The following is a 52,535-nucleotide window of genomic DNA, read 5'->3' as shown; positions in this document are numbered from 1 at the left end:
AGGTGAAGAAGCTGTCGTCGATGCCGACCTCTTTCGAGTCCAGGGTCAGGGCGAAGAGGCCGGCGAGGATCTCCTCGGTCCGGTTGCGGGGAGCACGCCGGGTGCCGAGGGCGGTGGTGTCCGGGGCGGGCAGGGCGCGCTTGTCGATCTTTCCGTTGGGGGTGACGGGGAGCCGGTCGAGGACGGTGATGTGGGTGGGGACCAGGTGGTCGGGGAGGCGGTCGGCCACGTGGCGGCGGATCTCCTCGGGGTCGGCGGCCGCCGGGCCGTCGAGGACGAGGTGGGCGGCCAGGCGCTGCTCGTGGACGGTGACGACGGCCTGGGTGACGGCGGGGTGGGTCAGGAGTACGGCTTCGGTCTCGCCGGGTTCGATGCGGAAGCCACGGATCTTGATCTGGTCGTCCGCCCGGCCTTCGTAGACGAGCCTGCCGTGGGTGTCGAAGTGGACGAGGTCTCCCGTGCGGTAGAGGCGGCCGCCCTTCGTCCCGAAGGGGTTCGGGACGAAGCGGGTCGCCGTCAGGTCGGGGCGGCCGAGGTAGCCGTGGGCGAGGCCCTCGCCCGCGACGTACAGCTCTCCGGTCACTCCGGGCGGGCACAGGCGGAGGGAGGGGTCGAGGACGTAGGCGGGCTTGTTGACGAGGGGGGTGCCGACGGGGACGGCCGTGTGCGGCTGGTCGGTGGGTTCGATGGCGTGGGTCGTGGCGAAGATCATCACCTCGGCGGGGCCGTATCCGTTGAGGACGGTGATGCCGGGCTTGAGTCGCTGGAGCTTGTGGACGTGGGCCGGGGAGGCGGCCTCTCCGACGGTGAAGGCGGTGGTGACGGTCTCGAAGGCTTCCGGGTGCTCGTCGGTCAGGTAGTTGAAGAGCGTGGCGGAGAGCAGGAGCGTGGTGACGCCGTGGCGGCGGGCGAGTTCGGTGACGAGTGCCGGTTCGGGCTTCTGGCCGGGCTGGAGGACGGCGGTGCCGCCGTGCAGGAGGGCGCCCCAGAACTCCAGGCTGAACGCGTCCCAGGAGACGGGTGAGCACTGGAGGTAGACCTGGTCGGGGCCGGCGGGGAGGTAGGGCTGGCCGAGGAGGGTGGAGACCAGGTTGCGGTGCGAGGAGAGGATGGCTTTGGGGCGGCCCGTCGAGCCCGAGGTGAACATGAGGCAGGCGGGGTCGTCGGGGCCGATGCGGACCTCGGGGGCATCGGGGGCGGAGGCGGTGTCGGAGGTGGGCTGCCTCGGGGTGGGCTCCGTGTGGGTGGTCCACGGGCCTTCGAGGCGGTCCGCGAGTCCCGGGCGGGTGACGAGGTGGGTGATGCCGGCGTCGGTCGCGGCCGAGCGGAGGCGCTCGTCGGGGAAGTCGGGGTCGAGCAGGACATGGGCGGCGCCGGTCTTGAGGACGGCGAGGAGGGCGGTGGCGAAGGGGATGCCGCGCTCCAGGAGGACGCCCGCGAGGTCGCCGCGGCCGAGCCCCCGGGCGTTCAGGTGGTGGGCCAGGTGGTTGGCTGCGGCGTCGAGTTCCGCGTACGAGACGCTGCCGTCGGCGTCGATCAGAGCGGTACGGCCGGGGTGGAGCCGTACCTGCTGCTCGAAGCGGGCGACGAGGGTGGTCTCGACGGGGTCCGCGAGCGGGCCCGCCCAGGTGCGGGTGAGGAGGGTGTACTCCTCGGGGCGGAGGACGTCGAGGTCGGCGACGCGACGCGCGCCGGGTGCCTCCTCGTCGGCGTGGAAGGACGTGAGGAAGGAGGTGACGAAGGCGGCGAAGCGGTCCTGGTGGGCGGCGGTGAGGGCCGGGTCGACGCCCTCGACGGGGGTGTCGAAGTCGATGCGGAGGCCGTGGGCGGTGCCGAGGTCGAGGACGGCGACGTTCAGGTCGTCGACCGGTCCGTTGCTGATGTTGTGGTTGATGGTGGGGTGGCCCCCGACGGTCAGTTCGGCGTGGAAGCCCATGATGTTGAGGACGGGGGCGGCGAGTCGTCGGCCGCTGTCCAGGGCTCCGGCGTCCCGGCACAGCTCCTCGTAGCGGGTCCGCTGGTGGCGCAGGCCGTGCTTGACCTCGGCGGCCACGGTGCGGACGAGGTCCCCGAAGCCGTCCTCGGGGCGGACCCGGAGGCGGAGCGGGACGATGTTGGACATCATGCCGGGGGTGCTGCGGGCGGCGCGGGTGGTGCGGCCGGTGACCGGCAGGGCGATGACCAGTTCGTCGCGGGCGGTGACGCGGTGGAGGTAGACGGCGAAGAGGGCGATGAGGAGGACGGACCAGTTGACCCGTTCGGCGCGGGCGGCCGCCCGGAGCCGGTCGGCGTCGGCCGCGGAGACGTGGACGCTGCGGCGGGCGAAGGGCAGGGCGCCGTGGGCGGCCGGTGCCCGGTCGCGGCCCCGGACGAGTCCGGCGGGGGCGTCAGGGACGCCGGCCAGGTGCTCGCGCCAGGCGGTGCGGTCGGCGGCGGCCTCGTCGGAGGCGCGGTAGGCGGCGTCCTCCGCGAGGAGTTCGGCCAGGGAGCCGAAGGGCGTCTCGCCCCAGGGCTCGCCCGCGACGGCCCGCTCGTACAGCTCGACGAGGCGGGCCAGGGCCATCGAGACGCCGACGCCGTCGACGACCAGGTGGTGGAAGCCGTAGAAGTAGAAGAACCGGTCCTCGGCCAGTTTGATCAGCGCGCAGCGGACCGGCGGTTCGCCGGTCAGGTCGAAGGGCGTGCCGATGAGGGTGTCGATCAGTTGCCGGGCCGCGGCCTCCGGGTCGTCCGCCGTGCTGAGGTCGGTGAACGGCAGGGTGCGGGTGCCCGCGTCGGCGTCGAGGAGCTGCCAGACCTGCTCGCCGTCCTCCTCGAAGCCCCGGACGCGCAGGAAGTCGGCCTCGTCGACCAGGCGCCGCCAGGCCGCCGCCATCAGCTCCGGGTCGACCGGGCCGTTGATCTCCCGGCATTCGCCGACGTTGTACTTGACGCCGGTGGGGTCCAGGAGATGAGCCGTCCAGATGTCCCGCTGGGCCACCGAGAGGGGCAGCCGCACGGCGGCCGGTGCGGATGCGACGGGCGTGTCGAACGGCATGGGGACTCCTGTGAGGTCACGTCAGGTGGGGGTGCCGTCGGCACCGGGTGCGTGCGGGGCGGCCGGAGGCCGGGTGGGGTGGATCCGGTCCGGGCGATCCGGTCGGGCGGATCCGATCGAGTGGATCCGGCCGGGTGTCGGTTGGGTGTCGGTTGGGGTGGGGCCGGCCGGTCGGTGTCGACCGGCCGGCAGTGGCCATACAACCCGTACGCGGGGGCCGGAAGCGGCAGTTGCCCCGGCGGTACGGCAGCGGATCGGCGGCGCTGCGGCAGTCAGGCGGCAGCGGGGGCGGCGACGGCGGCGGTCACCCCGGCGGCAGCGGAAGCCGGGGGCGCGGGGGGCGGGGTCGCGGCGAGGGCCCGTACGACGCGGAGGAGACGGAAGGCCGAGCGGCCGTGGTCGGTGCTGGGGCGGATGACACCGCCGATGAGCAGGGCGCGGACCATGCGGCCGCAGTCCGGCAGGGGGCGGCCGGTGAGCCGGACAACCTCGTCGAGGTCGAACTCGTCACCGTCGGCGGCGCACAGCCGGGCGACGAGGTCCCGGGGGCCGGCGGGGAGGCTGTCGAGCGCGCGGGCGACGCCGTCGCGGAGGTGGGAGCCGGAGCTGCCGTCGGCCAGGTGGTCGAGGAGGGGGGCCGGGTCGGTCTCGACGATGTGGCGCAGGGTGGGCAGGTCGCAGACGGTGAGCCAGGAGGCGGCGGCGGCGAGGGCCAGCGGGTGCCCGTCGAGGCGGTGCGCCACCCAGGCGACGTCGGCGAGGCTCCGCTCGTCGGGGACGATGTCGGGCCGCACCCTGCGGATCCGGCTGAGGAGGAACCGTACGGCGGAGGCTTCGGCGGCGGGCGTACCGCCGGGGTGCGGGGTGTCGAGCGGCGCGAGGAGGAAGAGGCGCTCGCCGGGCACGTTCCAGGGGGTGTCGGCGGTGACGAGGAGGCGGAGACCGGGCAGTTCGCGCAGCAGTCGGCCGAGTCGCTGGAAGTCGAGCCGGGGGGTGTCGACGCCGTCGAGGACGAGGAGCACGTCACGGTCCCCGACGGTGGCGAGGAGCTCGGCGGGCGGCTGCTCGTGCTCCTCGGCGGGGCCGTGGGTGGTACTGAGGCCGTACGGGTGGGCGGGGCCGGAGGTGTACGACCGGTCCACGGTGGGGCCGGAGGTGTACGGGGAGCGGATGGCGGGCTCGGAGGCGTACGGCCGGAGCTCGGCGGATCCGGGGGCGTACGGGGAGCGGGCGGTGGCCTCGGAGGCGTGCGGCTGGTTCGTGGCGGACCCGGGGGTGTGGGGTCGGCGTGTGGTGGGGCCGGAGCCGGTGTCGCGGGCCGGGTCGGCCGGGCCGTGGAGGTAGGCGGCGCAGGTGGTGGTGAGGGTGGCGAGGGGGTCGTCGTCGGGGGGCAGGCAGTCGGAGGCCGCGCCGGGGGCGGTGTGCCAGAGGACGGGGATGCCGGTGTCGTGGAGGCGGGTGGCGGCCTCCAGTGCGAGCCGGGTCTTGCCGACGCCGCTGAGCCCCACGACGGTGACGAGGCGTTCGGTGCCGGAGCGGAGTTCGTCGGCGAGGACGGTGGCCTCGGCCTGGCGGCCGATCAGCGGGTGCAGCGGGGCGGGCGGGGCGCACCGTTCCAGGAGCAGGTGCCGGCCGGCGCCGCCCTGGTGGCCCCGTCTCGCCGCTTCTTCCAGGGCTGCGCGGGCGCGGGGGCCGAGACGGAGTGCGTCGGCTATCAGCCGGACGGTGTCGGCGCGGGGGCGGAGGGCTTTCCCCTTCTCCAGGTCGCGGATGGCGCGGACGCTGATGGTGGAGAGGTCCGCGAGTTCGCGCTGGGTGAGGCCGATACGGAGGCGGTGTCCGCGGATGAGGGCGCCGAGGGCGGCGGTGGCCGTCGTCGTGCCCTCAGGGGAGAGACCGGTCGTCATGGAGAGCTCCCGCTGGTCAGGTGGAGGCGGGGGCCGGGCGGCCGGCCTGGTCCGGGCCGGTCGCGGCGGCGCCTCGCCGTCTGCTGGCTCCAGGTTCCGCGGGGCGCCTATCGACGGGACATCGCGGCACTAACCGGACCGGGGGCCGCGGGAGGTCGGCCGGGGATAGCGGCGAAAGCCCGTACGGGTTCCCGTGATAGCGGTCCGGGCGTCGGTGATGGCGGGGGCGGCGCGGTGATAGCGGGGCGATAGGGCAGCGGGCGGTGCGGTGAATCCGCCTCTTCCTAACGTGGTGTCCAGAAGGAAACGCCAGCCTCGGCCGGAGCCCGCGAGGGTCCCGGACGGGTCACGGAACGAGATGGAGAATCCGATGTCGAAGAACACCGCCGCCGGCCGCACCGCCCTCCGCGCCGTCGTCTCCTCCGCGCTGATCGTCCTGGTGACCGGCGTCGGTCTCCAGACGAGCTGGGCCGACGAGTCCGCGCCGGCCACCACCACCCCCGGCGCCTCGGTCCCGGCCGCCGGCCCCACTCCGACGCCGACCGCCACCACGGACAACAACCCCTGGGACTGAGGCCGCCCGCCCTACGGGCAACCCCCTGGACCCCTACGGGCAACCCCCTGGGGGTGAGGCCGCTCCCCCGACGCCCCCGCTCCCCCGGTCGTTCAGCAGGCGCCGAGCAGTCGCTCCGCCTCCGCCAGCTCCCGTGTCATCCGTCGCTCACGGAACACCTCGACCGCGGGTGTCAGCAGTCTCCGTGAGCGCCCCGGCTCCTCCGTCAGCAGCCGGGCGAGGTCCAGGCGCGCCAGCGCGCCGCCGCTGAAATCCATGATCTGTTCCCGTGCGGAGACCGCCCGGTCGTAGAAGTCGCGGGCCCGGTCCGGCCGTCCCATCACGGTGAAGGCGTGGCCCAGGTCGCGCAGCAGGTGCCCCTCCCCGATCACGTCGCCGGAGTCCCGGCAGAGTTCGAGCACCTCCGTGAAGGTGAGGACCGCCAGGTCGCTCCGGCCCTGTTCCAGGAGCATCTGTCCGACCCGCCGCAGGGTGCGGGCCCGGCCGCCGGTGTAGCCGATGCCCTCGTAGATGTCGAGCGCCTCGTCGAGCTGCTTCTGGGCGAGGTCGGTCTCGCCCTGCCGCATGCGGATGTGGGCGCTCTGGGTGAGGACGATGGCGCGTCCGACGACGTCGCCGGCCCGGTCGAAGTCCGCGAGGGAGCGCCGGTACAGCTCCAGGGCGGCGGAGTCGTCGCCTGCGGTCCGGGCGATCAGGGCCATGTCGCGTCTGCAGAGGGCTTCGCCCATGGGCTCGTCGAGGGCCTGGAAGACGTCGAGGGCCGAGGTGAGGGCCTGGCGTGCGGTGTCGTACTGGTTGCGGCTCATGTACAGCGAGCCGAGGGAGGCGCGGATCGCGGCGGTGCCGCGGAGGTTGCCGGCCTTGCGGACGGCGGCGAGGGCGGTGAGGTGGGTCCGCTCCCAGAGGTCGTAGTGGCCGCGTACCTCGAAGAGGGTGACGAGGGAGGTCGCGAGGTCCCAGCTGAGGTCGTGCAGTCCCTCGTCGGCGGCGTGCCCGACCATGCCGCACAGGGCGGCCTGTTCGGCGTCGAGCCAGGCGAGCGGGTCGGCGAGGATCTCGTCGGTGTACGAGGCGGGGGGCTGCCAGCGCGGGGCGTCGCCGTGCAGGACGGTGAAGTCGCCGCCGTAGACCTTGCGGTGGGCCTCCTGGGCGAGGTGCATCCAGCCGCCGGCCATCCGGGCGAAGGCCACCCGCCGTACCTCGGGCGGGTGCTGGGCGGCGAGCTGTTCGCGGGCGTAGACGCGGATGATCTCGTGGAAGCGGTAGCGGAAGCCGCCGGTCGGCTCGACGCCGGCGACGTCGAGCATCTGCACGTCGACGAGGGGTTCCATGAGGTCGGAGGGGAAGGGCCGGTGGTCGTCGAGGAGGGCGCCGGCCAGCCAGCTGGGCAGGGTGGGTGCCTGTGCCATGCTGAGCAGCCGCAGCAGGCCGCGGTCGTCGGGTGCCAGTCCTTCGTAGGTGAGGGAGAGGCTGGCGCGCATGGTCATCTCGCCGTGGGCGAGTTCGTCGAGCCGGTGCCGTTCGTTGGCGAGCCGCTGCACCATCGAGGCGAGGGTCCAGTGCGGGCGGGCGGCGAGGCGGGCGGCGACGATCCTGAGCGCGAGCGGGAGGCGGCCGACGGTGCGGACGAGGGCCTCGGCGGCCACGGCCTCGCCGGAGACCCGGTCGCCGCCGATGATGCGGGCGAGGAGTTCGAGGGCCCGGTCCTCGTCGAGGACGTCGAGCTCGACGCGGTGGGCGCCGGGCAGGGCGGTGAGGCGGGCGCGGCTGGTGACGAGGACGGCGCAGCCCCGACTGCCGGGAAGCAGGGGCAGGACCTGGCTCTCTCCGGCGGCGTCGTCGAGGACGACGAGGACGCGGCGGGCGGAGAGCCGGGTGCGGTACATCTCGGCGCGTTCGTCGAGGGATTCGGGGATGAGCTGGCCGGGGATGCCGAGGGCGCGCAGGAAGCGGCCGAGGACCTCGACGGGGGTGGCGGGGGTGGCGGTGGTGCCGCGCAGGTCGCAGTAGAGCTGTCCGTCGGGGAAGCCGGTCTCGGCGAGGGCGTGGGCGACGTGGACGGCGAGGGTCGACTTTCCGGTGCCGGGCTTGCCGGTGATGGCGGCGAGGCCGACGGTACCGCGCCCGTCGCCGCCGGTGAGTGCCTTCTCCAGGGCCGCGAGTCGCTGTCCGTCGGCGACGAAGTCGGCGATGTCGGCGGGGAGCTGGTGGGGCACGGTGTCGTGCCGAATCGATTCGGCTACGGGGGTGGGCGTCGTCTCCGCCGCGGTGGCGGGTGCCTCGTCCTGCTGTTCGGTGCCCGGGGTTCCGGAGGCCGGGGTGGAGGGCGGTACGGGGCGGGCGGCGGTGGCTGCTGCTGTCGTCGCGGCGGGTGGCGGGAGTTCGCCGGCGAGGATGGCGGCTTCCAGGTCGCGGAGTTCGCGGCTGGGTTCGAGTCCGAGTTCCTCCGCGAGGTAGCGGCGGGCGGTGCGGAAGGCTTCGAGGGCCTCGGCCTGGCGGCCGGACCAGTACAGGGCCTGGATGAGCTGGCCGTGGAGCTTCTCGCGGAGGGGGTGTTCGTGGGTGAGCCGCTGGAGTTCTCCCACGAGCCGGTCGTGGCGGCCGAGTTCGAGTTCGAGCCGGATGCGGAGTTCGACGGCGGCGAGGCGTTCCTCGTTGAGCTGGCGGGCCTTGTTGGCGAGGGGGCCGCTGTCGAGACCGGTGAGGCAGTCGCCCTGCCAGAGCGTGACCGCGGATCTCAGGAGCCGTACCGCTTCCTCGGGTTCGCCGGACTCGCGCAGGACACGGGCGCGCTGCACGAGGCCCGTGAAGAGGGCGGCGTCCACGTTGCCCGCGTCGGTGTGGAGCACGTAGCCGGGCGGGCGGGTGGTGAGGGCGACCTCGCCCTCCGCGTCGGCGAGCATCTTGCGCAGCCGGGAGACGCAGATCTGGACCTGGGTACGGGCGGTCTCCGGGGGGTTGTCCTCCCAGATGAGATCGACGAGCTGACTGGTGCTCACGACCCGGTTGCTCTCCAGGAGGAGCGCGGCGAGGATCACCTCCTGCCGGCCCGGCGGTACCCGCAGCGGGCCGGCGGTGCCCTGCACCTGGAGCGGGCCGAGAACCCGGAAGGTGAGGCGCGGACCGCCCGGGACGTCCTGATCCCCTAACCCGTTGTCGGCTGCAGCCACTGATTCCCCCACGCAACAGATGAGTCGACACACCGGAATCGCATCGCGCCGTGCCAGGCCGGACCGTACCGGTTCGGACCGTACCGGTACGCACCGGTACACACCGGACCGTGCCGGTCCACGCCGGGACGTCAGGATCGAGTGAGGACAGTTTCCACATCTCTCCTCGTCCTGTCCATGCCGTGAAGATCCCGGTCGGGGATGGGGGGATAGGGCTGCGATAACGGCGAGTTGGGCGGGCGCCGCAGAATCCTGGACCGGAAGGTGAAAGGGGTTGGCACCGTTGAACAGCCAAGACACCACGACGCCCGGGCCCTCGGGGCGGGCGGACCTGGTGACCGTCGCGGGCATCGACCACGTGCGGCTGGTCTACGACTACCTGGACGGGGGCGACCTCGACGGATGCGGGTCGCTGCTGCACGACGCGGTGGTCCTCGAACTGCCCGGCCTGCAGGCCGCACGGGGCCGCACCGGGGCTTTGCGCGCCCTCGCCCTGCACGCGCCGCCGGGCACCCGGCACCTCGTGGACCGGGTCGCGGCTCAGGACCGCACGGTGATCGTGACGGGTCGCCGTGTGACGGGGGAGGCAGCGGTGCCGGAGCAGCGGTTCGTGGACGTCTTCACGATCGCGGACGACGGGCTGCTGCGGACGTGCGTGCGGTATTTCCATGCCCTGTCGTGAGGGGCGGGGCCCCACGCCGTGCCATGAGGGGCGGAGCCGCGGGTGCCCGCCGGGCGTGGTGCCGTGCCCGGCGGGCGGTGGTGCGGTCGCGGGGACCGGTCAGCAGACCCGGATGCCGTCCGCCCTGTCGTTGTTCGCGCTGCCCACGTAGGAACTGGCGGAGGGGGCCGTGGAGCTCCACAGCAGCGCCCAGGACGAGCCGGTCCAGTTGTAGACGTAGGACTTGGTACCCCGGCTCTGGTTGTTGTGCCAGGAGCTGGTCTTGTCGTTGAAGCCCCAGTTGGCGAGATTCTCGAAGTTGCAGTCCGACCAGGTCAGACGGCGGCCGTCATAGTTCGAGTGCTCGTAGAGGCAGGTCCACAGGTAACTGCAGTTCGGCGTTCCGAGGGTGCCGAGCGGTTCGTTCACCGCCCGGGCCTGTGCCTCGCCGGGGAGGGGTAAGGTCATGACGGCCTTGCCGCCGCGCCAGGCGATCTGGTTGACGCCGATCTGCTTGCCGCCGGGTGTGCGGGCCATCTGCTCGTCGATCTGCCGCTGCAGGCCGGCGACCTCGCTCTTGCTCAGGCCTGCTTCCCGGGCCTGGGTCGCGATCGTCCTCTCGAGTTCGGTCGACGCCGAGGTCGGCGCCACCGTTCCGAGGGTGGCGACCGCGCAGGCGGCCAGAGTGACACCGAGCTTGGTTCTCGTGCGCATGGGGATCATCCCTTCAGTCACGAAACTCTGGTAGTGCGGAGCAACGCCACGCTAAGTCATCACCTGATCACGGAAAAGGGGGTTCTCCGGCCCCTCGCTGACCGGAACGCCCCTGCCGGACGCCTCCTGGTCGCGGCTCCCGTGGGCCGGGTCCCGCTCTCACCTGGGGCGGGTGCCGGCCTGGACCCCGTGCGGCACTCGTCGCCGGTCTTCTCGGTACGTCGTGAGGATTCCGTGGAGTCGGCGGAGCGGGCACCTGCGCACGAGCACAGCGCGCCGGCCGGCACTCGGCACCGTGGACGGCGGAGCCCGGACGTGGCCGACCGCGCCGGTCTCCGCGCCCCGCGCTCATGAGGGCCCTCGGCGGTGGCGTTCTCCACGGCCGTGCGGCCTCGGGGGCGGGGCGGCGGGCGCCCGTACGGCCGACGGCCCCGCGCGTATGCGGTGGTCGTGCCGCGGCGCGGGCCGGAAAGGACGTGGTGAAGGCGACGTACCGCTTCCGCGCGCCGTCGCCCGGAGGGGGGGAAGCCGGGCGACGGCTTTTCGGGTGCGCACCCGACCAGGCGACTGCCCAGAACCGGCCGTGCCACTCATGCCTCCCCGTACCGTTCCCGGCCCGCCGCGCCTCCTCCCGTCCTCGCGGCGCATGACACCGGGACGGCCGGGCACTCTCCCGGGCATGAACGACCTCGAACGATTCACGCGACAGCTGGTGGATCCCGGCGCCTGCGTCGTCCCGGCCGAGGAGACCGCCCGATGGCTCGGCGCCCCACCGGAACGGTGGGCGGAGTTCGACCGGCACTGGGACGACCTCGTCCCCGACCCCTATCTGCGCTCCTCCGGCACCATGCGGCTGCGCCGCTACGGGCACGTCGGCCTGCGGCCCACCGGGGAGCGCCGGGAGCGGCCGCACGAGGCCTTTCTGCAACCGGCCGACACCAACCCGCTGTACGTGGGGCGTGAGTGGCGTTTCGAGCCGCTCACCGACGCCTTCAGCGCCGACCCGCTTCTCGCCGGTCTGCTGTCGCTGCTCGCCCGGGCGGCGGCCGTGCTGGCGGATCCGCCCGAGTGGACGGTCAAGATCCATCCTTTCCGGGTGCCGGCCACCGCCGACGTGCCCGGCGAGCCCACGCCGGAAGGCGTGCACCGCGACGGGGTGACCCTGGTCTCCTCGCTGCTGGTGGACCGCGGCAACGCCGACGGCGGCGAGAGCACCGTCTACCACCAGGACGGTGCTCCCCTGTTCCGTACGGTCCTCGACCGGCCCGGGACCCTGCTCCTCGGTGACGACCGGTGCACCCTGCACGGGGTGTCGCCGATACGCCCCCGCGCGCCGGGGCGGCCTGCGCACCGCGACGTTCTGGTCGTCACGCTGGCCGAGCCCGAGCCCGAGACCTGAGGCCGTCCCGGGCTCCCGCCCCCGCCGTGGCCCACGTCTACGGGTCCTTCGCCGACGTCCCCTCCGTCGCCGCCACCAGTCGGCGTACTGCTCCCGGCGGACCGGCCTCCCGCGCCGCCGCGCGTTGCAGCGCCGCCCCCGGGCCGTCGACGAGCGTCCGTCGTACGTACGCGTGCACGGCCTGCCGGTCGCCCGCCGCCTCCAGGGGGCCCTCCACCCGGGTCGGCAAGGCGCGGGCCAGTTCGGCGGCCGGCACGGCCCGGCCGGTGGCCAGGTCCACGCCGTTACCCGTCACACCGTCCCGGGCGGCCTTCCAGTAGGCGGCCCGCAGTTCCTCCGCGCCCACCCGGGGACCCGGGTCGCCGCGGCCGACCGCCCCGATCGCCTCGGCCACCAGGGCCCGCACCAGGGCCGCCAGGCACACCGCCCCCTCCAGGTCGGCGGAGACGTCCGGGCAGCGGATCTCCACGGTCGGCAGCCGGGGGTTGGGGCGGACATCCCAGAAGGGCAGCGTCGGGGCGAGCATCGCCTCCGCCGCCGCGATGGTCTCCGCGCGGCGCGCGCTCTCGGCGAGCGACCGCGCGTACGGCGGCGGCCCCAGGCACGGAAACCGCTGCCGGATCACGGAACGCCAGCTCGCGTATCCGGTGTCGCGCCCCTCGTGGAACGGCGAGTTCGCGCTCAGGGCCACCAGGGTCGGCAGCACGGGACGCAGATGGTTGCCGACGAGGACGGCGCACTCCCGGTCCGGGCAGTGGACGTGGACGTGCTGGGCGCAGACCGCGAAGTCCCCCATCATCGCCCGGTACTGGGCCACACCCGCCCGGTGGCGCGGATGGTCGCCGACCGGCGTCCCCCACGCGCCGTCTCCGGCCTCCTCCCCCGGCGCCCGCTCCGTCGCTTCCGCGGCCTCGCCCAGCACCGGTGTGCCGGACGCGCACAGCCGCAGCCCTTCCGCCCGGGCGGCGCGGGCCGCGGCACGCCGTACCGCGCTCAGCTCGGTACGCAGGTGGGCGAGCGTCGCACAAGGGGTCGTGCGGGCCTCGATCTGGTGGCGGGTGAACTCGCCCGTGAGGACGTCGCTCGCACCTGGCTCCGCCCGCGCCCTGGCCAGTACCCTCCCGGCGGCGGCGCTGATCCGCCCGGACCCCGGATCGACGAGGAAGTACTCCTCCTCGACCCCCATCGTGAGCACGTCTCCCATCCTCCGCCTCCCGGCCGTCACGGGTCTCGTGGCGGGCGACTGCCCGGCCGCGTCCGTGCCATGCCGGTGTCCCGGGCGGCCGGGCGGCCGGATCAGGCGCGGACGGCCGCGTACGCTTCGAGCCATCCTGCTCCCAGCCGGTCACCGCGGGTGAAGACGGCGGCGCCGTGGCACCCCGCCGACGGGTCGGCCGGTTCGGCGGGTGGCAGGGGCAGCGTGGCCTCCTCGCCGTCGGCGGGGTGCCGGGTGGTGGTCGTGCCGTTCCACAGGCGGATCACGGCTCCGGGCGGAGCCCATGCCCGGAGCGTGTCGTCCTGGAGGGTGAGGCGGGTGCCGGTGGCGCGTTCCGCGAGCAGGGCCCGGTAGCGGTCCGGGGGCAGTGCGCAGTCACCGGGCGGCGTGGTGCCGGGCCAGTCGGGTGCTCCGATGCCGCGGGCTCTGGCCGCGTGCCACATGCGGGGGACGAGGTGGGGCGCGAGGGGGGCCGTGGCCATGCGTTCGCACATCCAGAGGAGGCGTCCGGCTCCTCGGCCGGGGCCGAGGGTGCGCCAGCGGACGCGCAGGGCGAGGTCGCCGGCGACGACGGCGACCCAGGGGTGGACGGTGCCGAGGGGGCCTTGCGCGCCCAGCCAGGCCAGATAGCGCTGTGCCTCTTCCAGGATGCCGGTCATGGAGTCGACGGGGATGCCGAGGACGTAGGCGGGCCGGCCGCGGAAGAGGTGCGGGCGGGTCGCCGCGAGCAGCAGGACCGCGCGGGCGAGGTCGCCGGCCTGCGGGCGCTGTTCGTCGTCGTCCGGCGCCGCCGCCTCCACCGGGCCGAGCCCCCAGGGGTCGTCCGTGTGGTCGGTCTCGCGCAGGACCCGGCGCAGGGCCGTCTTCGCCCGGTCGGTGAACGGTGCCTGTTCGAGTACGGGCAGGCGGGTGCTGAGCAGGTACGCGAGCACCTGCTCGGCGGTGAGCGGGTCTTCGGGCACCGGGGCCTGTCGCAGTGCCGTCGCCAGGTCGTCGGCGAGGGTGGCGTCGACCATGAAGCGGCTGGTCAGTCGGCCCAGGGGGCTGGGTTCCAGCCGGTCCTCGTCCGCCGCGGGGCGCAGACAGCCCACGTCCGCGAGGAAGCGTGCCGCCTCGTGCAGGGGCTCGACGCTGTCGTGGCCCTGGTGCGCGGCGAACGTTCCGGCCCACCAGCGCTCGGCCTCGTCGAGGGTCGAGAGGCGCTCCTGTACGGCTTCGGCGAGGAGGTGGTCGGGCAGGTGCTCGTCGAGGCGTGATCGTACGGTGTATCCGGCGGCCAACCGGGCCTGCCAGTGGGCCCGTTCGGACGGGTCGGTGAGCAGGAACGCCCAGCCCTCGCGCTCTCCGGCGCCGATGCGTCCGGCGCGGCCGAACATCTGCTGGACCATCGACACCTCGACGCGGTCCAGGCCGAGGGTGGTGTCGCGGACGACCACCGCGCGGGCGGGGAGGTTGACGCCGGCCGCGACCGTGGAGGTGGCGACCAGGATCTCCGCCTCGCGGGCGCGGAAGGCCTGTTCGGCCTCCCGCTTGTACGGCCAGTCCCGGTAGTGCAGCCGTACACCGGCCTTGGTGCACAGCCGTTCCACCTCTTCGGCGTCGTCGGCGTCGACGCCGGTGGTGGGCACGCCCCGGTCGGCGGCCAGCGCGAGCGCCGTGGACCGTACGCCGCGCTTGCTGCCGCAGAAGACGAGGACGCTGCCGCCGTCCCCGGTGACCTGCCGGGCGATGCGGACGGCGGCCCGGGTGCGGACGGCGGCCCGCTCCGTCCGGTCCATGTCGTCGACCGGGGGCAGGTGGGGCAGTTGCCAGGTGAGCCGGGTGGGCCGCCAGGTGGTGCGGACGAGCCGGGCGCCCAGCCAGTCGGCGACCTCGTCGGCGTTGGCGACCGTCGCGGACAGGCCGACGATGCGGGTGGCCGCGCTGTCCTCCCGTACCCGGGCGAGCAGCGCCTCCAGTACGGCTCCGCGGGTCGGGTCGCCGAGCAGGTGGATCTCGTCGACCACCAGGCAGCCGACCTCCGCGAGCGCGTCCCGCAGCGAGCCGGCGCGGCAGATGGCCTCGAACTTCTCGGTGGTGGCCACCCACACGTCGGCCGACCGGATCAGCTCGGTGTCCACCGCCGCCTCGCCGGTCAGGCGCACCACGCGCAGGCCGTGGCTGCGCCACAGCGCGAGGTCGCGGTCGAGCTCGTCGGTGAGCGAGCGCTGCGGGACCAGCCAGGCCGCCTTGCGTCCGCGGGCGTGTGCCGCCAGGGCGGCGACCATGCCGATGGGGGTCTTTCCCGCGCCCGTCGGCGCGACGACGACCAGATGCCCGGTCTCCTCGAGGACGGCTGGGACGGCGGCGGCCTGCACCGGGTTGAACGAGGGGTGCGGCAGCAGTCCGGCCCACTCGGCCGGAACCAGTTCGCCGACGGGTACGTACGTGTCCTCCTCGCCGTCCGGCAGTTCCTCCAGCGCGTCCCACTGGGCGGCGAAGGCGTCCCGGGCCGCGGCCGCCCAGGGTCCGGCGGCGGGGGCCGCGCCGTCCGGACCGGTCTCTACCGGTTCCGTACGGCCTCCGGTGTCGGTGACCGTGCCGACCTGCCCGGCCTCCTCCCAGTAGCGGCTGACCCGGTACGGGACGTCCCGCTCCTCGAGCCACGTCCGCAGCGCCTCGTACTCCGGGCCCTCGGGGAGGATCACCCGCACGTCCTCGGCCGCCGCGAGCGCGGCGTCGGCCGGGCGCCACGCGGGGTCGGTGACCTTGCACCACAGCAGGGCGCGCCGCTCGGTCCGGTCGGGCACGACCAGGTCCTCCGGCCACGCCGGGCCCCGGCCCTCGCGCTGCGCCGGAACCCTGACCCGCAGGGTCACGGTGGGCGCCGGCTCCGCCGGGCCGCTCCGGCGAGGCGTGGTGTCGGTCAGTTCGTCGTAGCGCCTCGCTCCGAGATCCGCGAGGGTGAAGGCGGCGGGGCAGGCGGGGCAGACGAGTGCCGTGTACCGGTAGGTCCGGCCCTGGGACTCGTACGGTCTGCGCAGGGCGTGCAGTTCGCCGCCGCAGACGGGACAGCGGCGGTCGACGGTCTCCTCGTGGCTCCATCCCGGTTCGGCGAACCGCGCCGGGAGTTCTCCGTCCAGCGTGATCTTCCATCGCTCCTGTGCCAGGCCGGCGACGGTTCCCTGCATGACAGCCTCGTCACTGCGCATGGCACGACTGTGGCATCCCATGATCACTCTCCGCACGCGAATCACGCGTTTCCCCCGATCGGGCGCCCGTCCCTGCTCGGCGGCGCCCTCCGTGCGTCCGGTCCGGCCGCCGGGCCGGAAGCCCAGGTGACCGGAGCAGTACGCGTCCACCGGTGGGAAGGCGGGAGGAGGACCGAGCGGTGATCAGTGTGGAGCGGGTGGTCGTGGTGCGTCGCCCCTTGGCCGAGGCCGTGGCATACCTGGAGGACTTCGCCCGCACCGAGGAAGGGGACCCCGGAACCGTCCGCTGCGTGCGGCTCGGCGACGGCCCGGGCGGCCGGGTGCGCGGTGGCGGAACACGTCCGGTTCCGGGGGCGCACGACCACGCTGGAGTACGAGCTCGTCGTGCGGGAGCCCGCCCGGCCGGTGTTCGTCGGGGAGAACAGGACGGTGACCGCGCTGGACGAACTCCGGTTCACCGAGGAGGGGGTGGCGACACGGTTGACCTACCGGGCGTCGCCGGCCTTCAAGGGCTTCGCCCGGCCGGTCGCGCCGTTCCCGCGCGGGGAGTTCGAGCGCCTGGCCGACGGGGTGGTCACCCGCCTTCCGGCGGCCGCCGAGGCGTGGCGTTCCTGACCTCGTTCCCTCACGCCGGACACACCGGCTCGCATCGCTTCCGCATCGTACGGTGGTGGACATGCACGACATCGCTCATGGGATCACCACGGGTGCCTTGGCCCGGCGTCTGGGGGTCTCCCCCACCACCGTGCGGTCCTGGGACCGGCGCTACGGGATCGGCCCCGCCGTTCGTGCGGACGGGCAGCACCGGCGGTGGAGTCCTGCGGATGTCGCGATGCTGGAGGAGATGTGCCGTCTGACGGCGTCGGGCGTCCCGCCGGCCGAGGCGGCCCGGGCGGCCCGGGAAGTACGGTCCGCGGTGGTGGCGGACGGAAGCGGGGTGCCTGTCGGCAGCCCTCCGGCCAGACTCGCCGCCGAGCCGGTCGTGTCCGTCGAGAAGTCGTCTCCGGGGCGGGCCGGACGTGCGACGGCCGGCAGCGGTCTGCCGCTGGGCGACGTGCGGAAGGAGTGCCGCGGGCTCGCCCGTGCCGCCGTGCGCCTCGACGGTCCGACCCTGGAAGGGCTCCTCCAAGCGACGCTGGCGGAGCACGGGCTGGTCACCGCCTGGGAGGAGATCATGGCCCCGACGCTGCACGCGGTGGGCCGGAAGTGGGAATCGTCCGGCGACCGCTACGTCGAGGTGGAGCACCTGCTCTCCTGGCACATCTCCACCGCACTGCGGCGGGCCGCCGTCGCCGGGCCGCCGTCCTCCTCCCCGCCCCCTGCGGCCCCGCCGGTGGTGCTGGCCTGCGTCCCCTCGGAGCAGCACACGCTGCCCCTGGAGGCGCTCGCCGCCGGTCTCGCCGAACGGGGGCTGCCGACCAGGATGTTCGGGGCGGCCGTGCCCGCCGAGGCCCTCGACGCGGCGGTGCGCCGGTCGGGGCCGGCCGCCGTCGTCCTCTGGTCCCAGGCACGCTCCACCGCGAACCACGCGCTGGCCCGGCACGTGGCGGGGACGGCGTTCGGGGTACGGGGAGCACGGACCGCTCCCCTGGTCCTCCTCGCAGGCCCCGGCTGGCTCGGCAGGACGCTCGCTCCCGGCACGGCGCGTCCCACCGGTCTGCGCGAGGCGCTCGGCGTGATCTCCCGGCTGTACGGGGAGGCGGCCGGGTACGAGGAGCGGGCCGGAAGCACCGGAGCCTGATCCGGCCCCCTCGGCCGTGAGTCGCCTACGGGGTCTCCGTCCCCGGTCGGCGTCGGGGCGGCCGCGGGACGAAGCCACTCGTGCGCGCCCGGTAGGCGGCGTACCCGGCCCGGTCGGCCATGTGGGCCTCCAGGAGCCGTTTGCCGCTGCCCCAGATGAGCAGGGTGCTCATGACGAGCGGGGAGATCAGGGTGAGCGGCGCGGTCTGCCAGGTGGCGCAGGCCGTCAGGTACAGGCCCCACCAGACGAGGAGGTCGCCGAAGTGGTGGGGGTGACGGGTCCAGCTCCACAGCCCCCGGTCCATGACGCGGCCCCGGTTCGCCGGCTCCTTGTTGAACCGGGCGAGCTGGTGGTCCCCCACCGTCTCGATGGCGAGGCCGGCCGCCCACACGGCGAGGCCGAGGTACGCGGTCGCCTCCGGCGGCCGGGGCAGGAGGACGGTGGCCTGGACGGGGAGGGAGCCGAGGGTGAGGTTCGTGTCGTCGGCGGTCGGCAGGTCCCGCGCCGCGCGGTGGAAGCGGGGGACGTCGGCGAGCATGCGGAGGTGCCGGCCCCGGCGGGCGGTTCCGGGCCGGTCAGCCGCCGGCGCCGGCGAGTTCGAGGCTGTGGCGCATGCGTTGGAGACCGCGGCGGGCGTGGCTCTTGACCGTGCCGAGCGGCATGCCGGTGCGGTCGGCGATCTGGGTCTGGGTCAGGTCGGCGAAGTAGGCGAGTTCCAGGACGTCGCGCTGGACGCGGGGCAGCCTGGACAGTTCCCCGGTGACGACCATCCGGTCCAGGACCCGCTCGGGCTCCTCCTCCGTCCGGCCCTCGTGCTCCAGGGAGGCGCCGAGGGTCGCCGCGAGCTCGGTGCGGCGGGTGCGGGCGGTCAGGGCGTCGGCGATCTTCCGGCGGGTGATGCCGGTGAGCCAGGCCGGCAGGGTGCCCCGCTCGGGACGGAAGTTGGCCCGTCCGCGCCACGCGGCGACGAACACCTGCTGGGTGATGTCCTCCGCCTCGCGGGGGTCGCCCAGGGCGCGGGCCGCCAGGGTGTGGACCAGGCGGCCCCAGCGCCGGTAGGCGGCGGCCAGGCAGTGCTCGTCCCCGCCGGCCAGGCCGCGGGCGATGCGGTCGTCGGTGACGGCGTCCTCGGCGACGGCGGCCGCGGCGGTGACGAGGTCTCCGGTGCTCCGGTGTGCGGTCATGACGCTTCCTCCTCCGGGCGGTGGCGCGGGGGGGCCACCGGGTGTGCCGCCGTCGCTGCGGGAGCGTCGGCTCCGGGGCCTCGGCGACCCCGTGCCTCCTCACGGTCCGGCCGACACTCCCCTCACCACAACTCGCATCGCTTTCGCATCGAAATCTCGGCCCGCTCGTCGCGCCGGGAGGCGTGTGCGGTCAGGCGGAACCCCGGAGCCGCCGGAAGCGCGCCAGGCCGTCGGAGAGCCCGATCAACGGCTCCGGGTAGTCGAGGGCCGCCCGGTCGAGTCCGGTGAGCCGCCAGGGCTCGTGGAGGACCGGGCCGTCGAGGTCCGCGAGTTCGGGGACCCAGCGGCGTACGTAGCTGCCGTCGGGGTCGTACCGCTTGGCCTGCGCCACGGGGTTGAGGACGCGGTTGGGGCGGGTGTCCGTGCCGGTGCCGGCCACCCACTGCCAGTTGAGCTGGTTGTTCGCGATGTCGCCGTCCACCAGCAGGCCGAGGAAATGGCGCGCTCCTTCACGCCAGTCGATGCAGAGCGTCTTCGTCAGGAAGGAGGCTGCGATCAGCCTGCCTCGATTGTGCATCCATCCTTCGTGGGCGAGCTGGCGCATGGCGGCGTCGACGAGGGGGTAGCCGGTGCGCCCCTCCCGCCAGGCGGCGAGGTCCGCAGCGGCGTCCGCGCCCTCCCGCCAACCCCCCGGCCGGGAACGGTAGTCGGCTCCGGCCGCCTCGGGGCGGGCGGCCAGCACCTGGTGGTGGAAGTCGCGCCAGCAGAGCTGCCGTACGAACGCGTCGGCACCGGCCCCGCCGCGCCTGCTCGCCCGGTGCACCGCCTCGGTGGCGGAGAGGGCGCCGAAGTGGAGGTAGGGCGAGAGACGGGAGGTGGCGTCGCCCGCCAGGTCGTCGTGGTGTTCCCCGTACGTGTCGAGGCGGTCGGCCAGCCATGCGCCGAGGCGCTTACGGCCCGTGCTCTCCCCTCCCACGAGGAGGGCCGGCGACACGTCCGCGACGGCGGAGCGCCGCGGGACGCGCTCGGAGCGCACGCCCGACGGCACGCGCAGCTTCCTCGGGGCGGCGAAAGGGGCCCGGAGAGGCTCGGCGGCCCAGCGCCGGTGGTAGGGGGTGAAGACGGCGAAGTGGTCCGAGCCCTGCGGGAGGACGTCGCCGGGCGGGACGACGGTGACCACGCCGTCGTGCACGTACAGGCGGCAGCCGTCCGCCTCCAGCGCCCTGCGCAGACGGGCCTCCCTCCTCCGGGCGAAGGCCGTCACCCCGGCGGCCATGTGGACCTCGTCGGCCTCGGTCTGCCGCACCAGCGCCCGCACCTCGGACACCGTGTCGCCCTCCCGCACCACGAGGCGGCCGCCCCGCTCCTTCAAGGCCCGGTCGAGGTCCTGCAGGCAGTCCGCGAGGAAGGCCAGCCGATTGGGCGCCGCGAATCCCCCGCGGTTCACGGCCGGGTCGCGGACGAACACCGGCACCACCTCCTCCGCCCCCTGTGCCGCGGCCCTGAGCGGCGGATGGTCGTGGACCCTGAGGTCGGAGGTGTACAGAACGACGGAGACGGTCATCGCGCTCTCCCTGATCGGCCACCGGTCACGGGCGCGCCGCGCCGGGGTACGGATATGGCATTCCCGCATCCGCGGTTCCTCTTTCTCCGGGGTGCCGGATGCTCACGGATCGGCCGCTTCGGCGGAGCGGAGGAGGCCGGCACCGCCATGGTCTAGGTGACGGTGACGAAGACGCTGTGGTGGCCGCTCGCTCCGTCGGGGACGGTCCGGGTGCGCTGCTCGGTCTGCACCTGCCCGGCGCCGTCGGTGGCGCGGACGGTGATCGTGTGTCCGCCGGGGGTGGCGTTCCAGCGGTAGGACCACTGGCGCCAGGTGTCAACGGTGTCCTGCTCGGCGAGGTCGGCGTGCTGCCAGGGACCGTCGTCGACGCGGATCTCGACGCGGGTGATGCCACGGCGCTGGGCCCAGGCGACGCCCGCGACCGTGACCGTGCCGGCGGCGGGGCGGGCGAAGGGCCTGGGGGTGTCGATGCGGGACTGGGTCTTGACCGGTGCCTTGCGGGCCCACTTGCGTTTCACCCAGTACGGGTCATAAGCGGCGAACGTGGTGAGTTCGATGGACTCGATCCATTTGCAGGCCGACACGTAGCCGTACAGGCCGGGGACGAGCATGCGGACCGGGAAGCCGTGGTCGAAGGGGAGCGGCTCGCCGTTCATGCCGACGGCGAGCATCGCGTCCCGGCCGTCCATCACGTCCTCCACCGGGGAGCCGAGCGTCATGCCGTCCACCGAGCGGGCCACCAGCTGGTCGGCCGGTCCGCCTCGGGACGGCGGCTCCACCCCGCACTCGGCCAGCAGGCCGCGCAGGGGGACACCCAGCCAGCGGGCGTTGCCCACGTACGGCCCTCCGACCTCGTTGGACACGCAGGTGAGCGTGATGTCGCGTTCGATCAGGGGGCGGGCCAGCAGCTCGTCGAGCGTGAACGTCCGTGGCCGGGTCACGCCCTTGCCGTGGATCCGCAGCCGCCAGGTGTCCGCGTCGACCTTGGGGACGACGAGGGCCGTGTCGACCCGGTAGAAGTCGCGGTTCGGTGTGCTGAAGGGGCTGATGCCCGGCACGCCGAGCCGCGCGCCCGGTGGCACGGCGGGGGCGGGGGACGCCGGTGGAGGCAGGACGAGGCCGGCGCGGGAGGCTTCGGCGTCCCGGCCCCGGCGGTCGGACAGCATCCGCCCCAGGGCTCCCGTGGCGGTCGCGGCGACGGCGGTGACCGCGACGGCCGTCAGGAACCCGCGTCGGCTTCCTCCGCGCGCGCCCGTGCCACGGGGTGCCTCCCCCGCCAGGACGGCCTTGCCCGCCAGGACGTACAGGACCGCGGCCCCCGCCACCGACCCGACGAGGGAGGGCACCGCGTCACCGAGCCCGGTGGAGTCGGGCCGGCTCAGCGCGGCGGCGGTACCGACGAGCCCGAACGCCAGGACACCGAGCGCACCGGCGTACCGGTGCCGCAGCGCCACGATCCCGAGGGCCGTCGCGAAGAGGGCGAGCAGGACGAGGATGCCGAGCTGGAGGACGGTCTTGTCGTTCTCTCCGAAGGTGCGGATCGCGAAGTCCTTCACCGGCGCCGGGGTCCGGTCGACGACCGCGCCGCCGACGACCGTGACCGGCCCGGCGGCGGGCCGCACGAGGGCCGCGATCAGTTCGGCCACCGCCAGGGCCGTACAGCCGGCCGTCAAGCCGGCGAGTGCGCCGCGGGACGGGCGGCTGAGGGTGTTCCGGAAGCTGCTCACACCCGGTCCTTCGGCAATGACCGTCTCGGGGACGGGTTCCGTCACCCGAACGAGGTGTCGTCGTGGCGGGCAAGGCACTCCGTCGGCTCCGTGACGACATCGTGACCCGTCTGGAGCCATCCGCGGTGCCATCCGTTCCGAAGCAGCTTCAGACACCGTCCGCCCGCCCCCGAAGGACCAGCATGCGATGGACCCCCTCCCCCAGGACCGCCGCCCCCGGCGGCTCCGTCCGATCCCGGCGACCGGAGCCCGGCCGGTGACCCGACCGCTCCCCTCCGATGCCCCGGGCGCGCGCCCCCGAGGTGACCTCGCCGAGGTGATGCGGAAGGTCGCCCAGGGCGACAAACAGTCCTTCTCCACTCTCTACGACGCCCTCGCGCCCCTGGTGTTCGGCATCGTGCTCCGAGTGGTGCGCGACCGGTCCCAGTCCGAGGAGGTCACCCAGGAGGTCATGATCGACCTGTGGCGGCAGGCCGCCCGTTACCGCCCGGCGGCCGGAAGCGTCACCACCTGGGCCGCGACCATCGCCCACCGGCGGGCCGTGGACCGCGTCCGGTCCGCTCAGGCGGCCTCCGACCGTGAATACGCCCAGGCGGCGCGCGAGCACGCCACCGCCTTCGACGAGGTCGCCGAGCAGGTCGAGACCCGGTTGGAGAGCGAGCAGGTACGCCGCTGCCTGCGCGGTCTGACCGAGCTCCAGCGTCAGGCCGTCACCCTCGCCTACTACGGGGGGCTCACGTACCGTGAAGTCGCCCAGGCCCTGCGGACCCCGCTCCCCACCGTCAAGACACGCATGCGCGACGGACTGATCCGCCTCCGCGACTGCATGGGGGTGACCGCGTGAACCGCCACCGCTCCGACATCCACTCCCTCGCGGCCGCCTATGCGCTCCACGCCCTCGACACCGCCGAGCGGGAGGAGTTCGTCGCCCACCTCGCGCACTGCGAGGACTGCCACGGGGACGTGACCGAGTTCGAGGCGACCGCCGCCCGGCTGGCGTCCGCCGTCGGACAGGACCCTCCGGCCGCGCTCAAGCAGCGGACGCTGACCGCCGTCGAGAACGTGCGCCAGTTCCCGCCGCAGGTCCCCGCCGCCCGCCCGGTGGCGGGCCTCGCCCAGAGGCTGAAGCGCCGGGCGATGCCGCTCGCGCTCGCCGCCGCCGTCGCCGCCGCCGTCTCGTTCGCCGGTCTCGCCGCCTGGCAGCACCGGCAGAACGAGGACGCGCAGCGCCAGGCCCGTCAGGTCCAGCGACAGCTCGACGCCGTCAGCGACGTGCTGGCCGCGCCCGACGCCCGGGCCGTGCACGGGCGGACGACGAACGGCGCCCTGGCCACGGTCGTCTCCTCGGAGCGGCAGAACCGGGCCGTGTTCACCGCGACCGGGCTGCCGGCCCCGGCGCGGGGTCACACCTACCAGCTGTGGCTCGACCACGACGGCACGATGCGGCCGGCCGGGTTCATCCGTTCCGACGGCACCGTCCTCGTCGACGGTGAACCCGCCGACGCGACCGCGGTGGGGCTCACCGTCGAACCGGACGGTGGATCCGCGCAGCCCACCACACAGCCCCTGCTCCTCCTCGCCCTTCCCTCCTGACCTTCCCCTTCCCGTCGGTGGCCGGGGCACGTGGACGTGCCCCGGCCGGGAAACGGGTCAGGGCCGGTGGCGGAGCGCGCCCGGCCACCAGATCGTGGCGCCGACGTCCCGGACGAGGGCCGGTACCAGAAGTGACCGGACGACGAGGGTGTCGAGCAGGACGCCGAAGGCGACGATGAAGGCGATCTGGACGAGGAACGCCAGCGGGATCACGCCCAGCGCGGCGAAGGTGGCGGCGAGGACGACACCGGCCGAGGTGATGACCCCGCCCGTGGCGACCAGCCCCCGTCGCAGGCCCTCGCGAGTGCCGTGCCGTTCCGTCTCCTCGCGTACCCGCGACATGAGGAAGATGTTGTAGTCGACGCCGAGGGCGACCAGGAAGACGAACCCGTACAGCGGCACGGAGGAGTCGGTCCCGGTGAATCCGAGAACGTGCTCGAAGACGAGGGCGGCGACGCCCAGGGTGGCCAGGAAGTTGAGCGCGACGGTGGCCACCAGGAGGACCGGCAGCAGCAGGGAGCGCAACAGGCCGACCAGGATGACCAGGATGACGGCCAGCACGACGGGAACGATGAGCTTCCGGTCCCGCTCGGCGGTGACCTGGGTGTCGTACTGCTGGGCGGTGGAGCCGCCGACGAGGGCGTCGGCGCCGGGGACCGCGTGCAGGGTGGCACGCAGGGCGGCGACGGTGTCCTTGGCCGCGTCCGAGTCCGCGGCGTCCGTGAGGGTGACGTCGATCCGGACGCGTCCGTCGGCGACGAGCGGCCGGGAGGTGCCGGGGGCGGCGAAGAGGGTGGCGGAGTCGACCCCGTCGACCCCTTCGGCGGCCGTCCGCACCTGCTCCGCGGCGTCGGCGTCGGCGATGACGACGGCGGGATTGCCCGCGCCGCCCGGGAAGTGCTCGCTCAGGCGCTCCTGGGCGGAGACGGAGGGGACGTCCTTGACGAAGATCTCGTCGAACGGGACGCCCTTGGAGTCGAGCGTGAAGGAGAAGGCGGCGCAGGCGAGCAGGGCCGCCAGCGAGCCGGCCCAGACCTTGCGCGGCGCGCGGTCGACGAGCGCGGCGACCTTGCGCCAGACGGGGTGGGCCGCCTCGCCGTCGGCAGAGGCCTTGGGGCGACTCGGCCAGTACGCGGCCCGGCCGAGCAGCACCAGGACGGCGGGGAGGAAGGTCACCGCGCTCAGCACGGCGCAGACGATGCCGATGGCTCCGACGGGACCGAGGGCCCGGTTGTTGGTGAGGTCGCTGAACAGCAGGGCGAGCAGGCCGAGGGCGACCGTGGCGGCGCTGGCCGCGATCGGTCCGAAGGACTGCTTGAGGGCGGCGCGCATGGCCGGCCTCCGGTCGCCGTCGCGGGTGGCCAGCTCCTCCCGGTAGCGGGCGGCGAGCAGCAGGGCGTAGTCGGTGGCGGCACCGATGACCAGGATGGACAGGATGCCCTGCACCTGGCCGTCGACCCGGACGATGTCGTGGTCGGCGAGGGCGTAGACGACGGCGCAGGCCAGGCCGAGGGCGAAGACGGCGCCGAGGATGATCAGCAGCGGCAGCAGGACGCTCCGGTAGACGAGGAGCAGGATCACCAGGACGGTCACCAGGGCGACGACGAGCAGGAGGCCGTCGATGCCCGCGAAGGCGTCGCCGAGGTCGGCCTGGGTCGCAGCGGGGCCCGCCAGCCACGCGTCGGTGCCCGGTACGGTCGACGCCGCCGCGTCCACCTGCTCCAGCACCACGGACAGTTCGTCGCCGAGGTCGGACCGGAGCTGGACCACACCCCGCAGTGCCTCTCCGTCCTCGGAGGGGAAGGCCGGGGAGGGTGCGCCGACCACGCCTTCAATGCCCTTGAGGGTTGCCAGGGCCCTGGTCGCGGCCGCCTGCACGGAAGGGGCGACGGGACCGCCCCCCTCGGCGGTCCAGACGACCAGGGCGGGAAGGGTCTCTTCCTGGCGGAACGCCTCCTGGCTCTGGAGGACCTGGGTCGACTCGGCGCTTCGGGGGAGGAAGGCGGCCTGATCGTTGGTGGCCACCTCACCGAGCTTCCCGGCGTAGGGACCGAGCCCGCCTCCGACGGCGAGCCAGACGACGAGCACCAGCAGTGGCAGCAGTCTGCTCACCCAGCGCGCGGGTGTGGGCATGAAGAACTCCCTAGAGATCTCTCATTGGTCGACTATCTCAATGATCGAGATAAATTGAAGCATCAAGCCGAAGGCTTTCGTTCTCCGGCCCTCCCGTGAGGCAAAGCCGGCCTGCCCACGCTCTTCCTTCCGTCCACCGGCACGGCACGGATGCAGTCGGCCGGCGGACGAGGCGGCAACGGCCGCGCGATGTCCCGGCTTCACGGAACGGACAACGGCTCGTCACATCGGGCGGCCCTTCCGCAGCGGACGCGCCGCCCGATGCGTCCGTCCGGCGGCCGGCGGCCGGACGCATCGGAGTACCGGCGGCCCCCGGAGGTGCCCGGCACCGACGGCGCGCACCGCCTCACCCCGCACCGGCTCAGAGGAGGCAGCGCCGAGACGTCACCGGAGCCGCCGAGCGAGGAGTGGCGCGAGTGGGGCCGCATCTCCAGCGGTGGTTTCGGCAGCGGCGGCGGCCACGGGGATCAGGAGAAGCGGGGCCACTGGCCTCGTCTTCCTCCTGGTCTTCCTCCTCGTCTCGCCCTCGTCTCGTCGCAGGAAGCCGCCGGGGCGGGGGCCCGGTTCACGTGACCACGACCGTGGAACGCGCAGCGGGCCCTTCCGTGCGTGCCGCACCGTGCCGCAGGACGCACACGTCAGGAGGCCGCTTGCCCGTCCCCCGCACGCCCGGCGGCGGAACGGTCGATCGTCGCCTCCTCGATCCTTCCGCCTGCCCCGAGCAGACCGGTCTGTTCGAACGAGTGCTCCCGCATGAGCCGGGGCAGTTCCCGGCGGGAGAACAGGTCCACCGCGAAGGGGAAGAGCGGTCGTCCGGCCTGGGCGAGTCTCAGCCACGGCGGGGCGTAGACGGAGGTCGAGCGCCGTTCCACACCTCGTGCGAGCCGGCTCGCGACCTGGTCGACCGGGTACACGCGGCGGGCGGGAGCGGGCATGTGACCGCGCAGCTCCCGCAGGACCGTGTGACGGTCGACGTCGCGGACCATGTCGGTGTCGGTCCAGTGCAGGTACGCCACCCCCACGCCGACGCCCTGGTGGGCCACCTCGGCGCGGAGGGAGCGGGCGAACGCCTCGACACCCGCTTTGGAGGCACAGTAGGCGCTCATCATCGGGGCCGCACCGAAGGCGGCGGTGGAGGCGACCTGGAGGAAGTAACCACGGGTGGACCGCAGGCCGGGCAGGAAGACCCGCCCGGTGACCGCGCTGCCCACGAGGTTGACCTCCACGACGCGGCGCCACGTCTCGGGGTCGGAGGTCTCGAAGGGACCGCCCTCCGCGACGCCCGCGTTGGCGATGACGACCGACGGGGCGCCGAGGGTGCGCGTCACGTCCTCGGCGGCCCGTTCCATCGCCGCGTCGTCGGTGACGTCGACCTCCACGACGTGGCTCTCGGCGGCGAGCGTCACGGCCACCGCGGCGAGGGTGGCGTGCTCCCGTCCCAGGAGGGCCACCCGCATGCCGCGCCCGGCGAGCCGGCGGGCCAGGCCGGCACCCAGCCCACGGGCGGCGCCGGTGACGACAGCGGTACGTCCTTGCAGTTCCCATGAGCGGGACATGACGGTCTCCGGTGTGAAGGGCGAACGGAAGTGGGCGGACAGCGGCCGTCCCGGCGGTTCCGGCGCCTCGGGCGAGGTCGGCCGCTCGGGGTGGGCGCGGTCGGGAGCAGCGGGGCGGCACGCACGGAGCCGACGCGGCGCTCCGCGCCCCGCACGGCTCCTTCGCCGGCAAGGAACTTTCACGACGTCCGCCCCTCACCCGGGTACTTCTCCGGCGGAGGGGCCGTCGGACGCGACCGGACGGGCACTTTTCCCCGTCCGGCTTCGCGTCATGGTCCAGCTTCCGCCCCGAGGGCGTCCACCGCATCCGGTGAAGGCCCCCGGAATGAATGCGGGGCGACGGCGCATCGCGGGAACGAGGACCGGTACGGCATGACGGACACGCGTGAGCTCTTCGGAAATCCGCTGGGCGTCCCGTTCCCGGAAGCGGACGGGCACGGCCACGTCCGTGGCGACGATCGGGCCGCGGCCCGTCTCCCACCGCCGTCTCCACCGGGCCGAGGCGCACCCGATCCTGTCGGCCGTGCGGCACCGCACCACCGAACCAGGCCCCCGAGTCAGACGCGGGCACCGACGGAGCCGTACGCCTCCGCCGGTGCCCGCGTCGCCCGCGTGAGCGACCTGTGCGGACCGGGCCCCTGACCCTCAGCAGTCTGCCGACGGCGGGGAACGGGCCTCCCACGAAGAGATCCACGGAGAGGGGACACCATGGAGAAGACGACGGACGGCGCCCGGTACGACGTGGTGGTCGTCGGAGCAGGGGCCGCCGGCCTCGCCTGCGCCGGTGACCTGTGCGCGGCGGGCCTGCGGGTGCTGCTCCTGGAAGCGGGCGACGCGGTCGGCGGCCGGATGCGTACCGACCGGGTGGCGGGCTTCACCGTGGACCGCGGTTTCCAGGTCTTCAACACGTCGTACCCGCAGGTGAAGCGGCGTATGAACCTGAAGGCACCGCGGTTGCGGCCGTTCACGCCGGGGGTGCTCGTGCATACCGAGCGGGGCCCACGCCGCTTCACCGATCCGAGCCGTCGACCACGGAAGAGCCGGGATCTGCTGCCGGGCCGGCTCGCGTCCGGCCGCGACCTGCTCGCCCTCTCCGCCCTGTCGGCGCGCGACGCCCTGGCACCGGTGTCCGTGCTGCGGCACGGCTCCGACGGGACCACCCTCGACGCCCTGGCCACGGCGGGCGTGTCGGCGCAGCTGGTGGAGACGCTCTTCCGGCCGTTCCTGTCGGGGGTCTTCCTGGAGGACCGGCTGGAGACCTCGGCGCGCTTCTTCCACCTGGTGTGGCGGAGCATGCTCCGCGGCACCCTCTGCCTGCCGGCCGAGGGGATCGGCGCGGTGCCCGCCCAGCTCGCCTCGCGGCTGCCGCAGGACGTACTGCGGACCGGGATCCTCGTCTCCGCCCTGACGCCCGACGGCGTGGTCCTCGCGGACGGGAGCGAGGTGTGGTCTCGCGCGGTCGTCGTCGCCACCGGGCAGCGGGCCGCGGCGGAGCTGCTTCCGGGGCTCCGTGTCCCGGACGGCCGGACCGTGACCACGTTGTACCACGCGACCGCCCGGTCTCCCCTGGACGAGCCGCTGCTGGTCGTCGACGCGCGGCGCAGATTCCTCAACTCCTGCGTCCTCACCGCCGTCCAGCCCGGCTTCTCCACCGACGGCCGGGCGCTGGTGTCCACCTCCTTGCTCGGCTCCCCCGGCCCGGCGGACACGGACGCCGCCCTGCGGGCCCTGGGCGAGGCGTACGGCACGGACACGGACGGCTGGGAGGCCGTCCACCGCGTCACGGTCCCCGACGCCCTGCCGGAGATGCCAGGCCCCACGCCGCTGTCCCGGACCACGCGGTGGGCTCCCGGCCGGTACGTCTACGGGGATCACCGGGCGACCGGCTCCCTCCAGGGTGCGCTCGCTTCGGGCGCGCGAGCGGCTCGCACCGTCCTGGACGACCTCCGGACGGGCGCGGTCTGAAGGACCTCGCTCCAGGACGTGCCGGAGTCGTGTCGTCCGCGCGCCGTACGCGGACGGCCCCGCCCCCTTCGGCGGAAGGAGACGGGGCGGGGGATGTCCGGACCGTCGGAACCGGCCTACTCGGGCATGAGGACGGTGTCGATGATGTAGACGTCGGCGTTGGCGGTCTTGACGTTGCCGCAGACCACCTTGGCGGTGTCGTCGACGGTGTAGTCCTCGCCGGACCCGGTAGTGGTGATCATGCCCTTCTGGAGGGTCTCGAAGCTGCCGTTCTCCAGCTGCCCGGGGGTGAGCCTCTGGCCGACGACGTGGTAGGTGAGGATCTTGGTGAGCGTGGCCTTGTCGGCGAGGACCTTGTCGAGGTCGGCCTTCGGGATCTTGGCGAAGGCGTCGTTCGTCGGCGCGAACACCGTGATGTCCTCGGCGTTGTCGAGGGTGTCGACGAGACCGGCCTGCTTCACCGCGGTGACCAGGGTGGACAGGGCGGGGTTGTTCGACGCGGCGGTGGCGACGGGGTCCTTCGCCATGCCGTCGAAGGAGCCCGCGCCCTCCTTCGGCACCCCGGCGCAGGCCGGACCGAACGGCGCGTCCATCGCCGTCGCGCCCTCCGCCGGGGTCACGGTCGCGGCCGGGTCCGCGGCGGCGGACGCGGAGGCCGCGGCCTTGGTGTCGCCGTCGGAGTCCGAGCAGGCGGCGAGCGAGAAGGGGAGAACCACGGCGGCGGTCACGGCGATCGCGCCACGACGGATGCGCGGAGAGTTCATGGCTGTTGCTCCTTGGGGGTTCTTCGCCCGGTCCCGAGGGAGGCCGGGGCGTTCTGTCCGGACCGGCGCCTCGAAGGCGGGTCCGGTGGTCGGGGTGAGCGTCGGCAGCGGTGCGCCACCCGCGGACGGGGGTTCACCGGGCACCTGCGTGGTCCACGGGCACGGCGACCGGAGCGACCGTCCGACGGACTCGCCGGGAAAGGTGCCGGGGAGACCGAGGGGGTTGCGGGTACCGGGGGTCCGGCGGGTGGTGCCGGTGTGGAAGGTGCTCACGTCCCGTCATTCGGCGCTGCCCGCCCGACGGATGGGCCCTTCACCCGAACGAGTGCGGACAAGCCGGATCTGGCGAGATCCCCCGCCCTGGCGCGCCCGCCGGCGGGCGACCCGCCCAGGTCCGGTCGCTTCCGTTCCACCGCGCACGGCACCGACGACGAGCGACCCCGCCTCCATCGATTCGAGCACCGCGAGCCCGAACTCCTCCTTGTCGCCCGGTCACCCGTACCGCGTACGGAATCGGCGCGAGGGCCGGCGAGCCGGCGCTCCGGTGTGCGCACAGCGGTGTGGGAAAGGAGCATCAGTGGGGACGGCGCCCTCCGCCGCCCGGAGGGGGCGGTGCCCCGTTCGGGGCGTGCCCGCATCGCGCGTTCGGCGGGGTCGCCGTCCGGCGGGCTGCCGCCGACGCCCACCAGGACCGGCTCCCGGAAGGTCACGAACCGACCCGGCCCGTCGGATGACGCGGGGAGAGAGGCGGGGTTCCCACCGACGTACCGGCGGGTTCCCGGGACACCACCGGCTCGGGCGGGTGCCTCCCCAGGCTCTCCCCGCCCAGGGTCATCAGTGCTCCGCACCGGGCGCGTCGCTCCTTCGCGGCACCTGTGCGGCTTCCTCAGGGCTTCTCCGGGGCACTGGCCGGATGCGTGAGGCGAGGCAGGGGTGCCGGCCGTCATCCGGTCGGCGCTCCGCGCACCTCTCGGCCCGTCCGGGCAGCGGAGATCACCTACGGTCCGGGGCCGCCCCCGACCGGTCGCCCTCCGTCTCGGCGGTCCGGGTGATGTTCCTGGCCATGCCTCCGAAGACCACGGCGTGGAACGGGGCGACGCCCCACCAGTACGCCTGCCCCGCGAGGCCCCGGGGGTGGAAGAGCGCCCGCTGACGGTACGACGTCCGCCCCTGCTCGTCCCGGTCGACGGCCATCTCCAGCCACGCGAGACCCGGCAGACGCATCTCGGCCCGGAGGCGCAGCAGGCGGCCGCGGTCGATCGCCTCCACACGCCAGAAGTCCAGCGCGTCGCCGACCCGGAGGCGTTCCGCGTCCCTGCGTCCCCGGCGCAGTCCCACTCCCCCGGCGAGCCGGTCCGCCCATCCCCTGACGGCCCAGGCCAGCGGGAAGGAGTACCAGCCGTTCTCCCCGCCCACCCCCTCGATGACCCGCCACAGCGCCTCGGGGCTCGCGTCGACGGTGCGGGCACGTTCGTCGGTGTACAGACTGCCGCCCGCCCAGTCCGGGTCCGTCGGCAGCGGGTCGCTCGGCGCTCCGGGCGGTGAGGCGGAGGACCACCGGGTGGTGACCCGTGCCTCCCGTACACGGCGGAGGGCCAGCCGGAGCGCCTCGTCGAAGGGGACGGGCCGGCCGGGGCCGTCCGGGACGTACCGGGTGATGTCGTTCTCGGTGCGGACCACCTCGTGCCGGAGCGATTCCGTGAGGGGCCGGGCCAGGGAGGCCGGCACCGGTGTGACGAGACCGATCCACTGGCTGGACAGCCGGGGGGTGAGGACCGGCACGGGCACGATGAGGCGCCGACGGAGCCCCGCGACCTCCGCGTACCTCTCCATCATCTCCCGGTACGTGAGCACGTCGGGGCCTCCGACGTCGAAGGTCCGGTTCACGTCTGCGGGCATGGCGGCGCTCCCCACCAGGTACCTCAGCACGTCGCGGACCGCGATGGGCTGGACCCGGGTGCCGACCCAGCTGGGGGTGACCATGACGGGGAGCCGTTCGGTCAGGTACCGGAGCATCTCGAAGGAGGCCGATCCGGAGCCGATGACGACGGCGGCCCGCAGGACGGTGGTGGGGACGCCCGAGTCGAGGAGGATACGGCCCACCTCGGTGCGGGAGCGGAGGTGCGGGGAGAGCTCGTCCTCCGGGACTCCGCGCGGGGTCAGGCCGCCCAGGTAGACGATGCGCCGTACCCCGGCGGCGCCGGCCTCGGCGGCGAAGGTGCGGGCGGCGAGCCGGTCGGTGTCCTCGAAGCGTGCGGTCGAACTCATGGAGTGGACCAGGTAGTAGGCGACGTCCACGCCGGTGAACGCCTCGCGCAGGCTGTCGGCGACCGTGACGTCACCGCGTACGGTCTCCACCCTGTCGGCCCAGGGGAAGTCGCGGAGCTTGTCCGGGTGCCTGGCGAGACAGCGCACGCGGTACCCGCCGTCGAGCAGCTCCGGTACGAGGCGGCCCCCGATGTAACCGCTCGCGCCGGTGACCAGACAGCGGGGGGCCTCGGACGATGTGGGAGTGACCATGTGCTGATCCGTTTCACGGGGTTCCGGGTCGTACACACCTCATGCGGGTTCTTCGTCGTCACGGGGGCACCCGGATGCCGGGCCGGGACCCGACCGTGGCCGGGACCCGACCGTGGCCGGGCCCCGGTGCCTTGACGCCCCCTCACTCCGGCATGAGCACGGTGTCGATGATGTGCACGGTCGCGTTGGACGTCTGCACATCGCCGCAGACGACGGAGGCGGTGTCGTTGACCTCGTACGTGTCCCCGGACCCGGCGGTGGTCAGCATGTCGCCCTGCAGGGTCTTGAACGAGCCGTCGGCGAGGTCCGCCTTCTCCACCGGCTCGTCGACCACGTGGTAGGTGAGGATCTCGGTGAGCGTGGCCTTGTCGGCGAGGACCTTGTCGAGGTCGGCCTTCGGGATCTCGGCGAAGGCGCCGTTCGTCGGCGCGAAGACCGTGATGTCCTCGGCGTTGTCGAGGGTGTCGACGAGACCGGCCTTCTCGACGGCGGCGACCAGGGTGGACAGCGCCGGGTTGTTCGAAGCGGCGGTCGCCACCGGGTCGTCGGCCATGCCGGCGAACGAGCCGGCCCCCTGCTCGGGCACCGAGGCGCAGCCCGGGCCGAACGGAGCGCCGCCGTCGTCGGCCGACGACGGCGGGGCGAGAGCTCCGAACGAGACCGCGAGGGCCGCGGCGGCCAGAACGGCCGGGACGCGGCGCCGGGTGAAGGTGGTGTTCATGACGTGCTCCTCCCGTCGGCCGGACGCCGAGGGGCCGCGGCCGCGGATCGGTTGACCTCTCACCCGGACATTCGGCGCGAAGCGGCTCTCCGGATGGGGTCGGCGGCCTTTTTCTTCCCGAACGCCGGCGCCGGCCCGCGCACCGTCCCGGGCGGGCTCTTCGGGGAAGGTCTCGGGGCGGTCGCCGGGTGCGCCTTAAATCGCTGGTCGGAGCCGTTGTCCGCGGGGAAGGATGGGGCCTCTCGAAACCGGGAGGGAACCCATGAGCCAGGCGTACCTGACTCTCGACGCGCTGCTGCCGCCCCAGGAGCTGGCGGCGGCGGTCGAAGCCGGGCATGTGACCCGCAAGTCGCACCCCGAGCTGCCGTTGTCCATCTACACGTACACGCGCAGCTGTCAGTACGAAGGCGTCTGGAACAGCGTCACCACCCGCTGCCGCGGCCTCGTCGCCGACGACCGCACCGGCCGGATCGTCGCCTTTCCGCTGCCGAAGTTCTTCAACGTCTCCGAGCACGAGTCCGGTCGGCCCTACGCACCGGCGCTGCCCGACGAGCCGTTCGAGGTGTACGAGAAGGTCGACGGCAGCCTCGGCCTGGTCTTCCACTACGAAGGGCGTTGGCAGGTCGCCTCGAAGGGTTCGTTCATCAGTGCCCAGGCGGCCTGGGCGCAGCGGCGGCTCGACGCCGCCGACACCGCGCGGCTGGTGCCCGGGGTGACGTACCTCATGGAGATCGTCTACCCGCAGAACCGTATCGTCGTGGACTACGGCGACCGGCGGGACCTCGTCCTGCTCGCCGCGTTCGCGCCCGACGGCGTGGAGATCGGTCTCGCCGAGGCGGCGGCCGCGTGGAGCGGCATCGGGTCGGTGGTCACCGTGCATCCGCCGATGCCGCTCGAAGCGCTCGTCAAGCTGGCCGGGACGAACACGCTGCCCGACGGCACCGCCGCCACCGGCACGGACGCGGAGGGCTTCGTGCTGCGTTTCGCGTCCGGGGTGCGGGCCAAGGCCAAGCTCGCCGAGTACGTACGGCTCCACAAGGTCCTCACCGGGGTCACCGAGCGCGACATCTGGCGCGGTCACGGCGTGCAGCGCTTCGCCGGCATCTCCGCCAAGCGCCTCGCCCAGGGTCTCGGTCTGTCCGTCGCGGAGCTCGGGGGGATCCGTTCGCGGGGCGGGCGTCCCCTGGACGCTCTCCTGGAGCAGGTGCCGGACGAGTTCGACGCCTGGGTCCGGTCCGTCATCACGGGGCTCGAAGAGGCGTTCGCCGCCCGCGAGCGGGCCATCGACGAGGCCTACGAGCGGCTCGCGCCTCTCGCCGCCGACCGGGGCGCGTTCGCCCGCGCGGTCAAGGAACTGGCCGATCCGGGGCTGCGGTCGGCGATGTTCCTGCGGCTCGACGGCCGTCCCACCGACCTGTTCGTGTGGCGTAGCCTGCGCCCCGAGACCGCCGACCCCTTCACCACTGACGAGGAGAACTGACCGTGCCCGTGGTCCACGTGATGACCGGACTGCCGGCCTCCGGCAAGACGACCGCCGCCCGCGCCCTGCAGGAGCGTGCCGAGGGCCGGATGCGCCGCGTCAACCTCGACGACCTGCGCACCATGCTCGACCTGCCGAGCGGCGACCGCCGCTCGCGGGTCCACGAGCAGACGGTGCTCGACATCCAGGACGTCGCCGTGCGCGCGGCCGTCGACGGCGGCTTCGACGTCGTCGTCGACAACACCCACCTCACCCCGCACATCCCGCGGAGGCTGAAGGCGGCCCTGGCCGGCCGTGAGGCCACCTTCGTCGTGCACGACTTCACCGCCGTGCCCGTCGACGAGTGCGTCCGCCGCGACGCGGCCCGCGAGCGGCCCGTCGGCGAGGAGATCATCCGTATCCTCGCCGAGAAGCACGCCAAGGCCACCCGTGGCGGCTGGCGGCTCACCGACGACTGGCTCAACGACCGGCCCGCCGTCACCCCGTACGTCCCCGACCCCGCGTTGCCGTCGGCCGTCCTGTGCGACATCGACGGCACCCTCGCGCTGCGCGGCGACCGCGGACCGTACGATTTCAGCCGCTGCGACCTCGACCTGCTCAACGTCCCGGTCCGCGACGCCCTGCGCGCCTTCCGTGCCTCCCACCAGGACCGCATCGTCCTCCTCTCCGGCCGCAGCGAGGACCACCGCGCCCTGACCGAGGCCTGGCTGGAGCGGTACGAGGTGCCCTACGACGAGCTGTGGATGCGCGCCTCCGGCGACGGCCGCTCCGACGACCTCGTCAAGACCGAGCTGTTCGACGCACACGTCCGCCACCGCTACGCGGTCCGTGTGTCGCTCGACGACCGGGACCGGGTGGTCGCGGTGTGGCGCCGCATGGGACTGCCCACCTGGCAGGTCAACTACGGCAACTTCTGAGCCCTCACGTGGGGTGGCCGACCGGGCCGGGTCCACCGGCTCCAGGGCCGGGACTTGGCCGCCGCGCAGGTGGTTCCGGCGTACCAGCTGTGCGTGGTCCGCGGTCTCCGGCCGCGGCAGGTGGAAGGAGAGGGGCCGGGTGGCCGCTCAGGAGGACGCGGTTCCGGTGTTGTGGTGGGGGTCACGGGAGGAGGGGTTGAACCTGGAGTCATGTCCAGGGTCTAGCGTCGCGGACATGACCACAACCATCCTGCCGGGAGCATCCCGGTTCAGCATCGGAGCACTGGCGCGTGCCGGTGGCGTCTCGGTGGATGCCATCCGCTTCTACGAGCGGGAGGGGCTCCTTCCGCTCCCGGAGAGGACGAGTGGCGACCATCGCCGGTATCCGCCCAGGGCACTGGACCGGCTCGTCTTCATCCGGGTCGGCCAGGGGCTGGGCCTGAGGCTGGATGAGATCAAGGAACTGGCGGACGCCTGCGATCAGGTCCCGGACTGTCCGGTGACCCACGCCGTCGAGCTGTTGCGCGGGCGCATCGCGGCAGTGGAGCGGCAGTTGGAGGAACTCACCGGGTTGCGCGAGCGGCTCGTTCACGCCGTCGAGCGGATGGAGTCCCGTCGGGACGGGGGCGACTTCATCGCCGATGCCGTGCTTCCGGTGTCCGGGGCGGAGAACGACCGATGACCACACCCCTGACGCCCGCGGACCGGGCGCTGTACCGCGCCGGTCTCATCGGGGCTCTGGTGACCTTCGCCTGTGCGGTCGCCTTCCAGGTTCTTGCCGCCCTCCACGCGGACGTGCACCTTCAGCCCACCGACGTGCCGCTGTCCTCCGGCGCTTTCCTGCGGCCCCTCAACGACAGTGCGGACGCCGTGTTGTCGTGGATGGCCTTCGACACCCTCTTCGTCGTCGCCTATCTGACCGCCTTCACCGCGGCCAGGGCCCTGACGGTCTCCCGTCCGCTCGGCGTGTTCAGTCTCGCCGCGATGGTCGCGGCCGGCGCCCTGGACATGGTGGAGAACGCCGTGCTCGCCGTCCACGCGGCTCAGGCATCGGCGGTGGAGCCGGTCGCCGCGGTGCCGGTGACGGCCCTGTACGTGATCGCTCAGCTCAAGGCGGCCGCCGCGACCACCGGCATCGCCTTCCTCGCCCTGGCGCTTCCCGCGCACACCCGGCTGCTGCGGGCGGCGATCGCGGCGGCGGGCGTCTTCGTGCTGGTCACCGTCGCCGGTGTGGCCCGTCCCGAGCTGGCACCGCTGGAGGCGCTGCCGATCCTGTTGTTCATGGGGTTGCTGGCGGGTGTCTTCGCCCGCAACCTGAGGGCTCCCGCCCCGGCTTCGGCCTCCTTGGCCGGGGCGGCGTAGTCGCCAGCGGTTGCCGGGGCGTCCGTCCGCGCACGATCCTCCGGGGTCGGCGGTTCGCCTTGTGGCGGGTGGATGCCCGATCGGTACGTCCTGGGCTCCGAGCGTCGAAAGAACCCTCCCTCACTCTTCGGAGGCGACCGATCACTCAGGGATAGGATCGGAGGTGGACGTTGCCGCACTCGCGCGGCGCACCAGGACAGGAGTATCCGCATGGCCATCATCGTCACCTTCGACCTCCCTGGCGCCGGGCAGGAGCTCTACGACGCGGTCATCGCACGCGTGACCGACGGTCAGGGCTTCACACAGTTCGCCGACCTGCCGAACGCGGGGCTCATCTCGCACGCGGCGGGGCCGGTTGACGGCGGGTTCCGTGTGACCGAGGTCTGGGAGAGCGTGGAGGCCCTTGAGATCCACGCGAAGACCTTCGGGCCGATCCTGGCAGACCTCGGCCACGCCGACGCGCAGCCCTCGATCACTCCGGCGCACAACGTCGTCGTTCGGTAGGGGCGAGTTCGGGCCGTTCCCGAACGTTGTCGTCCGCCCCGGACGTCCCCCGTCCGGGGCATCGTTCCGCGGCGGGTCGGGGCTGCCGGTCAGTCGGTGCGGGCGTGTTCCACGGTGCAGGTGGTGGCGCCTGCGGGGCACCAGTGGGTGCGGCCTCCCACGAGGCGGAGCTGGAGGTCGGCGTCGCTCATGCCGGCTCGGTCGAGGGCGGCGCGCAGGGCGGTGGGGGCGGGTTGGGGTGGCAGGCCGAGGACGTCGATGAGGATGACGCCGTGGCGGGCCTCGACGGAGGCGATCTGCCAGGCGCCGGCCGCGGCCCAGCGGTCGGCGACGGGGCGGGCGTCGGCGGCCAGGGTCCGGTCGCGGACGACGGCGATGGTGCCGATGGTGAGGGGGACGGCGATGAGGAGGAGGACGGCCGCGACCGCGACGACGGTGCGGCTGTGGAACGCCCCGACGGTCAGTCCGGCCTGCTCGGCCGCGTCGCGGACGCGATAGGCGAGGAAGACGAGGGTACCGGTGGCGACGATGGCGGCGACGTTGGTGGCGAACAGGAGCGCGGACTCTCCGGCGTCGTGGTAGCGGTGCACCGCGATCAGCAGTCCGGTGACGGCCAGGGGCGGGACGAGGGAGATGGCGATGGCGACGCCCGGCAGGGCGTCGGAGATGTCGGTACGGACGAGGGCGAACGCGCCGACGGTTCCGGTGGCCAGCGCGGCGAAGAGGTCGATCAGGCGCGGGCTGATACGGGAGGCGACCTGGCTGTTGGTGGCGAAGGCGTCCGGCGGTGAGACGATCCAGCCCAGCACCATGCCGATGCACACCACCGCCACCGCCCCGCCCAGCACGAGCAGTGCGCTGCGCACGACGTGCGTCCGGTCGGCGAGGACCAGGGCCAGTGCGGTTCCGAGGATCGGTGTCATCAGCGGGGCCACGATCATCGCGCCGATGACCGTGGCGGTGGAGTCGCCGATCACGCCGGCGCTCGCGATGACCGACGCCAGGACCAGGAGCACCCAGAACCGTGATGAGCTCGGGCTGCGCCACTCGCGCTCGATGAACAGGGAGTCGGTCATCCGGCGGGCGGCCGCCGCGTCAACGCTTCCCAATGCCTGCACCTCTCCGTCATGAGGCGGCCGGCATGCCGCCGACCCGCATATGACCCTATGTCCGTTTTGGGAATTATTAGGGGCGTTGGATCTCCCGGCGAGCCGGAAGGACGCGTGCCCCGAAGAAACGGACATCGGCCCGGCGGCCTGTTCCGCCCGGCCGGTATCGGCACGACAGTGGACGCGAGGGCCGGCGACGCCTGACGGGTCCCGGGAGTCGATCGACCCGGGTCTTCCTGAAGCCGCCCGAATCGATCCGAGAGGAAGGTCCGCCATGGCAACCGGCTCCGCACGCGACGACACTCCTGTGCCCCTGTCCCGCCGTCTGTCGCACCGCTGGCCCACGATCGCCGCGGTCGCCCTGGTGGTCGCGACCTTCGTCGACGGCGTACCGCCCCTCGGGCTGCTCGCCGGTCTCCTCGCCGTGATGCCCGTGTGCTACCTGCTCTTCGGCGCGTTCCGCGGCGAGCTGCGGGGGGCGCGGGTCCTGGCGGTCCAGGTCGTGGGCCTCGCCGGGTTCGCGGCCGTCGCCCTCCTCGCTCTGGCCGTCGACGGTACGTGGGGGCTGCGGGTGATCGCCGTCGGCTGGCTGGCCCATGGCGTCTGGGACGTCGTCCACCACCGTTCGGGGCGTGTCGTCCCCAGGGCCTGGTCGGAGTGGTGTGCCGTCGTCGACGTCGGTGGCGCCTTCGCGACCCTGGCCCTCGCCTAGGTGTCCGCCGGCGTCCGCACCAGGGGGCTGTGGCCGATCGCGTTGTGGACGGTGAAGGTCACCGCGTCGGGGCGGTAGCGGTCGTCGGACCATTCGACGGGGCGGCCGTCGTGGGTGGTGGTGACGCGGCGGACGCGGAGGAGGGGGCTGGTGCGGCGGACGGTGAGGAGGCCGGCGTCCTGGACGCCGGCGGCGACCGCGTCGATGACGTGCTCGCCGTGGGCGAAGACCAGGCCCGTGCGGTCGTAGAGGTGCTGGGTGACCGAGGGGCAGTCGGGGTCGGCGGTCTCGACGGCGGGGGAGATCCAGTCGGCGTAGACGGTGCGTTCGACCAGGACCGGTTCGCCGTCGAGGCCGCGGACGCGCAGCACGTTGAGGAGGGGAACGCCGTCGGGGAGGTGCAGTCGGGCGGCGTCCTCGGGGGTGGCCGGGCGGTACTCCTGGGCGACGACGCGGCCGGTGGCCTCGCGGCCCATGGCCTGGGCCCACTGGGCGAAGCTGCGGAGTTCGGCGAAGCTCTGGCTGCGGCGGCCGGCCAGGACGACGCGGCGGGCGCCCTGCCGTGAGCCGATGAGGCCCTCGGCGGTGAGGGCGGCGACGGCCTGGCGGACGGTGCCGCGGGAGACGCCGTACCGGGCCGCGAGTTCGGTCTCGGCGGGCAGCCGGGCGCCGACCGGGTACTCCTCGCGCTGGACCGCCCGCCTCAGCTCGGCGGCGATCTGCTCGTGGCGCGCGGTCATCGGTGGTTCCCTCCTCGGTGTGCCGTGTGCACACCGGCTATCAGGGTAGTGGAGTGGGTCCGTGGCCGGAAAGCATCGCCAATGTGCAGGGAATGGCGGGGAGCCGTTCCACACCTGTTTACTTTCACGTCATCGGCGCCGGGCGTACTGAGGCCGACTTGTTCAGACAAGTTGAACCCTCGACCTCTTCCTGGAGATTCCGTGCCCGTCCCCGCGCACCTCCCGAGAAACGCCGTCCTCGGCGGTTCCCTCGCCCTCGTCGCCGCCCTCGCCCTCACCGCCTGCGGCGCCGCCCCGGAGAACACCGGCACCACCGCCGACGGCAAGAACGCCGCCACCGCCACTTCCGCCGCCGACCTCGGAGGCATGGACGCCCTCGTCGCCGCGGCGAAGAAGGAGGGCACGCTCCACGCCATCGCGCTGCCCCGCGACTGGGCCAACTACGGCGCCCTGATCGACGGCTTCCAGCAGAAGTACGGCATCAAGGTCGAGGTCGAGAACCCGGACGCCTCCAGCCAGGACGAGATCAACGCCGTCACCTCCCGCAAGGGGCAGGACCGCGCGCCCGACGTCCTCGACCTGGGCAGCTCCTTCGCGCTCGCCGCCGCCCAGCAGGGGCTCCTCGCCCCCTACAAGGTGACCGCCTGGAACGACATCCCCGAGGGGCAGAAGGACGCGGAGGCCCGCTGGTACAACGACTACGGCGGTTACGTCTCCATCGGCTGCGACGCCAAGCGCGTCAAGAACTGCCCCACCACCTTCCAGGACCTCCTCAAGCCGGAGTACAAGGGTCAGGTCGCCCTCAACGGCAACCCCACCAAGTCCGGTTCCGCGTTCGCCGGCGTCTTCGCGGCGGCCCTCGCCCGGGGCGGCTCCTTCGACGACATCCAGCCCGGTCTCGACTTCTTCGCCGAGCTGAAGAAGAACGGCAACTTCAACCCCGTCGAGTCCACCCCCGCCACGGTCGAGAAGGGCGAGACGCCCATCAGCATCGACTGGGACTACCTGAACGCCGGCTACGCCCAGGAGTTCAAGGCCAAGGGCCTCGACTGGAAGGTCGCCGTCCCCGCCGACGGCCGCTACGCCCAGTACTACTCGCAGGCGATCAACAAGGACGCCCCGCACCCGGCGGCCGCCCGCCTGTGGCAGGAGTACCTCTACAGCGCCGAGGGCCAGAACCTGTGGCTCAAGGGCTTCGCCCGCCCGGTCCTGATGTCCGCCATGGAGAAGGCGGGCACCCTCGACCAGGCCGCCGCCCTCCGGCTGCCCGCCGTCTCCGGCGTCCCGTCCTTCCCGGCCGAGGCCCAGCAGGCCAAGGCCAAGACGGTGCTCGCCCAGGGCTGGGGCAAGGCCGTCTCCGGATGACGGCCTCCGCAACCGTCGCCGTCGCCGCCGGGCAGACCCCTGCCCGGCGGCGGCGCCGCCGCTCCCCCGCCTGGCTCGCCGTCGTCCCGCTGCTCGCGTTCACCGCGCTCGCCTTCGGCGTCCCCGCCGTCGCCATGCTCGGCGGCGCCCTCACCGTCGACGACCCGGCCACCGGCGCGAGCTCGTACGGCACGGGGAACCTGACCGCCTCGCTCCAGGGCGCCTACCTCACCGCGCTCCTCGGTAGCGTCAAGCTCTCCGCGACCGCCGCAGGACTGGCCGCCCTGCTCGGCCTTCCGCTCGCCCAGGCCGTCGTCACCTCCCGCTCCCGCGCCCTGCGCGAGGCCGTGCTCACCGGCTCCGGCGTGCTCGCCAACTTCGGCGGCGTCCCCCTCGCCTTCGCGTTCGTCGCCACCCTCGGCAACTCCGGCGTCCTCACCCGGCATCTGGGCCTCGCCGACCGGGGCTGGAGCCTGTACAGCTTCTGGGGCCTGGTCATCGTCTACCTGTACTTCCTGATCCCGTTGATGGTGCTCACCATCACGCCGGCCCTCGACGGCCTGCGCACCCAGTGGCGCGAGGCCGCCCGCAACAACGGCGCCACCACCCTCCAGTACTGGCTGCACGTCGCCCTGCCCGTCCTGACGCCGAGTCTGCTCGGCGGGCTCGTGCTGCTGTTCGGCAGCGCCTTCGCCGCGTACGCCACCGCCGCCGCGATGGTCGGCAGCACCGTCCCACTCGTCACCCTGCAGATCTCCGACGCCCTCTCCGGCAACGTCCTGGTCGGCCAGGAGAACGTGGCGCTCGCCCTCAGCCTCGACATGGTCGTCGTCGCCGGGCTCGTCATGGCCGTCTATCTGCCCCTGCAACGCCGGAGCTCGCGATGGCTCGACTGACCCGTACGCACCGCACCTGGCGCCCGGTGGTGCTCGGGCTCGCCGGGATCTACTTCCTGGTGCCGCTCGCCGCCTCCGTGGTCTTCACCGTCGACGTGCCGGAGCGGGGCCTCACCCTCGACGCGTACACGGAGATCATCGGCACCGAGGGCTTCGTCACCAGCCTGCTGCTCTCGCTCGGCCTCGCCGCCGTCACCATCGCCGTGACGCTGCTGCTCGTGGTGCCCGCCATGGTCGCCCTGCGGCTCGGCGCGCCCCGGCTGCGTCCGGTCGTCGAGGCGGTGTGCTCGCTGCCTCTGGTCGTGCCGCCCATCGCGTTCGTCGCCGGCATCGGCACCGTCCTGAAGTGGGGCCCCGAGCACCTCGCCCGCACTCCCCTCTTCCAGACCTTCGTCGCCCTGCAGAACCCGGACTTCCCCGTCGTCCTCGTGCTCGCGTACGTGGTGATGGCGCTGCCCTTCACCTATCGCGCCCTCGACGCCGGCCTGCGGGCCGTCGACGTCCGCACCCTCGTCGAGGCCGCCCGCAGCTGCGGCGCGAGCCCCGCGCGGGCGCTGGTCTCGGCGGTGCTGCCGAACCTGCGCGGCGCGCTGATGAACGCGTCCTTCCTCGCCCTGGCCCTGGTCCTCGGCGAGTACACGGTCGCCCAGCTGCTCGGTTTCCGGCCCTTCGCCGTGTGGATCGTGAACATCTCCGGCTCCCAGGCCCAGATGTCCGTGGCCGTCTCCGTGCTCAGCCTCCTCGTCACCTGGGTGCTGCTCCTGGCCCTCGCCGGGGCGGGCGGCCGCTCCCCCGGCGCCCGCCGCACCCGTACCGCCAAGGGAACCTCATGACCGTCACCCTCACCGATGCCACGCCCGACGCCACCGCCGAGGCCGCGACCGTCGAATTCCGCGGCCTGCGCCGGACGTTCGGGACGACCACCGCCCTCGACGGGCTCGATCTGACTGTCGCGCCCGGCGAACTGCTCGCCCTGCTCGGCCCCTCGGGCTGCGGCAAGACCACCGCCCTGCGCATGCTCGCCGGCTTCGAGACCCCCGACTCCGGCGCGGTGCTCGTCGACGGCCGGGACATCACCCACGCACCCGCGCACCGGCGCGACGCGGGCATGGTCTTCCAGTCGTACAGCCTCTTCCCCCACCTCGACTGCGTCGACAACGTGGCCTTCGGGCCGCGCATGCGGAAGGCCGGTAAGGCCGAACGGCGCAAGCAGGCGGCCGAGTTGCTTGAGCTCGTCGGCCTCGGCGACAAGGGCGACCGCTACCCCCACCAGCTGTCCGGCGGCCAGCAGCAGCGCGTCGCGCTCGCCCGCGCGCTCGCCCTGCGCCCGCGGGTCCTGCTGCTCGACGAGCCGCTGTCGGCGCTCGACGCCAAGGTGCGGCTCACCCTGCGCGAGGAGATCCGCCGCATCCAGCGCGAACTCGGCATCACCACCCTCTTCGTGACGCATGATCAGGAGGAGGCGCTGTCCATGGCCGACCGTGTCGCCGTGATGCGCGACGGGCGCCTCGAACAGTGCGCCCCGCCCGCCGAGTTGTACGGGCGGCCGGCGACCGCCTTCGTCGCCGAGTTCGTCGGCACCATGAGCCGGATCCCCGGACACCTCGACGGCGGCACCGGCTTCGTCGACGTGCTCGGCCACCGGCTCCCCGTGGACGGCGACGCCCCCGCGGCGGGCGAGGTCGACGTGCTCGTACGGCCGGAGGACCTGCGGGTCACGACGGACGGCGCGTGCTCGGCCCGGATCGTCTCGACGGCCTTCCTCGGCGCGACCACCCGGCTCACCGTACGGCTCGCCGACGCCACCGAGGTCAAGGCCGACCTGCCCACCCACGAGGCCGCCGCCCTCGCGGCCGGGGACGCCGTGACGGTGCTCCCGCGCGAGCGGCCGGTCCTCGTCGCGGCCCGCGCGGCACACTAGTGCCATCGGCCCCCCCTCGTACCGGCATGAGCATGAGAGAGAAAGCGAGCAGCGTGACCACCGAACTCCCCCTGAGTGCCGTCCTTTTCGACATGGACGGCACGCTCGTCGACACCGAGGGCCTGTGGTGGGAGGCGGTGGAGCAGGTCGCGGGCCGACCGCTGACCGAGGCCGACCGGCCGGACGTCCTCGGCCGGCCGGTCGAGCACACGGCGGCCTGGCTGGCCGCGGCCGGCGGGGACGCCGACCGGCTCGCGGCCGCCCTCCACCGGGAGTTCGCCGACCGGGTCCTGACCGGTGTCGTGCCGCGTCCCGGAGCGCTCGCGCTGCTCGCCGCCCTCGCCCGGGAGGGGGTGCCGACCGCCTTGGTCACGGCCTCGCCCCGGGCCGTCGCCGACATCGTGCTCCGGGCCCTCGGGGCGCTCGGGGCACCGGAGTTCGCCGTGTCGGTCACCGCCGACGACACCGGACGCACCAAGCCCGAACCCGATCCGTACCTCGCCGCCTGCCGCGCCCTCGGCGTCGCCCCCGCGCACTGCGTGGCCGTCGAGGACACCCCCACCGGGGTCGCCTCCGCCGAGGCGGCGGGCTGCGCGGTCCTCGCGGTCCCGTCGCTCGCGCCGATCGACGCGGTGCCCGGGCGGACCGTCCTGGACGGGCTGACCGGGGTCACCCCGGAGCGGCTGCGGGCGATGACGGGCCGTCACCTCACCGTCATGAGCTGGAACCTGTGGCTCGGCGGCGCGATGGTCGAGGACCACCGGGCCAAGCAGCTCGCCGCGATCCGCGCCTCCGGCGCCGACATCGTCGGGCTCCAGGAGACCGGTGGGACCGCGACCCGGGAACTGGCCGAGGAGCTCGGCTGGCACCACCACCACGCCGGCGAGAACCTCGGCCTCCTCAGCCGCCACCCGGTCGTCGCCCGCCTCGGCGATCCGGACGTCGGCTTCTACGGCGCGACCGGCGCCCGCGTCCTCGTCGACGGGGAACGCGAGGTGGACGTGTGGACGGCGCACCTCCACCCCACCCCGTACGGGCCGTACGAGGCCGACTTCGGCGGGCTGCCGGCCGACGAGCTGATCGCCCACGAGGGCGTGCGCCTGGAGCAGCTGCGGGACGTGCTGCGGCGGATCGCCGAGGAGGCGGGAGAGGAGCGGCCGGTCGTCCTGGTCGGCGACTTCAACGCGCCCTCGCACCTGGACCGGCCCGACGTGGCCTGGCCGGTGACGAGGGCGGCCGAGGCGGCCGGGTTCCGCGACTCCTACCGGGAGGCCCGCCCCGACCCCGTACGGGACCCGGGCCCCACCTGGTCGCCGATCCATCCCGTCCACCCGGAGGAAGGCGAACGGGCCGGGCGCCCCGAGCCGCAGGACCGCATCGACTACGTCCTGCACAACGGGCGCGGCCTGCGCGTCCTCGGCTCCCGCACCCTGGTCACGGGCGTCCCGGCGCCCTGGCCCGCCGTCGCCGCGAACGAGTGGCCGTCGGACCACGCGGCGGTGGTGACGACCTTCGCCCTGGGGCGTCGTTCCGCTCGGTGAGAGGACGGCTCGGGCGGGGAGCGCGACGCTACCAGCGGAAAACCCGGTGGGCCAGGCGTTTAACGGGCCGTCAGAGTGGCCGGCGATGAGAGTGGAACGCCGACCAGTCCGAGCGGAGTCCTGAACCATGTCCACCCTGCGCGTCACCGCCGAAGTCCTCACCGTCCATCCGCATCCGAACGCCGACGCCCTCGAACTGGCGCAGGTCGGGCTCTACCGGGCCGTGGTCGCCAAGGGCGCCTACCGCACCGGCGAGACCGCCGTGTACATCCCGGAGCAGGCCGTGCTGCCCGCCGCGCTCGTCGCGGAGCTGGGGCTCACGGGGCGGCTGGCCGGGAAGGCCTCGGACCGGGTCAAGGCGGTACGGCTGCGCGGGGAGCTGTCGCAGGGGATCGTCTGCCGGCCCGCCGCGCTCACCGGCGTCGACCTCGACCGGGCCGCCGCCGACGGCACCGACTTCGCGGAGAGGCTCGGGATCACCAAGTGGGTGCCGCCGATACCGCCGACCATGAGCGGGGACGTCGAGGCCGCCCCCGACCTGCTCCCCTGGGTCGACATCGAGAACCTGCACCGCTATCCCGGCGTCTTCGAGCCCGGCGAGGAGGTCGTCCTGACGGAGAAGGTCCACGGCACGGCCTGCCTGCTCACCTACGTCGCCGACGGCGGACGGGTCCACGTCTCGTCCAAGGGCTTCGGCGCCAAGGGGCTCGCCCTCCGGGAGGATCCGCGCAACCTGTACTGGCGCGCCGTGCGCGCGCACGGGCTCCCCGCCGTCGCCGAGCGGCTCGCCGCCCGGCTCGGGGCCGCGCGGATCGGTCTCTTCGGCGAGGTGTACGGCTCCGGCGTCCAGGACCTCGGATACGGCGCCGACGCCCGCGGCGAGCGCGTCGGTTACGCGCTCTTCGACGTGTCGGCCGAGATCGGCGGCCAGGTCCGCTGGCTGGACCCGGCCGCGGTCCTGGAGCCGGGCGAGGTGCCCCTCGTACCACGGCTGTACGCGGGTCCTTACGACCTCGACACCGTCCTCGCGCACGCGAGCGGGGCCGAGACCGTCTCCGGGCGCTCCGCCCATCTGCGGGAGGGTGTCGTGGTCCGGCCGGCCGTCGAGCGGTACAGCCCGGTCACCGGCGGCCGGGCCGTCGCCAAGGCGGTCAGTCCGGCCTACCTCACCCGCAAGGGCGGCACCGAGTACGAGTGATCCCGCCCGGTCGGTCCGCTCGTGGAGTGACGGGTCTCGGACAGGACGCATATGCGCCCCCTTTCGGGTGCTTGTCGGCCGCCGGCGGGGCCACGACGATGTGCGCCTGGAAGCCGTACGACCTCGATGGGGAGGCCGGGTTGAGCGAGGCGACGACATGGAGGGGCGGGCGGCATGAGCCGACGGTGCGGGCACTGGTCGCGGAGTCCTGGCGGAGGTCCGAGCGGGCCCGGGTCAGCCGGGACGGCGCGGCGCCGACGGAACTGGACGAGGAGGAGCTGGCCGCGTACCGGGAGGAGCATCCGCTGGCGGCGGCGATGCCGGTGATCCGGGAACTGCTCGGCGCGGACGCCCGGGACGGCGGGCATCTGCTCGCGGTGTGCGACGCGGCCGGGCGGCTGCTGTGGGTGGAGGGGGACCCGGCGGCGCTGCGGCAGGCCCGGCGGATGAACTTCACGGCCGGGGCGGGCTGGGCCGAGGCCGCGGCGGGGACGAACGCACCGGGGACGGCGCTCGCCGTCGACCGGCCGGTGCAGGTGGTGTCGGCCGAGCACTTCCGGCCGCCGGTGCGGGAGTGGACGTGCGCGGCGGCGCCGCTGCACGATCCGCGCAGCGGGCGGCTGCTCGGCGCGGTCGACCTGACGGGCGGCGAGGGCCTCGCCCACCCGCACAGTCTCGGCCTGGTGCGGGCGGTGGCGCGGGCGGCGGAGGCGCAGTTGGCGCTGCTCGCGCCCGCACCGGCGCCGGGGCGGGTGCGGCTGACCGCGCTGGGCCGGGGCGAGGCGCTGCTCGCGGTGGACGGACGGCGGCTGCGGCTGAGCCGGCGGCACAGCGAGATCCTGGTGGTGCTCGCGCACCGCCCGGAGGGGGTGACGGGCGAGGAGCTGCTGACCCTGCTCTACGAGGACGGGTCGGTCACGCCGGTGACGCTGCGCGCGGAGCTGTCCCGGCTGCGGGCCCTCCTCGGTCCTGAACTGCTGCGCTCGCGCCCGTACCGGCTCGCCCGTCCCGTGGAGGCGGACTTCGCCGCGGTGGACCGCCGTCTCGCCTCGGGGGCGGTGGCGGCGGCCGCCGGGGAGTACGCGGGCCCGCTGCTGCCGGGATCGACCGCGCCCGGGGTCGTACGGCTGCGGGAACGGCTGGCGGACCGGCTGCGGGCGGCGCTGGTGGCACGGGCGGATCCGCGGCTCCTCGCGGACTGGGCGTACACCGCGTGGGGCGAGGAGGACGTGGAGGTGTGGAGGGCGCTGTGCGCGGCGGTGCCGACGGCTCAGGTGGCGCCGGTACGCGCCCGGCTCGACGCCCTGGAGGCGGAACTGTCCGCCGGTGCAACGGGGTTGCAACGTCCGTTTCCGCACACTCGGCGGTGAGCGCCGGTCGGGGACGGCGGGCGCGCACCGTCCGGCCGCCCGCGCGCGCCCTCCTTCCGGTGGGCCCGGCGGGGACCGGATCCGTCCGACCCGCAGGGAGGTCTGCCCATGACCCGTTACGCCGCACCCGGTACCGAGGGCGCGCTCATGGCGTACCAGCCGCGCTACGACCACTGGATCGGCGGCGAGTACGTCGCCCCGGCCGGCGGCCGGTACTTCGAGAACCCGAGCCCGGTCGACGGCCGGCCGTTCACCGAGATCGCCCGGGGTTCGGCCGAGGACGTCGAGCGCGCCCTTGACGCGGCGCACGCGGCCGCCCCGGCGTGGGGGCGGACGTCGCCGGCCGAGCGGGCGGCGGTGCTGCTGCGGATCGCCGACCGGATGGAGGAGAACCTGGAGGCGCTCGCGGTCGCGGAGACCTGGGACAACGGCAAGCCGGTCCGGGAGACGCTCGCCGCCGACATCCCGCTCGCCGTCGACCACTTCCGCTACTTCGCGGGGGCGCTGCGGGCCCAGGAGGGGGCGCTCAGCGAGATCGACGAGGACACGGTGGCGTACCACTTCCACGAGCCTTTGGGGGTGGTGGCGCAGATCATCCCGTGGAACTTCCCGATCCTGATGGCGGTGTGGAAGCTGGCGCCGGCGCTCGCGGCGGGCAACGCGGTGGTGCTGAAGCCCGCGGAGCAGACGCCGGCGTCGGTGCACTACTGGCTGAGCCTGGTAGCGGACCTGCTGCCGCCCGGTGTGGTGAACATCGTCAACGGCTTCGGCGAGGAGGCCGGCAGGCCGCTCGCCTCCTCGCCGCGGGTGGCGAAGATCGCCTTCACCGGCGAGACGTCGACGGGCCGCCTGATCATGGGGTACGCCGCCGAGAACCTGAAGCCGGTGACGCTGGAGCTGGGCGGCAAGTCGCCGAACATCTTCTTCGACGACGTGTGGGCGGCGGACGACGACTTCCGCGACAAGGCGCTGGAGGGCTTCACGATGTTCGCCCTCAACCAGGGCGAGGTCTGCACCTGCCCCTCGCGGGCCCTGGTGCAGCGGGGCCACTACGACGAGTTCCTGGAGGCGGCGGTCGCCCGCACGGAGGCGATCGTCCCGGGCCACCCGCTGGATCCGGCGACGATGATCGGCGCGCAGGCGTCGGCGGAGCAGCTGAAGAAGATCCTCTCCTACCTGGAGATCGGCCGGCGGGAGGGGGCGAAGATCCTGACGGGTGGTCAGCAGGTGGGCCACGGTGGCGACCTGGAGGGCGGCTACTACATCCAGCCGACGGTCTTCGAGGGCGACAACCGCATGCGGATCTTCCAGGAGGAGATCTTCGGCCCGGTCGTGGCGGTGACCTCCTTCACGGACTTCGACGACGCGATCCGGACGGCGAACGACACCCTGTACGGCCTGGGCGCCGGCGTCTGGACCCGCGACACGAACACCGCCTACCGCGCCGGCCGCGCGATCCAGGCGGGCCGCGTCTGGACGAACTGCTACCACGCCTACCCGGCGCACGCCGCCTTCGGCGGCTACAAGCAGTCGGGCATCGGCCGCGAGACGCACCGGATGATGCTGGAGCACTACCAGCAGACGAAGAACATCCTCCAGAGTTACAGCCCCAAGAAGCTCGGGTTCTTCTAGAGGCCTCACCCTGCCGACCGCCCCGGTCGCCGCCGCCCGCCCGGGGCCTGTCAGGCGCGGGCGGGCGGCGGCGCTTCACGGCGTCACGGTGCCGGGGAGGTCACGGGGAGTCGTCGCAGGTGGGGTCGGGGATCGCGGTCACGGTGTACGGCGGTCGGCCCGGCGGCTCGTCGAGCTGGCTGTCGACCACGTAGAGGCGGCAGCCGTGCTTCGCCAGCGTGGTGGGCAGGTCGAGGGGCTCGTCCGTGAGGCGGTGGGTGACCGTGCCCGCTCGCAGGTCCCGGTCGAGCCGGGCGATGTAGACGCCGTGCGGGGCACCGTAGTTGAGTACGGCGTACAGCGTACGACCGCGCAGCACCATGCCGTCGGCGCCGAAGGACTGGTCACCGAGGTCGAGCCGGCCGACCTCCCGGTCCGCGGTGCCGATCCGCCAGACGGCCTCCGTGCCGTTCGACGCCACGAGGAGGGTGGAGCCCGTCTCGTCGGCCACGATGCCGTTCAACAGCCAGTACTGGGCCGGGAACTGAGGGAACGCGGAACGGATGTCGAGCCAGGGTTCGAGCGGGCCCAGGGTCGAGCCCCGGATCTCCGCCCGGTGGATCACCGGGTTGGCCCAGTCGGTGACGTACACCACGTCATCGGTCACGACCAGGTCGTTCAGGTGCGGCGCGCCGAGCGGCCCGTTCTCGGCCGTACGGCGGGCGAGCAGCCGTCCGTGGCGGTCGTGCACGGTGAGGGTCGCGCCCCCGACGGACAGCACGCGGCCGCGCCGGTCGGTGTGCACGCCCAGGGTGCTGGGGCGGTCCTCCAGGCCGCGTGCCGGGAACGGCGCGAGGTCCGGGGCGTCGATCCGGCCGCGGTACAGGGTTCCGAGGCCGTCGGAGGAGACGTACAGGGTGCCGTCAGGTGTGACCGTGATGCCTTCGGGCAGCACGCCCGCCTCGCGGGAGACGACGTAGCGGTCGGGCAGGTCCCGCGCGACGGCGGGGACGGGTGCTCCGGCGAGGGCCGGGAGCAGCAAGGTGGCTGCGAGGCAGGCGGTTCGGGCGGTAATGCGGCGCATCGACGCGACCTCCGTGGGGAGTCTGCGCAAGGAAAGGTGACGAGAGGAGCGTGCGGTGTCCTCGCGCGGAGCGCAGTGCCTTTCAGCCCTCGTCGAAAGGGTCCGGCGGGCGGATAATCGCTTGTCATGATCCGTCTTCACTTCACCGCCGACGATCTGCGCCGGATCACGCTCGCTCCGGCGGCCAACGCGCTGGCTGAGACCGCGCTGGGCGCGGGGCTGAGCCTGCGACAGGGCGGGCGGGGCGGCGGGAGCCGGGGCTTCGGGCAGGCGCGTCGTGCGCGGTCCGCCGTCCGGGAGTGGCACCGCTCCCCGCGCGGAGGTCCTGGTGTCCGGGCCGGTGTGCTGGCGGAGTTGGTGGCGGAGGACGGCTTCGTACCGGACTTCCTGCTGCAGCCGGGGATCCACGACCTCGCCGGCGGTCTGGAGGCGGCCGCGGCGACGCCCGTGGAGCGGCTGGCGCTCGATCTGGGGATCCCGGAGGCGGCGGGGTGGAACGGCGGTCTGGCCCGGCCGGGCCGGTGGGCGCGCGAGCTGGCCCAGGGCTCCCCGGCCGCGACCCGGGCCCTGCTCCACGACACCCGGGACTTCTTCGCGAGGCATGTGGAACCGCTCTGGCCGCGGATCCGCCAGGACGCCCTCACCGATCGCGCGCTGCGGTCGGAGATGCTGCTCCGCGGCGGTGTCGACGCCCTGCTGACGACGCTCGGCACGACCTGGCGGTGGCAGCACCCGACGCTGCACCTGCCTTCGGCGTCGGCGTACGACATCCCGCTGTGCGGACGGGGGCTGCTGCTGGTTCCGTCATGGTTCGCGACCGGCCCGTTGGTGATGTACCGCCCGGAGGCGGCGACCGTCCTCGTCTATCCCCTGTACGAGGCGGCCGGCGGGAGCACCGCCGGCGACGAGCGGCCGGAGGCGCTCGCGGCGCTGCTGGGCCGCACCCGGGCCCATGTGCTCGCCCTCCTGCGCACCCCCGCCACCACGACGGCGCTCGCCGAACGCGCCTCCGTCTCTCTCGCGGCGGCCAGCCACCACGCGGGGGTCCTGCGGGCCGCGGGCCTGATCGACACCGTCCGCACGGGCACGGCCGTCCTGCACAGCCTCACTCCGCTCGGCCACTCCCTGCTGGCCGGAACCACTCGGTGACAGCCCACCGCGCCCGGGCGTCCGTGTGCCATGGGTCTCACCGTGGCGGGGGCCGGTGGCGGGGAGCGGCCGGGGAGGCGGTCCGGTCGGTGCGGTCTCCGGGTGGGGCGTGCTGTCCGGAATCGCCGTTCTGGTGCGGGTCCGGGGACGCGGTCCAGGGTGGCCGGGGCGGTTCGGGTGGCGGTACGAGCCCGAGGTGGGCCCATGCGGCGGGGGTGGCGACCCGGCCCCTGGGGGTG

41 protein-coding genes and 2 pseudogenes are annotated in these 52,535 nt (G+C 73.8%); 24 read left to right on the top strand and 19 right to left on the bottom strand.

Annotation, left to right across the window (positions count from 1 at the left end; genetic code table 11):
• On the bottom strand, positions 1 to 3,037 hold a 3,037-nt coding region (locus QK442_RS32715), incomplete at its 3' end, for an amino acid adenylation domain-containing protein (protein WP_282697745.1).
• 272 nt (positions 3,038 to 3,309) lie between these two features.
• Positions 3,310 to 4,944 carry a helix-turn-helix domain-containing protein gene (locus QK442_RS32710; protein ID WP_282697744.1) on the bottom strand — a complete coding sequence of 545 codons (1,635 nt, stop codon included), beginning with the start codon at positions 4,942 to 4,944 and terminating at the stop codon, positions 3,310 to 3,312.
• A 370-nt stretch (positions 4,945 to 5,314) separates the two neighbouring features.
• Here QK442_RS32710 and QK442_RS32705 point away from each other — a divergent pair, with 370 nt between their 5' ends.
• Positions 5,315 to 5,518: a hypothetical protein gene (locus QK442_RS32705; RefSeq protein WP_282697743.1), complete on the top strand. Its 204-nt coding sequence runs from the start codon at positions 5,315 to 5,317 to the stop codon at positions 5,516 to 5,518.
• A 92-nt stretch (positions 5,519 to 5,610) separates the two neighbouring features.
• Here QK442_RS32705 and QK442_RS32700 read toward each other — a convergent pair whose 3' ends face one another.
• Complete coding sequence (locus QK442_RS32700; protein ID WP_282697742.1) at positions 5,611 to 8,604, bottom strand: BTAD domain-containing putative transcriptional regulator; 2,994 nt, start codon at positions 8,602 to 8,604, stop codon at positions 5,611 to 5,613.
• Positions 8,605 to 8,971: 367 nt separating this feature from the next.
• On the opposite strand from QK442_RS32700, the gene QK442_RS32695 reads away from it, so the two are divergent.
• Positions 8,972 to 9,370 (top strand): nuclear transport factor 2 family protein, encoded by a 399-nt coding sequence (locus QK442_RS32695; protein ID WP_282697741.1) that lies wholly within the window; start codon positions 8,972 to 8,974, stop codon positions 9,368 to 9,370.
• Positions 9,371 to 9,469: 99 nt separating this feature from the next.
• On the opposite strand, the gene QK442_RS32690 is transcribed toward QK442_RS32695, so the two are convergent.
• Complete coding sequence (locus QK442_RS32690) at positions 9,470 to 10,063, bottom strand: peptidase inhibitor family I36 protein (protein WP_282697740.1); 594 nt, start codon at positions 10,061 to 10,063, stop codon at positions 9,470 to 9,472.
• Between the two features lie 679 nt (positions 10,064 to 10,742).
• Between QK442_RS32690 and QK442_RS32685 the strand changes: the two genes are divergently transcribed.
• Entirely contained in the window at positions 10,743 to 11,462 is a 720-nt protein-coding gene (locus QK442_RS32685; RefSeq protein ID WP_282697739.1) for a 2OG-Fe dioxygenase family protein, read from the top strand.
• Positions 11,463 to 11,499: 37 nt separating this feature from the next.
• Here the strand turns inward: QK442_RS32685 and QK442_RS32680 are convergent, their stop codons facing one another.
• A complete protein-coding gene (locus tag QK442_RS32680; protein WP_282697746.1) occupies positions 11,500 to 12,648 on the bottom strand; it encodes a YbdK family carboxylate-amine ligase in 1,149 nt (382 codons plus the stop codon).
• A gap of 110 nt (positions 12,649 to 12,758) precedes the next feature.
• Positions 12,759 to 15,869, bottom strand: coding sequence for a DEAD/DEAH box helicase (locus QK442_RS32675; protein ID WP_282697738.1), 3,111 nt, complete (start codon positions 15,867 to 15,869; stop codon positions 12,759 to 12,761).
• Between the two features lie 327 nt (positions 15,870 to 16,196).
• Here QK442_RS32675 and QK442_RS32670 point away from each other — a divergent pair, with 327 nt between their 5' ends.
• Both QK442_RS32670 and QK442_RS32665 read left to right on the top strand, forming a co-directional pair.
• Positions 16,197 to 16,484, top strand: coding sequence for a hypothetical protein (locus QK442_RS32670; RefSeq protein ID WP_282697737.1), 288 nt, complete (start codon positions 16,197 to 16,199; stop codon positions 16,482 to 16,484).
• A 61-nt stretch (positions 16,485 to 16,545) separates the two neighbouring features.
• Entirely contained in the window at positions 16,546 to 17,610 is a 1,065-nt protein-coding gene (locus tag QK442_RS32665) for a MerR family transcriptional regulator (RefSeq protein ID WP_282697736.1), read from the top strand.
• 25 nt (positions 17,611 to 17,635) lie between these two features.
• On the opposite strand, the pseudogene QK442_RS32660 reads toward QK442_RS32665, so the two are convergent.
• The 4 genes and pseudogenes from QK442_RS32660 to QK442_RS32645 form a co-directional block, all read right to left on the bottom strand.
• A pseudogene (locus QK442_RS32660) lies at positions 17,636 to 18,082 on the bottom strand (DUF1295 domain-containing protein); the annotation flags it as partial.
• Between the two features lie 103 nt (positions 18,083 to 18,185).
• Positions 18,186 to 18,794 (bottom strand): sigma-70 family RNA polymerase sigma factor, encoded by a 609-nt coding sequence (locus tag QK442_RS32655; protein WP_282697735.1) that lies wholly within the window; start codon positions 18,792 to 18,794, stop codon positions 18,186 to 18,188.
• Positions 18,795 to 18,984: 190 nt separating this feature from the next.
• Positions 18,985 to 20,358 (bottom strand): deoxyribodipyrimidine photo-lyase, encoded by a 1,374-nt coding sequence (locus QK442_RS32650; RefSeq protein WP_282697734.1) that lies wholly within the window; start codon positions 20,356 to 20,358, stop codon positions 18,985 to 18,987.
• A 152-nt stretch (positions 20,359 to 20,510) separates the two neighbouring features.
• Positions 20,511 to 22,085 carry a sulfite oxidase gene (locus QK442_RS32645; RefSeq protein WP_282697733.1) on the bottom strand — a complete coding sequence of 525 codons (1,575 nt, stop codon included), beginning with the start codon at positions 22,083 to 22,085 and terminating at the stop codon, positions 20,511 to 20,513.
• A 256-nt stretch (positions 22,086 to 22,341) separates the two neighbouring features.
• Between QK442_RS32645 and sigK the strand changes: the two genes are divergently transcribed.
• Together sigK and QK442_RS32635 are read left to right on the top strand one after the other, a co-directional pair.
• Positions 22,342 to 22,929, top strand: coding sequence for an ECF RNA polymerase sigma factor SigK (gene sigK, locus QK442_RS32640; RefSeq protein WP_282697732.1), 588 nt, complete (start codon positions 22,342 to 22,344; stop codon positions 22,927 to 22,929).
• Positions 22,926 to 23,678, top strand: coding sequence for an anti-sigma factor (locus QK442_RS32635; protein ID WP_282697731.1), 753 nt, complete (start codon positions 22,926 to 22,928; stop codon positions 23,676 to 23,678). The genes sigK and QK442_RS32635 overlap by 4 nt, the downstream gene beginning before the upstream one ends.
• Positions 23,679 to 23,735: 57 nt before the next feature.
• On the opposite strand, the gene QK442_RS32630 is transcribed toward QK442_RS32635, so the two are convergent.
• Positions 23,736 to 25,811: an MMPL family transporter gene (locus QK442_RS32630; RefSeq protein WP_282697730.1), complete on the bottom strand. Its 2,076-nt coding sequence runs from the start codon at positions 25,809 to 25,811 to the stop codon at positions 23,736 to 23,738.
• Positions 25,812 to 25,961: 150 nt separating this feature from the next.
• Here QK442_RS32630 and QK442_RS32625 point away from each other — a divergent pair, with 150 nt between their 5' ends.
• The gene (locus QK442_RS32625) at positions 25,962 to 26,384 is read left to right on the top strand and encodes a DUF6479 family protein (protein ID WP_349239702.1); all 423 of its coding nucleotides are present in this window, start codon (positions 25,962 to 25,964) and stop codon (positions 26,382 to 26,384) included.
• A 65-nt stretch (positions 26,385 to 26,449) separates the two neighbouring features.
• On the opposite strand, the gene QK442_RS32620 is transcribed toward QK442_RS32625, so the two are convergent.
• Positions 26,450 to 27,367, bottom strand: coding sequence for an SDR family oxidoreductase (locus QK442_RS32620; RefSeq protein WP_282697728.1), 918 nt, complete (start codon positions 27,365 to 27,367; stop codon positions 26,450 to 26,452).
• A 708-nt stretch (positions 27,368 to 28,075) separates the two neighbouring features.
• Here QK442_RS32620 and QK442_RS32615 point away from each other — a divergent pair.
• Positions 28,076 to 29,332 carry an NAD(P)/FAD-dependent oxidoreductase gene (locus QK442_RS32615; protein ID WP_282697727.1) on the top strand — a complete coding sequence of 419 codons (1,257 nt, stop codon included), beginning with the start codon at positions 28,076 to 28,078 and terminating at the stop codon, positions 29,330 to 29,332.
• Between the two features lie 116 nt (positions 29,333 to 29,448).
• On the opposite strand, the gene QK442_RS32610 is transcribed toward QK442_RS32615, so the two are convergent.
• From QK442_RS32610 to QK442_RS32600, 3 genes are all read right to left on the bottom strand, one after another.
• Positions 29,449 to 30,096: a fasciclin domain-containing protein gene (locus tag QK442_RS32610; protein ID WP_282697726.1), complete on the bottom strand. Its 648-nt coding sequence runs from the start codon at positions 30,094 to 30,096 to the stop codon at positions 29,449 to 29,451.
• A gap of 993 nt (positions 30,097 to 31,089) precedes the next feature.
• Positions 31,090 to 32,616 carry an SDR family oxidoreductase gene (locus tag QK442_RS32605; protein ID WP_282697725.1) on the bottom strand — a complete coding sequence of 509 codons (1,527 nt, stop codon included), beginning with the start codon at positions 32,614 to 32,616 and terminating at the stop codon, positions 31,090 to 31,092.
• Between the two features lie 142 nt (positions 32,617 to 32,758).
• Positions 32,759 to 33,337 (bottom strand): fasciclin domain-containing protein, encoded by a 579-nt coding sequence (locus tag QK442_RS32600; protein ID WP_282697724.1) that lies wholly within the window; start codon positions 33,335 to 33,337, stop codon positions 32,759 to 32,761.
• A 262-nt stretch (positions 33,338 to 33,599) separates the two neighbouring features.
• Here QK442_RS32600 and QK442_RS32595 point away from each other — a divergent pair, with 262 nt between their 5' ends.
• The 5 genes from QK442_RS32595 (at position 33,600) to QK442_RS32575 (ending at position 37,600) form a co-directional block, all read left to right on the top strand.
• The gene (locus QK442_RS32595) at positions 33,600 to 34,817 is read left to right on the top strand and encodes a T4 RnlA family RNA ligase (protein WP_282697723.1); all 1,218 of its coding nucleotides are present in this window, start codon (positions 33,600 to 33,602) and stop codon (positions 34,815 to 34,817) included.
• A 2-nt stretch (positions 34,818 to 34,819) separates the two neighbouring features.
• Positions 34,820 to 35,734, top strand: coding sequence for an AAA family ATPase (locus QK442_RS32590; RefSeq protein WP_282697722.1), 915 nt, complete (start codon positions 34,820 to 34,822; stop codon positions 35,732 to 35,734).
• Positions 35,735 to 35,969: 235 nt separating this feature from the next.
• A complete protein-coding gene (locus QK442_RS32585) occupies positions 35,970 to 36,416 on the top strand; it encodes a MerR family transcriptional regulator (RefSeq protein WP_282697721.1) in 447 nt (148 codons plus the stop codon).
• Entirely contained in the window at positions 36,413 to 37,096 is a 684-nt protein-coding gene (locus tag QK442_RS32580; RefSeq protein ID WP_282697720.1) for a hypothetical protein, read from the top strand. Before QK442_RS32585 ends, QK442_RS32580 begins: the two co-directional genes overlap by 4 nt.
• A gap of 210 nt (positions 37,097 to 37,306) precedes the next feature.
• A complete protein-coding gene (locus tag QK442_RS32575) occupies positions 37,307 to 37,600 on the top strand; it encodes a hypothetical protein (RefSeq protein ID WP_282697719.1) in 294 nt (97 codons plus the stop codon).
• An 89-nt stretch (positions 37,601 to 37,689) separates the two neighbouring features.
• On the opposite strand, the gene QK442_RS32570 is transcribed toward QK442_RS32575, so the two are convergent.
• Positions 37,690 to 38,709 (bottom strand): DUF389 domain-containing protein, encoded by a 1,020-nt coding sequence (locus tag QK442_RS32570; protein WP_282697718.1) that lies wholly within the window; start codon positions 38,707 to 38,709, stop codon positions 37,690 to 37,692.
• A gap of 274 nt (positions 38,710 to 38,983) precedes the next feature.
• Here QK442_RS32570 and QK442_RS32565 point away from each other — a divergent pair, with 274 nt between their 5' ends.
• A complete protein-coding gene (locus tag QK442_RS32565) occupies positions 38,984 to 39,421 on the top strand; it encodes a DUF6010 family protein (RefSeq protein ID WP_282697717.1) in 438 nt (145 codons plus the stop codon).
• On the opposite strand, the gene QK442_RS32560 is transcribed toward QK442_RS32565, so the two are convergent.
• A complete protein-coding gene (locus QK442_RS32560) occupies positions 39,418 to 40,161 on the bottom strand; it encodes a GntR family transcriptional regulator (RefSeq protein ID WP_282697716.1) in 744 nt (247 codons plus the stop codon). The genes QK442_RS32565 and QK442_RS32560 overlap by 4 nt on opposite strands.
• A gap of 201 nt (positions 40,162 to 40,362) precedes the next feature.
• Here QK442_RS32560 and QK442_RS32555 point away from each other — a divergent pair, with 201 nt between their 5' ends.
• From QK442_RS32555 to QK442_RS32520, 8 genes are all read left to right on the top strand, one after another.
• Positions 40,363 to 41,526 carry an extracellular solute-binding protein gene (locus QK442_RS32555; RefSeq protein ID WP_282697715.1) on the top strand — a complete coding sequence of 388 codons (1,164 nt, stop codon included), beginning with the start codon at positions 40,363 to 40,365 and terminating at the stop codon, positions 41,524 to 41,526.
• On the top strand, positions 41,523 to 42,422 hold the full coding sequence (locus QK442_RS32550; RefSeq protein ID WP_282697714.1) for an ABC transporter permease subunit: 900 nt from the start codon (positions 41,523 to 41,525) through the stop codon (positions 42,420 to 42,422). The genes QK442_RS32555 and QK442_RS32550 overlap by 4 nt, the downstream gene beginning before the upstream one ends.
• Complete coding sequence (locus QK442_RS32545; protein ID WP_282697713.1) at positions 42,410 to 43,255, top strand: ABC transporter permease subunit; 846 nt, start codon at positions 42,410 to 42,412, stop codon at positions 43,253 to 43,255. Before QK442_RS32550 ends, QK442_RS32545 begins: the two co-directional genes overlap by 13 nt.
• Positions 43,252 to 44,343 (top strand): ABC transporter ATP-binding protein, encoded by a 1,092-nt coding sequence (locus QK442_RS32540; RefSeq protein WP_282697712.1) that lies wholly within the window; start codon positions 43,252 to 43,254, stop codon positions 44,341 to 44,343. The genes QK442_RS32545 and QK442_RS32540 overlap by 4 nt, the downstream gene beginning before the upstream one ends.
• Positions 44,344 to 44,375: 32 nt before the next feature.
• Positions 44,376 to 45,884 carry an HAD-IA family hydrolase gene (locus tag QK442_RS32535; protein WP_282697711.1) on the top strand — a complete coding sequence of 503 codons (1,509 nt, stop codon included), beginning with the start codon at positions 44,376 to 44,378 and terminating at the stop codon, positions 45,882 to 45,884.
• 127 nt (positions 45,885 to 46,011) lie between these two features.
• A complete protein-coding gene (locus QK442_RS32530) occupies positions 46,012 to 47,082 on the top strand; it encodes an RNA ligase (ATP) (protein ID WP_282697710.1) in 1,071 nt (356 codons plus the stop codon).
• 98 nt (positions 47,083 to 47,180) lie between these two features.
• Entirely contained in the window at positions 47,181 to 48,452 is a 1,272-nt protein-coding gene (locus QK442_RS32525; RefSeq protein WP_282697709.1) for a GAF domain-containing protein, read from the top strand.
• A gap of 108 nt (positions 48,453 to 48,560) precedes the next feature.
• Positions 48,561 to 50,084, top strand: a complete 1,524-nt coding sequence (locus tag QK442_RS32520; RefSeq protein WP_282697708.1) for an aldehyde dehydrogenase family protein — start codon at positions 48,561 to 48,563, stop codon at positions 50,082 to 50,084.
• A 100-nt stretch (positions 50,085 to 50,184) separates the two neighbouring features.
• Here QK442_RS32520 and QK442_RS32515 read toward each other — a convergent pair whose 3' ends face one another.
• Complete coding sequence (locus QK442_RS32515; RefSeq protein WP_282697707.1) at positions 50,185 to 51,147, bottom strand: hypothetical protein; 963 nt, start codon at positions 51,145 to 51,147, stop codon at positions 50,185 to 50,187.
• Between the two features lie 126 nt (positions 51,148 to 51,273).
• On the opposite strand from QK442_RS32515, the gene QK442_RS32510 reads away from it, so the two are divergent.
• Positions 51,274 to 52,296: a winged helix-turn-helix domain-containing protein gene (locus tag QK442_RS32510; protein WP_282697706.1), complete on the top strand. Its 1,023-nt coding sequence runs from the start codon at positions 51,274 to 51,276 to the stop codon at positions 52,294 to 52,296.
• A 37-nt stretch (positions 52,297 to 52,333) separates the two neighbouring features.
• On the opposite strand, the pseudogene QK442_RS36430 reads toward QK442_RS32510, so the two are convergent.
• Positions 52,334 to 52,535 (bottom strand): annotated as a pseudogene (locus QK442_RS36430) (Holliday junction branch migration DNA helicase RuvB); the annotation flags it as partial.

The sequence above is a fragment of the Streptomyces sp. CC208A genome (assembly GCF_030010625.1).
Classification (GTDB): domain Bacteria; phylum Actinomycetota; class Actinomycetes; order Streptomycetales; family Streptomycetaceae; genus Streptomyces.
Note: the sequence above shows the minus strand (reverse complement) of the source record. Positions and strands in the feature narration are given on the sequence as shown.

Excerpts from the sequence above, each read along its gene's own strand:
- QK442_RS32685 (WP_282697739.1), top strand. The coding sequence starts at position 10,743 with ATGAACGACCTCGAACGATTCACGCGACAGCTGGTGGATCCCGGCGCC.
- QK442_RS32560 (WP_282697716.1), bottom strand. The coding sequence starts at position 40,161 with ATGACCGCGCGCCACGAGCAGATCGCCGCCGAGCTGAGGCGGGCGGTC.
- QK442_RS32540 (WP_282697712.1), top strand. The coding sequence starts at position 43,252 with ATGACCGTCACCCTCACCGATGCCACGCCCGACGCCACCGCCGAGGCC.
- QK442_RS32530 (WP_282697710.1), top strand. The coding sequence starts at position 46,012 with ATGTCCACCCTGCGCGTCACCGCCGAAGTCCTCACCGTCCATCCGCAT.
- QK442_RS32630 (WP_282697730.1), bottom strand. The coding sequence starts at position 25,811 with ATGCCCACACCCGCGCGCTGGGTGAGCAGACTGCTGCCACTGCTGGTG.
- QK442_RS32515 (WP_282697707.1), bottom strand. The coding sequence starts at position 51,147 with ATGCGCCGCATTACCGCCCGAACCGCCTGCCTCGCAGCCACCTTGCTG.
- QK442_RS32535 (WP_282697711.1), top strand. The coding sequence starts at position 44,376 with ATGAGAGAGAAAGCGAGCAGCGTGACCACCGAACTCCCCCTGAGTGCC.
- QK442_RS32575 (WP_282697719.1), top strand. The coding sequence starts at position 37,307 with ATGGCCATCATCGTCACCTTCGACCTCCCTGGCGCCGGGCAGGAGCTC.
- QK442_RS32680 (WP_282697746.1), bottom strand. The coding sequence starts at position 12,648 with ATGGGGGTCGAGGAGGAGTACTTCCTCGTCGATCCGGGGTCCGGGCGG.
- QK442_RS32565 (WP_282697717.1), top strand. The coding sequence starts at position 38,984 with ATGGCAACCGGCTCCGCACGCGACGACACTCCTGTGCCCCTGTCCCGC.
- QK442_RS32655 (WP_282697735.1), bottom strand. The coding sequence starts at position 18,794 with ATGACCGCACACCGGAGCACCGGAGACCTCGTCACCGCCGCGGCCGCC.
- QK442_RS32545 (WP_282697713.1), top strand. The coding sequence starts at position 42,410 with ATGGCTCGACTGACCCGTACGCACCGCACCTGGCGCCCGGTGGTGCTC.
- QK442_RS32675 (WP_282697738.1), bottom strand. The coding sequence starts at position 15,869 with ATGCGCAGTGACGAGGCTGTCATGCAGGGAACCGTCGCCGGCCTGGCA.
- QK442_RS32710 (WP_282697744.1), bottom strand. The coding sequence starts at position 4,944 with ATGACGACCGGTCTCTCCCCTGAGGGCACGACGACGGCCACCGCCGCC.
- QK442_RS32665 (WP_282697736.1), top strand. The coding sequence starts at position 16,546 with ATGCACGACATCGCTCATGGGATCACCACGGGTGCCTTGGCCCGGCGT.
- QK442_RS32605 (WP_282697725.1), bottom strand. The coding sequence starts at position 32,616 with ATGGTCACTCCCACATCGTCCGAGGCCCCCCGCTGTCTGGTCACCGGC.
- QK442_RS32585 (WP_282697721.1), top strand. The coding sequence starts at position 35,970 with ATGACCACAACCATCCTGCCGGGAGCATCCCGGTTCAGCATCGGAGCA.
- QK442_RS32705 (WP_282697743.1), top strand. The coding sequence starts at position 5,315 with ATGTCGAAGAACACCGCCGCCGGCCGCACCGCCCTCCGCGCCGTCGTC.
- QK442_RS32610 (WP_282697726.1), bottom strand. The coding sequence starts at position 30,096 with ATGAACTCTCCGCGCATCCGTCGTGGCGCGATCGCCGTGACCGCCGCC.
- QK442_RS32520 (WP_282697708.1), top strand. The coding sequence starts at position 48,561 with ATGACCCGTTACGCCGCACCCGGTACCGAGGGCGCGCTCATGGCGTAC.
- QK442_RS32615 (WP_282697727.1), top strand. The coding sequence starts at position 28,076 with ATGGAGAAGACGACGGACGGCGCCCGGTACGACGTGGTGGTCGTCGGA.
- QK442_RS32600 (WP_282697724.1), bottom strand. The coding sequence starts at position 33,337 with ATGAACACCACCTTCACCCGGCGCCGCGTCCCGGCCGTTCTGGCCGCC.
- QK442_RS32650 (WP_282697734.1), bottom strand. The coding sequence starts at position 20,358 with ATGACCGTCTCCGTCGTTCTGTACACCTCCGACCTCAGGGTCCACGAC.
- QK442_RS32525 (WP_282697709.1), top strand. The coding sequence starts at position 47,181 with ATGTGCGCCTGGAAGCCGTACGACCTCGATGGGGAGGCCGGGTTGAGC.
- QK442_RS32620 (WP_282697728.1), bottom strand. The coding sequence starts at position 27,367 with ATGTCCCGCTCATGGGAACTGCAAGGACGTACCGCTGTCGTCACCGGC.
- QK442_RS32550 (WP_282697714.1), top strand. The coding sequence starts at position 41,523 with ATGACGGCCTCCGCAACCGTCGCCGTCGCCGCCGGGCAGACCCCTGCC.
- QK442_RS32625 (WP_349239702.1), top strand. The coding sequence starts at position 25,962 with ATGCAGTCGGCCGGCGGACGAGGCGGCAACGGCCGCGCGATGTCCCGG.
- QK442_RS32580 (WP_282697720.1), top strand. The coding sequence starts at position 36,413 with ATGACCACACCCCTGACGCCCGCGGACCGGGCGCTGTACCGCGCCGGT.
- QK442_RS32690 (WP_282697740.1), bottom strand. The coding sequence starts at position 10,063 with ATGCGCACGAGAACCAAGCTCGGTGTCACTCTGGCCGCCTGCGCGGTC.
- QK442_RS32595 (WP_282697723.1), top strand. The coding sequence starts at position 33,600 with ATGAGCCAGGCGTACCTGACTCTCGACGCGCTGCTGCCGCCCCAGGAG.
- QK442_RS32510 (WP_282697706.1), top strand. The coding sequence starts at position 51,274 with ATGATCCGTCTTCACTTCACCGCCGACGATCTGCGCCGGATCACGCTC.